Source organism: Granulicella sibirica (assembly GCF_004115155.1).
Classification (GTDB): Bacteria; Acidobacteriota; Terriglobia; order Terriglobales; family Acidobacteriaceae; genus Edaphobacter; species Edaphobacter sibiricus.
On record NZ_RDSM01000003.1, the window covers coordinates 346,028 to 403,698 of the forward strand.

The window sequence follows — 57,671 nt, forward strand, 5'->3', positions numbered from 1 at the left end:
TCTCGAGAATTCTTCCAGGCACACTCTCTCCCTCGGCAATCAAAAACTGAAAGCCCGCGTCGCGATCCTCGACAATCGAGAGCAGCGTCACCGGACCGTGCCGCACGGACATCTCCACCGACAAGCCCCGTCCTACCTTGCCGTGATAAACCTCCAGCGGCCGAACCATCACACGGTCCTGCGCAATCAGCGAGTGACCCGGACCATCATGGCCCATCAGCACCAGGTCTTCCTTGAAGTCCAACGCATAGATCTCGGTGAAGGACCCACCCGCCCCCACTTCGCTCAGCACCTTCATCGCGATCGCGTTCTTCACCTCGTACTCGCCCGCCACCGGTACACCCCGCGTGGTCAATTGCGACGTCCCCAGGATGATCGAGCTCATCGTGTCTTCGTTCTCGGCGACTCCGGTGCCCTTGTAGTAATAGGCCAGCAGATCGATCCCGTGTTCGCCCACCATGCCATCGAGTGCCACCGCCGTCCGGGCCGCCCGTAGCAACTCCCCTTGTTCGCAATCCGGGCGAACGTCAAACTCCTCCGCGAACGCTGCCGCCCGCTCCTCAGTCTCGGTCTCGCTCACCTGCCGACGTCGTGCCGAAAGCTCATCCACCTCAAGCTGTTCGATCAGCAACCCGAACCGTCCACTCACCTGCGCGAGATCGGTCGCAATATCCAGCATTCCCGAGTAGTAGTGCCCCATCAGGCCAAGTTTGCTGTGCGCCAGGCTCTTCACCACCCGTGCCGCCGTCAGCCATGCGTCCAGTAAAGTCCAGCACGCGGGGTCGTCTTTCAACGATCCAGTCACCTGGAAGAAGGGAATATCAAGCCGGCGCAGCACATTGGCGATCTCGGGCACCGGGCAGGCACTGCACCACGCAAGCCATTCCCCGGTCATCGCCGTCCTGTCCCCGAGTCGGTTGAAACTCTCATAGTCCATCGCCAGCTCAGGCTGGAGGTTCAGAAGAATCACCGGAACCTTCGCCCGCTGCACGATCGGTAGCACGGTCGACGAGAGGGCATAGGTCGTGACATAGATCAGCAGAAGGTCCACGTCCTCCCGCCGGCACGCGTGGCCCGCCTCTACCGCCGTCGCCATGTCGTCGACCAACCCCAGCCGCACAACCGAGCGGCCAGCCCCCTCGATCATCCCCTCCACCACGCCAAGGTATCCCTCAAGCCGTTCCCGCAGACCCTCGAACTGCGGCCAGTAGGCCTTCAGCCCAAGCCCCAACAAGCCCACCCGTACTTCATTGCCTCCAACGATCATGCGAACCCTTCCGTCTCGATTCATTCAAGCGCGGAGCATAGGAGTACCAGGGAACGACTGCCAACCAGAAAGAAAGGCAAACATCTCATTTCGTATCGTGAAATAAAAAACCCTCGGGAGAGCGCCTTTTCCCTAACTCCCCAGCAAATGGGGAAGCCTGCGCATGGGCTGCTATTTCACAATGTGAAATAATTCCAACGGAGGGCTCGTGGAAAGAGCGAAGAAAGCCGTCACGAAGAAGTCGCTCCCCTCACCCGGGCTGGCTCCGAAGGAGGACTCCCGCGCCTCCTCCGTTCAATCCGTCGTACGCGCCTGCGCCATCCTCAAATGCTTCCGTAGCAATGCTGAAGTCCTGCAACTGGATGAGATCGCCACGCGCTGCGGCCTGCCCAAGCCGACTGCCTACCGGCTCCTCGCCACGCTCGTCGAATGCGGCATGTTGCAGCGGCCGGAGCGCAATCGCTATCGCCTTCCTGGCTCCTCCCCGCGCCGTGTTCGCTATCGGTTCGGTTACGCCGCCCAGAGCGATATCTCTTCCTTCGCCCGCATCGTCTCCGACAGCATACGCAGCAGCGCCTACTCAGCCGGCATCGACCTCATCGTTCTCGATAACCACCTCAGTGCAAAGATTGCGCTCCGCAATGTGAACGCCTTCGTCCACGAGCGGGTCGACTTCGTCATCGAATTCCAGACCGTTGAAAAGGCTGCAACCGCAATCTCCGCGCGGCTCCGCCTAGCCGGCATTCCATGTCTTGCGATCGAGGTGCCCCACCCTCAGGCCTTCTATTTTGGAGCGAACAACTACCGCGCCGGCGTCATGGGAGGGCGAGCCCTCGGGCAGGCATGCCTCGACCAATGGCGCGGCCAGGCCGATCAGGTCCTGCTCCTCGAGCAGCTGGCCGCCGGGGCGCTTCCCCAGGCTCGCCTGACCGGCACCATCGCCGGGCTGCGCGAGGTGCTTCCCAAATTCTCGGAGCAGAACGTCGAGTTCCTTGAAGGGCACGGTCGATTCGCAAGTAGCTGGGAGGCGGCTCGCCGTTATCTCGCACGCTCGCGCGCCCAGCGTGTCCTCATCTCCGGGGTCAATGACGAGGGCTGTCGTGGCGCGCTGGCGGCATTCTCCGAGGCTGGACGCGCCGAACATTGCATCGTCGTCGGCCAGAACGCAAGCATGGAGGTTCGACAGGACATGCGACAACCAGGCTCCCGCTTCGTCGGCTCGGTCGGGTACTTTCCCGAGCAGTACGGCGATGCGGTCGTCTCCCTTGCCATCCGTGTGCTTGAAGGCGACCCGCCCCCTCCGTCGACATTTGTCAAACACCAGCTCGTCACCCCGGAGAACGTCGACAAGCTCTATCCCCACGACGCACTCTCCGCGAAACAGGGGGGCGACTCGATCCTCTATAGCGGCCGATAAGAGGACGTCGATGTCGCCCGTGCGAACAAAACAGACCACTTTCCGAATACCGCAAAGTGACCACATTGACCGCACAACGCCCCACGTTCTACCGCTCAAAAACGTTCTGGTGAAACATTGGCAAATTCCTCTTCGCGTCTGCTAACCCCTTTGAAACACCACGATTACGGCAACGGCTTTCAGCGCCCCTAAAAAATACCACTTTATCCCCTAAATTCAATTCCGAGGTAGGACCTCTGAATTGATGAAGGGCGAGGATTGTCAGACTGCGGACCCTTCGCACGTGGCATTCGTCGGCAACAGGAAGTCCGTCTTAACCGTCGTACTCGTGAAAAAGCCACTTCGCAACCCCGGGCTATCGGCAACCGGAACCGCCCTGTACTGGTCATTCCGCGCCGCTTGCGATAGTCTGTGCACATGCAGACGATTGCCCAGCTGAACTGTTGTTGTCATGGCTCCAACACCATGACATGCGCTGGTTGTCGGCTGAGTTTTTTTCCTGCCTGAAAGAGTGAACTGCGAACTCTTCGCAGGACTTCTCGAAGCAGGACACCCGCTTGTCAGCACACGCTGAGGCGGGTTTCGTGTTTCTGACCGTCCGGCATCATCCCATAACATCCCATCCGGAATGCCGCTGATGTTGCTTCCCAAACAGGAAAACATTGGCTTCGAAAGGTTTCGCAGATGTCTTTACCAAGACGTGCTCCTGCGCTCAAGAGCAGTTCTGATGTAACTCTCCAACGTGGGCGATCCCTCGCACCGCTACCCTTCGCCCTGCTGCTCTTCGCGCTCCTGCTCATCGCCCTCCCTGCCCGCGTGGCGATGGCGCAGTTCGTAACCGCATCCCTCCGCGGCACCGTGCAGGATCCTTCCGGCGCAACCGTATCAGGCGCGAAGGTCACCGTCACTAACACCTCCACCGGGGTCGCCGCTCATGCGGACACCGACACCGCCGGCCGTTTTATCTTTCCGTCTCTGGCACCCGGCGGACCCTACCGCGTCTCCATTGAAGCGCCCGGCTTCAAGGCCGAAGAGCGTTCCGGCATCAACCTCGCCGTCAATCAGGTCGTCGACATTAACGTCCCCCTGCAGATTGGTGAGACCACACAGAAGGTAGAAGTGAACGCCGACGCCAGCCAGTTGGAGACCGACACCGCCGCCATCGGCCAGGTCATCGACAATCGCAGCGTCGACAATCTCCCGCTCAATCAGCGCAATGTCTACTCGCTCATGTTCCTCGTGCCCGGCGTCACCGGCAGCGTCACCTACCAGTACAACAGCCTCAACTTCTCGGTCAACGGAGGCCGTCCCGGTACTACGAGCGTCCTCGTCGACGGCATCCCCGCATCTCCGCCGCTCATCGTCCCCATCGGCGGCTTCGCCGTCTTTCCCTCCGTGGATGCAGTCCAGGAATTCAAGGTGGAAACCAACGCCTATTCCGCCGAGTTCGGCCGCAGCGGAAGTGGCATCGTCAACGTGATCCTCAAGCAGGGCACCAACAAATTCCACGGAAGTCTCTATGACTTCGTTCGTAACTCCGCGCTCGACGCAAATACCTTCTTCGCCAACCGCAATGGAACACCTCTGCCCAACTTCTCGCGCAACCAGTTCGGCGGCAGCCTGAACGGACCCGTGCGCATCCCGAAGGTCTACAACGGCAAGGACAAGACCTTCTTCCTCTTCTCCTATGAGGGCTTACGGCAAGGCACCCAGACTGAGCTCACCACCACCGTACCCACCGCGCTGCAACGCGCTGGGGACTTCTCGCAAACCTTCACAGCCTCCGGCGCGCCAGTAGTCATCTACGATCCGAACACAACCACCGCTTCAGGCACTGGCTATGTGCGCCAGCCATTTGCCGGCAACAAGATCACGACCATCGATCCTGTTGCGGCCAAAATAATCGGTTATTATCCGTTGCCCAATCAGGCGGGCACCGCCTTCACCGGCACCAATAACTACTTCGCTTCCGGCACGTCGCAGTTGAACATCGACACCTTCGACACCCGTGTCGACGAGGTCTTCAACGAGCGCAACCGGCTCTTCGTCAGCTACTCCCGGCGCAACCTGTCCTCGCCTCCCGCGCTCCTCTTTCCACAGACAAGTCAGGTCGCCGAAGGAGGACAATTCCAGCCGCAAACCTCCAACAGCGCAGCCATCGACTACACCCGGACCATAAGCCCCACCTTCATCGTCGACGTTCCCTTCGGCTTCTCGCGCACCTTCATCAACTTCACGCCCATCAGCGCCGGTTTCAACCCTTCCACGCAGCTTGGTTTCCCCGGCTACATCGCCTCGAACGCCGACCATCTGCTCTTCCCTGGCATCGCTCCCGCGAACTACTACACCCTCGGAGACGCTGCCCAGGGGCAAACTCGTCGTGGCGGCTTCAATATCTACCTCCTCGGGGTCAACAACACCAAGATCCTTGGACAGCACGTCTTGAAGTTCGGCGGAGACATTCGCCTCTTGCAGGCCAACGATGTCGAGTCAGGCTCTTCGACCGGAAGTTACACCTTCACCAACGCCATCACCCAGGGACCGAACCCGAACGTAGCCACGGCGACTGGTGGTAACGCCTTGGCATCGCTTCTTCTGGGAGTCGGAACCGGCACCTACACCATCGGCTCAAAGAATGCCGCAACCCAGAGCCGTTACTACGGAGCCTATATCCAGGACGACTGGAAAGCCTTCAATCGCCTCACGGTCAACCTCGGCCTGCGCTATGACCTCGACATTCCCCGCACCGAACGCCACGACCGCGCTGAGACCTTCGATCCCAACGCAGCCTCGCCACTCGCCTCTGCCTCCGGCATCGCGGGTCTCACGGGCGGCGTAGCCTTCACTGGGGCCAATGGCGCGAGCCGCCGCCAGTTCAACCCGCAGTACGCCAACTTCGGCCCCCGCATCGGCCTCGCCTATCAGGTCAACGGAAACACCGCCATTCGCGGAGCCTACGGTGTCTACTTCGGCCCCTCGCTGCGCTCTGCCGGTGCCACCATCGGCAACGAGGGCTTCAGCGCCGTCACCACCTACACCGGAAGCTCCAACGGCCTCACGCCTTCGGTCTTCCTTAGCAATCCCTTTCCAACCGGCCTGAACCAACCCGTCGGAAGCTCTCAAGGTCTCGCAACCGGCATCGGCTCATCCTTCGAGAATCCATTGATCGGGGATAACAAGGTCGGTTACACCCAGAACTACGACGTCGACATTCAGCGCCAGTTGCCCTTCAACATCCTCGTGGACGCCGCGTACGTCGGCAGCCACGGCGTACACCTTAACAAGTCCGGAGAGTCCGACTGGAACGCCAACCAGCTCACGCCCGCCGCACTCGCCCTTGGAACCCAGTTGCAGCAAAGCGTAGCCAACCCCTTCTACGGCATCATCACCACCGGCGCGGAGTCCGGCAAGACCATCCCACGCAGCTATCTCGCGGCCCCATTTCCCCAGTTCACCGCCGTTTACCTGTCCTACCTCAGCGGTGGATATGAGATCTACAACGCCTTCCAACTCAAGGTGAACAAGCGCATCTCTCACGGCCTCAGCGCCCTCGTCTCCTACACGGCGCAGAAGCAGATCGACAACTACTCCGGCATCCAGAACGTCGGCAACATTACCGGCGGCATCCAGAACATCTACAACCCAGGTGCCGAGCGTTCTATCTCGTCGAACAACCTCTCGCGAGTCCTGGTCGTGAGCGGGGTCTACGCTCTTCCCTTCGGGCGCGGGCAACAGTTCGGCAGCCAATGGAGCAAGCCACTCGACGCGCTCCTGGGAGGCTGGCAGATCAACGGGATCACCACCCAGCAGACTGGATTCCCGCTCTCCCCATCAACCCAGAACACCTCCAACTCCGGAAGCAACGTCCTTCGCCCGAATCTCACCGGCGTCAGCCCTGTCGTCCACGGCCCGATCATCTCCAGGTTGAACGGCTACCTGAACACCGCCGCCTTCTCGCAGCCTGCTCCCTTCACCTTCGGCAACGCTCCACGAACGCTCTCCGCTGTTCGGGGTCCCGGAACCCACAATCTCGACTTCTCGCTCTTCAAGAACTTCCACCCCACCGAGAAAGTAGCGCTCGAGTTCCGCGCCGAAGCCTTCAACCTGCTCAACCAGGTCGTCTTCGGAACTCCCAACATGACCCTCTCATCAGGACAGTTCGGCGTTATCAGCAGTCAGGCCAACACCCCGCGGCAAATCCAACTGGCAGTCAAGGCTGTCTTCTAACTCGCGAGTCAGACCGTTATCGTTGAAAATCGTGAAGCGAAGAATCCGCGTCCGCCGAATGCAAACACTTTGGAGAACAGTTCTATGAGCAACCCGAAAGAGCAAAATGCAGTCCACAAGGAAGCCGTCGAGACGCAGGGCGTCCCATCACGCAGAGAGTTCCTCCAGGGCGGCCTCGCCGTCGCGGGAACAGTCCTCGCCTCAACCGTAGGCGTTCCTGCCGCATCCGCCGACCCTGCTCCCAAACGCCCGAACCTCGTCTTCTTCTTCGGCGAAGGCCAGCGCGCCGACGCCCTCTCGATCGCGGGAAACAATATCCTGAAGACCCCGAACCATGACCGCATCGGCCGCGAAGGGGTTCACTTCAACAACGCCTTCTGCACCAATGCCCTATGCGCTCCCGCCCGCGCCGCCGCCCTCACCGGCATGTACTCGCGCTCGACCGGAGCCCTCTCGAACGAGCATATGAACGCTCCCCTGCCCTCCGACATCCCGCTCTTCACCGACCTCCTCCGCGAGGCCGGATACGAAGTAGCCATCCTCGGCAAGGTCCACGTCCGCAACGGCGTCGAAGAGCGCAACTGGGACTACTACTTCGGCCATAACAATCCAGGCAACGACTACGTCAACCCCTTCTTCAAAGAGGGCCGCAAGGGGGTCGTCGGCCCCGAGAAACGTTATAAGAACGTATATCCCGACGACCTGACCGTCGATAAAGCACTCGCCTGGCTCGAGGAAGATCGCGGCGACAAGCCCTTCTGCCTCCTGGTCTGGTTCGTCGCACCCCACGAACCCTTCTTCCGCCCCCGCCGGCATCTCGACCTTTACAACGGCGTCCCCGTGCCCAAACCAGCCACGTTCGACGATGACCTCAAAGGCTATCCAGGAAAAGCGAAGAGCTTTAGCGAAGGCAACAACAAGATTGGGACCACCTCCAGCCATGTCGCCGTAGGCTCACTCGAAGGGCTTACCAAGGACTACTACGCTGGCCTCGTCGCCGTTGACGAAAACATCGGTCGAGTCTTCAAGTACCTCGAGAAGAAGAACATCCTCGACGACACAGCCATCGTCCAAGGCTCGGACCACGGATACTTCCTGGGGGAGTTCCGCCTCTTTGATAAGCGCCTCATGTACGAGCCATCCATCCGCGTACCCTTACAAATTCGTTACCCGAAGCGCATCCCCGCTCACACGGTCCGAGAAGAGATGGTTCTCGATATTGACCTCGCGCCCACCTTCCTCGATCTCGCAGGCGTTGCCGCTCCCGCGCACATGCAGGGTAAGAGCGTCCTTCCGCTCGCAAAGAAAGCCGACCCCGGCTTCCGCAAGGAATGGCTCTACGAGTACTACGAATACCCCAACCCGGAGAACGTAGCCGTACATCGAGGTATTCGAACAGACCGCTATAAGCTCATCCACTTCTACAAGGACGAGCCCGAGGCCTTCGAACTCTACGATCTGCAATCCGACCCCAAGGAGGCCCAGAACCTCTACGATCGCCCCGAACATGCCACCCTTCAAAATCACCTCAAGACGCGCCTGAAGGAACTGCAGGACGGCGTACCGGCCCGTCCGGAGTTATCGAAAACAACAAGCTAAGGGGTTAGGGCGTCCGATCACCATCGATGAGTCAGATCGGGCGCCTCGATCCTCGTAGCTTGACGTGTGGTAGGACCCATGAGAACGTTAGTTATGCGCGCGAGAAATAGTTTCCAGATGAAAGCCCAGCTCTGTTGTTGCAATGCAACGCAGTCCTGTGGCGCGATTGGAATACTCTCGGCATAACCGAAACTACCCGGTTTTTGAGTTCACCCCGCCCACTCTCCGTGGGCGTTTTCTTTGTTCGTGCGAACGCGCTCACCCTCCCCATCCATCGGAGTTCGCATGCACAACCTAACACGTAGAAGCTTTGTCTGGACTACCCTTGCCGCTACCTCGGGCATAGCCTTTGGTGCCGGCAAGCAGCGCAAAGGCCGTCGTCCAAACATCATCTTTATTCTCGCGGACGACATGGGCTATGGCGACCCAGGCGTCTACGGCCAGAAAAAGTTCTCCACTCCAAACATCGATCGGCTCGCCGCCGAAGGCGTGCGCTTCACCCAGGCCTATGCCGGCGCACCTGTCTGCGCTCCATCGCGCAGTTCCCTTATGACAGGCCTTAATGGCGGTCACACCCGCGTTCGCGATAACTTTGCGCTCGCCGGAGGGCACGTTGGTCACAAGGGCAAACAAGAGATTCGCCGAGCCAGCCTCACGCCGGAAGACCACACCATCGCGGATTATTTATCAAGAGATGGTTACGCCACGGCTCTCTTCGGAAAATGGCACTTGGACGGTTACGATCCCCAGGCTACGCCAAACCGCCACGGCTTCGACACGTTCAAAGGATGGCTGACGCAGACGGGAAGTACGCAAGGCTACTTTCCTGCCCAGCGCTACGACAACGGACGCCTGATCGACCTCCCGGAGAATGCCAACGGAAAGCAGGGTCTCTACGCGACGAACATCGTGACGGACGATGCCGTCGCCTACATCCGACAACATCTCCAGGATCCTTTCTTCCTCTACGTCGCGTACGACGCCCCGCATAGCCCCTATCTCGCACCGGACTTCGGCTCCTACGCCCACGAATCGTGGGATGACGATGAGAAGACCTACGCGGCCATGATCGAATATCTCGATCGCGGAATCGGCCGCATCCTCGAAACGATCAAAACGAGCGGGCTCGACCAGGACACCATCGTCTTCTTTGCCTCCGATAATGGTCCACGCTCCGAGCCAACGCCGCAGCAGACCAGGGTCATCGACTTCTTCGATTCGAACGGCCCCCTTCACGGTTACAAACGGGATATGTACGAAGGCGGCATACGCGACCCACTGATCGTCCGCTGGCCCAGCCATATCCCCGCAGGCCGGACGAGCGACGTTCCCACCTACTTTCCAGACTTTGTTCCAACCGCGCTCGACCTTGCCGGAGCTCCTGTGGAACACTCCGATGGCATCAGCCTTCGTCCCTATCTCTTGAAACCTGATCGTAAGTTCGAAGATCGCTTCCTCTATTGGGAGTTCTACGAACCGAGCTTCGAACAGGCGGTTCGCTGGGGCAAGTGGAAGGCAGTTCGACATGGGCGGTCCGGCCCACTCGAACTCTACGATCTCTCCAACGATCCGGCGGAGAAGACCGACATCGCGTCTGCTCATCCGGACGTAGTTGCCCGTATCGAGCAACACATCCGTGCTACCCACACTCCCTCCGTCGAATATCCCGACCGAGTGGAGAACAGCAAGGAAAACCAGCCTTGACATCCAATAACTCCAATTCGGCGCAGGCCTCGAACAGCGTATTCCGTTGTTGCGAGCGCGTGCTTGCCTGTTGCTGACATCGAAGCTAGCCCTCTCTCTTCATCCTTCAAGCCAACATCCCTTCGGCCCCAAAGTGCGCCGCTCCCATTTCGAAAGGAAATTCCTGTGAACACCTTCCACTTCTTCACACGTCATCGATGGCTTCTCACCGCATCTACCTTGTTCCTCACGATCTCAGCGGCAAATGCCCAGTCCACCCAGGGAACCATCAACGGCGTGATCACCGATGCTGTCGGGGCTGTCATCGCGAATGCCGCCGTCGATGTGACGAACGAAGCCACCGGCGTGACCATCCACACCACGACCAACGAGGCCGGGAAGTATAACGTGCCTGCCCTCAATGTGGGCACGTACACCGTCGCGGTCGAGGAGAAAGGCTTTGGCCGTTACACCCGATCCGGTCTCACGCTCTCGACAGATCAGGTCCTCGGCGTGGATGCGCAGCTCAAGACCGGCTCCGTCGATCAGAATGTAACGATCACGAGCAGTGCTCCCGAATTGGAGACGCGCACCTCATCCATCGGTCAAACCATCGAGGCCAAGAGCGTCTCTGAACTTCCCCTCGGCAATCGCACCTCCATGAACATCGTGGCGCTCACCGGGGGCGCGGTCTTTATCGATTCCGCCAACTACAGTCTCTCGGGAGGCCGCACCAAGAGCTCCATGACCTGGCTCGACGGAGGCTCCGGCCAGAACATCCGCATCGGCATCGGTACAGCCGAGGTCTCTCCGCCCGTCGATACCGTCCAGGAGATCGGTGTCATCAGCAATAACTACGCCGCTGAGTTCGGAGGCTCCGCGGGAGGCGTCATCATCCAGAACACGAAGTCCGGGACCAACGGCTTCCACGGTTCACTCTACGAATTCCTCCGCAACGATGCTTTCGACGCACCAGGCTACTTCGCCGGTACGTCTGCTGATGGTTCAAAGAGCAAGCCCGAGCTTCGCTACAACATCTATGGAGGCACGATCGGAGGCCCAATCCGCCGCGATCGCACATTCTTTTTCTTCGGCTATGAAGGAGGACGCCAGCGCACCGGTTCGACCGTCACCCTCACGGTCCCTACGCTTCTTCAGCGAGCCGGCGACTTCTCCCAGACCTTCACCGCGGCCGGCAAGCTCATTCCCATCTACGACCCATCGACCACCCAAACCGTCAACGGGGTCAGCACAAGAACTCAATTCGCGGGCAACCGCATCACCACCATCGATCCCGTCGCCGCCGCGCTCATGCAGTACTATCCCCTTCCCAACCGCACGCCGGATAACCTGGCCGGGGCAAATAACTTCCGTGCCAACGATGTCGCCGGTAACAACACCCAGTTTTATCTCGCCCGGGTCGATCACGTCCTTACCGACAAAGATCGCCTGGCGTTCCGTTACATTCACACCAGCGGCGTCACCACGAATAACTCCGTGTACCCTCTACCCGCCGCCGATCCCACCCTCAACAGCACATCCACCGATGACATCGGCTACGCCCAATACACACACACCTTCTCACCCACGGTCATCAACGATCTTCGCTTCCTCTATGACACGCGCGTCTACCATCAGTATGCTGACGGGGTCGGAGGCTTTCCCGCCTCGCTTGGTCTCAGTGGTGTCTCAACCAATGCCTTCCCATACTTCGCTCCTGCGGGTTTCAGCCCGCTTGGCAGTAACTCGCAGGAACGCCAGCAGTATCCTGTGACCGTCTACCAGCTCGTCGATAACCTTTCCCAAAGCATCGGCCGTCACACGATCAAATACGGTGCCGAAGTACGCCGCTCCATGGACCACGAGGTCAGCCTCTCCACTGCTTCCGGGGCCTTCACCTTCGCCACGCAGGCGACCGCCCTGCCCGGCAATAGCGCAACGGGCAATGGGCTAGCCTCTCTTCTCGTAGGCTTCCCGACCGCCTTCAGCGCGGCTTCCACCGAGCCGGTCACACGCGTGAGCTGGTACCTCGCCGGCTTCGTTCAGGATGATTGGAACATCACGCCGAGGCTCACGCTCAACCTCGGGATGCGCTGGGAGACGGATACGCCGATCAACGATGAGAACAACCGAATGAACAGCTTCGACGCCAGCGCCATCAACCCCGTATCTGGCACCCCGGGCGTCGTCAAGTTCCTCGGCGTCAACGGATATCGCACTACGCCGTACGATGGGGATTACAACAACTTCGCCCCACGCTTCGGATTCTCGTATCAGCCCTTTGGTCTTGGTGCGACCGTCATCCGCGGAGGGACCGGCGTCTTCTTCGCCCATCCCTTCGACTCCGGCCAGCCCAACGCCGCAACCTCCGGTTTCAGCCTCTCCGAGTCCCTCTCCACACCCGACAATGGGCTCACCGCTCCCTTCTACCTGCGCACCGGTGTGCCCAACGTCTCCAACGCCGGAGCACCTCTCACGGACTCGTTTGGAGCCGTGCCCGTGGGCTCCGCCGCCACCACTGCGGTCAGCTACTATGACCCCAAGAAGCGCACAGGCTACACCACGCAGTTCAACCTGGATATCGAACAACGGCTGCCCGGCCAGTTCGTTCTTGAGGTCTCCGGCATCGGCAGCGTCGCGCATAAGCTCGCCGGTTCCACCCAGCAGATCAATCAGATCAATCCAGCCATCCTCAGCGCCGCCCATAGCTCGCAGAAGGACCGGCCTTTTCCGCAATTCGGCAATGTGAGCGTCGTTGTCCCCACCAACAGCGACTCCAACTACTACGCCTCCATGACCCGCATCAGCCGCCGCTTCCACAATGGCTTCAACCTTAACGCGACCTACACCTTCGCCAAGTTCCTCGATAACTCCTTCGCCGGCGGTTCCTCCTTCGGCAACGACGGTGGCACCTACGCCAACTACTACGACCGCGCCTCCGACTACGGCCCATCGTCGAACGACATCCGTCACCAGTTTGTCTTCTCGAGCGTCTACGAGCTTCCCTTCGGACCACACCGCGCTTTCCTGAACCAGGGCATCCTCGCCCATGCCGTCGGTGGTTGGACCATTGGCAACGTCACCCGGACCTATTCCGGACCACCTTTCACCGTAACCACCAACACAAACAACACAAACGCATTCTCCTCCGGCAACCAGCGCGCCAATATCACGGGCAATCCGTACATCGCTGCGGATCAGCGCGGCTCCTCGCAGCTTTGGCTGAACGCCGCGGCCTTCGCCCAGCCGGCGATCTACAACTTCGGCACACAGCGCCGCAACAGTCTGCGCGGCCCTGGCTTCGGCACGCTTGATTTCTCTCTCATCCGCGCTGTCAGCTTCGGCGAGGGCCGCTACCTGCAGCTTCGTGGCGAAGTCTTCAACGCCCTCAACCACACGAACCTGACCACGCCGTCCGCTGCCTACGGAAGCGCCACCTTCGGCACCATCACCTCCGCCTACGCAGCTCGCCAGTTACAGATCGGCGCACGTATCGTCTTCTAGCAGAAGCCTCGCTTCCTCGATGCCCTGACCATTGCTTCATCAGACCTACAGCATGTCCACGCCACCCGGAGCTACCATGCCGAAACCCACACGTCGCAGATTTCTCTCCCAGGCCGCAGCCACCGCTGCGGCCGCGGCCCTTGCAAGATCCGCACGCGCTGCAACCAATCCCCCGAACGTCCTCCTGCTCATGTCCGACGATATGCGCGTCGAGCTTGGGTGCTATGGGAGCCGCTTCCATGCGCATACTCCAAATCTGGATAGCCTCGCCAGCCGAGGTGTCCGCTTCGATCGCAACTTCTGCCAGTTCCCTCTCTGCAATCCATCCCGTTCCTCCCTACTCACCGGCCAGACCCCACTTCAGACCGAAGTGCTCGGCAATCGCACCAACTTCCGCGACACACGCCCTGAACTCACCAGCCTCCCACAGCTCTTCAAGCAACAGGGCTATGTCACTGCCCGCACCGGCAAAATCTTCCACGACATCTACGACGACGAGATCGCGTGGACCGTCGGCGGCGGCAGCAAGCTCCTCCAACCGCCCACAGGGATCGAACACAAGAAGGTGATCCCCCGTCCACCCGTTCCGCCACCCCCACCGGGCATCGTTCCACCCTTGCCTCAGGACAACCAGCAGGCGGCTCACTCCGATCAAATTCTCGTTCTTGATGGCGACGGCGATGGACACCCGGAGAATCGAGTCGCCGACACCGCTATCGAATATCTCCGCACGTACCGCAACCAGCCCTTCTTTATCGGTTGCGGCTTCTCGAAGCCGCACAGTCCGCCAACAGCACCGCAACGCTTCTTTGATCTCTATAACCCCGCGAAGCTTGAGCTCACTCCAGACTTCGCCGCGTGGCCCACCGTTCCCGCTGGCTTCCCCAAAGCCGCCATCCGCATGCGAAACGCCGACCTCTTCATCGGCCGCGGAGCAAGTCCAATGGAAGCTCAGGAAGTCATCCGTGCTTACCTCGCCTCCATCTCCTGGGCCGACTGGAACATCGGCCGCGTGCTGGCGGAACTGGACTCACTCGGCCTTCGACAGAGCACCATCGTCGTCTTCGTTGCGGACCACGGCTATCAACTTGGCGAAAAAGGAAAGTGGTCCAAGGCCGGCTCCCTCTTCGAAATGGGAACACGTGTTCCGTTGATCATTCACGACCCTCGCGCGGCGGGTAATGGCAAGGCCTGCACGCGGCTCGTCCAATCGATCGATATTTACTCAACACTCGTTGAACTCTGCAACCTCAAGCCCCCCGCCTCGGGACTCCAGGGTGAGAGTCTTTCATCCCTTCTCCACCGGCCGAACGCCCCGTGGGACAAACCCGCATACAGTATCTGGAGCGAGGATGGAAAAACCGTCCACGGAATCTCAGTCCGCAAGGATCATTGGCGCTATGTGGAGTACGGGCCTGATGGCGGCAATGGCCGGCTGCTCTTTGATGAGCACGCAGATCCGCTCGAAATGCTTAATCTAGCTGAGGATCGGAAATACGCGCCTATCTGTGACGGCCTCTCTTCGCTGGCTCGGAAGTACCTCGAGGAGAATGCGCGCGCATAGGGCCTTCCTGGCTAGATAAGAAAGACCAAGGTGATTGAACCCTCCTCACGATGCGAGCGCGAAGGTTACCGCGCTGGTTGACCGCGAAGACTGCCGTTTCCAAAGAGCCTTTGGCATTGCCCTTTCTCCAAGCCTTGAATGCTCATCGAGTCCCAGCTAGATACGGCAGAGATAGCGATCGCGGCTGTGAGGATGGCGTGCGACGGTTGCGCGAGCACCGGACGAGAGTTTCCCGCCCACCTAGCCACGTAAAGTGCTGTTGACAACGCGCTATGGCATCTCGTACAAAGTTGCCCTCCAGGACGCAGCTGGCTTTTGGGACTGAGTCAAAAGAATGTCTTCCCGGAGCGTTCGAATGCTCCGGAGACATGATGGTGCTCAGCGGCTGTCGTGCGATTGGACAGGAGCGAAGCAGTCAGCGCAGCACCATTTTGGAGGTAGCGCAATGATCAGAAAGTCTCGCGGCCAATTCAGCCAAATGCTCAACGCAGCTTCTCGCTATCGATCTCGCCTCTTCTTGCTTATCGCGCTGCTGGCATTTTCCGCCAATGCCATCGCGCAAAGCGGCGTCGGCGCTATTCAGGGCACGATTCAAGATTCAACGGGAGCTGTGCTGCCCGGCGCTCTGGTCCACGTCGTCAATCAAAGTACCGCTGCGGCTATCGACACCAAGGCCAACGACAGCGGCTTCTATTCGGTCCCATCCCTCTTCACCGGGAATTACACGCTGACCTTTTCAGCCCCTGGCATGAAGAAGTACGAGACGAGCCTCGAGCTTCAGGTGGCCCAGACGGCAATCATCAATCCATTGCTGACCCCAGGCAATGTTACCGAGCAGGTCACGGTCACTGGCGACGCCGTCCAGTTGGCCACTTATGACAGCGGCACGATCAGCGCGACACTGGACAACTCGCGTATCGCTGAGCTGCCCGTCAATGGCCGTTTTCTCCTGTCGCTTGCGGGTCTGACGACCCCGGGCCTTGAGGCGGGAGGCACGAGAGCGAACGGGCTTCTAGGAGAGGCGCTCGAATACGTGCAGGACGGCGCGCCGATGACGAATCGCAACTTCGGAGGGGAAGGCAACTCCACCCAGGCGCAACTTCCCGATCCGGATGGCGGTCTCAATGGATCGATGCAACACTAGCTTGAAGTTTAGCCGCCGGGGTTTCGAAGTCCAACGTCTTTCTCGGGCGCTGGTTTAGTTGAAGGGCTACCTTGTTGAGGTCGGCCTGGGAGTAGCCGGATAAGTCAGTCTTCTTAGGGAAGTACTGCCTCAGAAGTCCGTTTGTATTTTCGTTGGAGCCGCGTTGCCAGGGGCTCTGTGGATCGCAGAAGTAGACTTGCACCTTCGTGGCCACGGTGAAGCTTTTGTGTTTGGCCATCTCCAGTCCTCGGTCCCACGTCAACGAGCGCCGCAGAGATGCGGGCAGCTTTCGAACCTGGCGGCTGAGTGCGTCGACTACCGTTGCGGTGTCTTTGCCTGGCACTTTGACCAGGATAGTAAAGCGCGAATGCCGTTCCACCAGGGTTGCGATGTGAGTGTTGCCGGTGCCGGCGAGCAGGTCTCCCTCCCAGTGGCCGGGGATGGCGCGGTCTTCAACTTCTGCAGGCCTCTCCCGGATTGAGACGGCATCGACGATCTGGCCTTGGGAATGTCCGCCAACTCGAGCGTGCACCGAACGGCGAATCTGACGCCTGGACCGCAGGTGCTGTGCAAGCTCTTTCTTCAGCACGCCTCGAGCCTGGATGAATAAGCTGCGGTAGATAGTCTCGTGGGACACGCGCATGCTCTCGTTGTTGGAATATCGGCTCTTCAACCATCCGGAAATCTGCTCCGGCGACCAGTTCAGGATCAGTTTACTGGCCACGATCAGGCGCAGCTTTCGATGAAGAGCAAGACGGCACGGCCTGGGCCGCAGAGCCGACTTCCACGCCTGATGATCGGCTGCACTGGCTCGATAGACAGGACGGCCACCGTGGCGTGCCACCTCCCGGCTTACCGTTGACGCAGCTCGTCGGAGACCTCGGGCTATCTCACGAATCGATGAACCGGACGCAATGCCCCGCGAGATCTCCTCCCGCTCGGACAGTGTGAGCATTCGTGGCGAGCGTCGGCGCACGGCAGGAGCTATCCCGCCGTGCTGCGCTAACAAGAACTGAATTGAGCCATGGTCCTTGTTGAAGGCACGACCGATCTCATGGAGCGACTCGCCCAACTTCCAACGTCGCCAGATGTCCACCTTCTGATCAGAAGAAAGTCCAAACCGCCTTCCTTGTATCATCTACACCACCTCGAAAAGAAATCATTTCTATCAGATGGTGTTGCGTCGACCAGTTGAGCTCGCAATTCCATCCAGGAAGTGCGCCTGGAGACGACGAACTCGAACGCGCAGTTCGCAACACCCGCCACGGGCATCATCACTTCGAAATCAGGCACGAACGCGTTGCATGGTTCTCTATTCGAAACCGCTCGCAACAATGCAATTGGAATCGCCAAGGTCCGCCAGAACCCTTCGAATTTCGCCGCGCCGCACTATGTCCGGAATGAGTTCGGTGCCTCCGCGGGCGGCCCGGTCAGAATGCCACATCTATATAACGGCACCGATAAGACTTTCTTTTTCTTCGCTTATGAGCGCTACTCGCTGCGCAGCTTCGCCAGCGAACTTGTTTACGTGCCGAAGCTTGAATGGCGTACCGGGGATTTCAGCACGCTGACGAACAGCGCGGGAATCCTGCAGACTCTCTACGACCCCGCGACCACAAACTCGGCAGGCCAGAGAACACCCTTTGCCGGCAACAAGATCGACCCATCCCGGGAGAGTCCCTTGGCGAAGAACATTCTCGCCATTACCCCCCTGCCGACCACTGCGGACAATCCGAACGTCACGCCGAATCTCAATACAGCGGGAATAAACAACTCCACCATTCCGCAATATAACTTCCGCATCGATCATGCCGTGAACGAAGCGAACAAGCTCTATCTCCGGTACACGTGGATCGACCAGAATCAGGCAACACTAAGAAACTATCCTTCTAACTCCGCGCAGACGATCGCCGGCGCAGGCTTCCCTGATGGTGCCAGCGGCGCCCAGGTTCTTCTTGTGACGACGATCAGTTCCGCGCTTGGCTATACCCACATCTTCTCGCCGACGTTTGTATCGGAAACTAACCTGAGCCAGCAGTGGTTTCAGCAATATTTCGTCGGCGGCGGAGATCCAACCCTGAACTACGAGGCGGCACTTGGCCTGCCAAACAATTTCGGAGAGGTCGGCTTTCCAACCATCAACGGGGCGACCATGCCGTACGGTGGCACGCAGTTTAATTACAAGGAAAATCAGATCATCTCGAACATCGATGAAAACCTGACGAAGGTCCTCGGAAAACACCAGCTTCTCTTCGGAGGAAGGTATCGTCACGAGCGCTTCGGCTATCTTCCTGATCGAAACGGGGACACAGTAAACTTCGGAGCTTATGCAACAGCGAATCTTGACCCCACCACGGGCGCGAACTATTCAGGCGTCGCAAACACAGGCAACGGAAATGCCGATCTCTTTCTTGGGGCAGCGTCGAGTTACTCGGTGAACCTGAATGCACCCTTCGTCCACTATCGCGATATGGAGTTCGACACTTACATCCAGGATAACTGGCACGTCAACAAGAACCTCACGCTGAACCTTGGCCTACGCTGGGAGATTCACCCGGCGGCGCAGACCCATGACGGCATCACGGAGAGCTTCGATCTCGCGAAGAAAGCGATCGTCATCCCGAACCCCATCTCTTTCTACGTCCAGAAGGGCTACACCACGCAGGCGATCGTGACGAACCTGGCAAACCTGGGAGTGAACTTTGAAACACCACAGGCGGCAGGGATTCCGCAGTCCATGTTGTACAACTACAACTTCAACTTCGGTCCCCGCCTCGGCTTTGCCTACACCCCGTTCGACGGGAGGCGCGGAACGGTCATCAGAGCCGGATATGGCCGCTTTATCTATCCCGTGCCGGTACGGAACTCTCTGAAAATCACGGCTTCAAACCCACCCTTCACCGCGAATTACTCGCAGAGCTATATCAGTGCCAGCCAGTCTCCCGACGGCCTTCCAAACTACCTTCTGCGAGCGAAGCAGGCGGTCGTCGCCGGACAGAATAGTTCGGGTGTCGTGAACAGCGCAACCACAACTTCCATTCAGCCGGGCGTGACATTCAATACACTCGATCCGCATTACGCTCCGGACACTGTCACTGAGTTCAACGCGACCGTCGAGCAGCCGCTGAAGTACAACACCGTCCTCCGCGTAACCTATCTTTATGATCACGGAGCTAATCTGGATCAGAACAATTACTACAACAATCATCCATCGACTTATGTCTATGAGGCGGCCAACGGGATCGTTCCGCCGACCGGCCAGTATGCAAATACTGCGACGGGCCCGTACGACCAGACCACGTATGGCGGAAACTACATCTCACAGAAGAGTGGCTACTCCAACGACAACGCCCTTCAGGTAAATCTCCAGAGGCTTAAGAAGAATGGATACGCCTTCCAGATCTACTGGGTCTATTCCAGGGCATTTCGTGTTGGCGGAAATACGTTCCGCGACAGCCAGCTGTATCCGGCGGCAAACTACCTCCCGGGAGTTTTGCCTGGAACCGACCTGTCAACACTGAACCGGTTTGAAAACTACCAGATCGACAGCGCCATTCCCGAACATCACATCGGCTTCAACGGACTTGTCGATGTTCCTGTAGGACGCGGTAAGAAGTTCCTCGGGAATGCAAACTGGCTGGTCAATGAACTTGTTGGCGGTTTCCAGATTGCCGGAACTGGACAGGTACTCTCGCAGTGGTTCCAGGTGGCAGCATCGAATTGGGGAACGACGAATCCTGTTCAGGTCTACAAGAGCGCGCACGCGATCACGGATTGCCGCAGCGGTGTATGCCGGAATGAGAATCTCTGGTTCAACGGATATATCGCGCCGGGCACGATCGGAGCGGCTACCAATGGAGTCTCAGGGCTTCCTTCGGGTTATATGCCCTATGAGGCTCCCATCAATAACGTCCCGGGAACAACAAACTATGGCAACAACAACGTGCCACTGACGCTAAAAAATGGGAGCGTGGTCCAGGTGGGCTACTCAGCCGGTCCAAGCGGAGCGAACAGATTCTCCCACACCTTTCTCCAGGGGCCCATCAACTACAACGCCGATCTTTCCATCTTCAAGATTTTTCCTATCACGGAAAGGGTCAATCTCAGAATCAACGCCGACGCCTTCAACGCGTTCAACATTCAGGGATATACCAACCCAAATACTACAGACGGCACCCAGAACTTCCTGAACTCGTACTGGACCGGCCGCCAGATCCAGCTCACGGCAAGACTCTCTTTCTAAACACGCCAAGGCCCTGCAGTTTGCTCTGTGGGGCCTTCTCGCGACCTGAAGACACGTCCTTTCAGGCCGACCGAACTTCAACCGTGTAAGTTCCCTTGCTCACCTGGCCAGTCGTGGTAAGCAGAACATGATAGAGCGCCTCGCCCCAGGCATGATGGAAGGACGGATCAGTCAATTCGACTCGCTCGGAGGTCGCCGCTAACTGCGAAGGGCTGAAATGCAACACAGCGCCCCCGAGCCGCACATGTCCCACCTCGATGACCGGCTGTTTTGGCGTGAGAAACGCCATCGCAACCGTCTGCGGCTTGCCTAACTCAAAAACCTCTTCAAGAATGATCGCTCCCGCTTTTCGATCGAGCGTGGCCGTCCGTATCCAGCGTTCAACGGCTGCGTCCGCCGGATATGCCGGTGCCAGGTTCGCAGACAGCGAGGTCACTCCGCCCGCATCCGTGTACCGGATCTCGAAGGCTTTGTAGTCAACATGACCCGGCCCCGGATGGTAGCCTTCGTGCTCACCAATGCCGCCGACTATGGGAAGGTTATGGTACTGCGATTGCATCGACCAGATCGTGTACCGTTCCTTCGAGAAAGTCTTGGCTTCATAAGTACCGACGCCCGCGTCGACAATGAGAGGCTCGCCGTTCTGAAAGACGAGAATGCTGCCTGAGTCATTGTGGCCATGACTCCGCGCGTTACTCGCCGCCTGCATCGCAAGGTAGAAACCCTCGACAGAATCTTCCTTCTGGCGCGCGGCCATCAGCGGAAGATTGGGATACCACGCCGTTCGCACGAGCGCATCTTTCCCGGTCGCAGTGCGAATCTGCTTCGCCACAACGAGCGCGTTGAGAGCGCGTGTGAGCGAAGCAACACCTCCAACGTTTTCCGCCATGGCCGACCTCAATGGGTCACCCGATGCCGCCATTCCATGATTGGCTGAGAGGAATGCGCCGAAGGCCTTGAGACCCTCATCCCCGCAATCATGGCCGTAACGGTATACCAGTTCGGGTGGGGGATCCGCCTGGAGGTGGGCGTCTCCGTAGTTGCAGTACATATCGCCCGCAATGTGGGCGTTGATGATGAAGCGTCCCATCGCCCGCGTGAAGGGGTGACGGATCACTTCGGTACCTTTACCACCGTGCGCCGAAACAAGCATCTGGCAGCAATCGAAGAAAGTGCCCGCAGAGCGTGTCCAGTAAGCCGGCCCCTCTTCGCAGGCCCCATCGGGCGAGTAGTCCGCGAGGTACTCATCGGTCGAGTGGCATACCTTCAGCACAGTCGCGGCCCGGCGCGTCGAATCGCTCTCGAGTAGCAGCGTAGTCGTGAGAATGTTCGAGTTGATCCAGGAGTTCCAGTTATTCAGATGGTGCGGACCCCCCGTTAGCCCCATCCAGCTAAAGTCGTTACGCTCGAGAAAGGGGGAAAGAACCCTGGCCTCCGCCTCACGCACGATGCGCGGGATCAGGAGAGGAGAGACGGTGTTGAGGCGGTCTCCAAGCAGGTATACGACCAGCGCCAGGGTGGCTGCGGTCTCCGCGGCAAACAGGTCGATGATCGGCTCCGCGGTGTCTCCCAGCCCCACGCCTGCTTTCTGTACGCCAAGGTGGGCCTGCGCGCCCCAGAAGCTCTCCTCGCAGCGATCTGATCGAGATATTTGCCCTGATTCTCAAGACACTCCCCGAAGACGAGATCAATCAGCCTCTCGCGTCGGCCGAAGTGCAGAGCCTCAAAGCGTGAACGATTCCCGTTGCGCTGAAACTCAAGTTCAAGCGTGGCTAAAAGCTGTGGCCAGTCCCCGGTGTTTGCCGCAGCAGCCCGGGCAGAGAGATTTTCCCTTACATCTTGCGGAAGGTCACTCCAGAACTGCCGTCCCGTGATAGTCGGATAAAAATTCCACTTCGTCTTCGCAACCAGGCTCGATTGAAGGGGAGAGAAGGTCGCGGTCAATGAAGGCTTGCCCATGCCTGGCTCCTGCTTCCCCTCCTGCGCAAAAGAAGGAGAGCCTCCGCTCAGTATGGCTGCCCCCGCGGCGGCGAGCGACGATGCAACGAAGGTGCGGCGATCGATCGGCGGCAAACATCTCATAGCGGACTCCTCATTGTGCTATCGCTCTGCGGATTACGGTTTAGTTCGATCTTGCGGCGAACGAAGACATCAGACCGGACCGGTTGCCGCAAACCATGCCAGACGAAGCTCAGCATCAAGGCGGAAGCGGTAAGCTTCTCTTGACCGGCGGCTGCGACATGGCGACTGAGAAGGCCTTGCCGATTCCCGCCAAGGTAGAAGCCCGCGTGTCGGCTCTATCGTCAAAGTCGCCGTCGTCGTCTCCAGTGCAGCAGCATAAGCCTGCTCCCGCGTCGCATCCTATGTAGCAGCTATCACGAGTCAGAGGCAAGCGGCAGGCGACAGAAGTTTCGCTGACTCGAGGCGATTTGTCGGTCACATCGAGCACCAGACACTACAGCCGTCTTAGACCGTGCGGCATCTCAGCCGCCTTGGGAAATCCTGCCTCCACGCTTCTGCTTAGTGTCACGCGGCGCGGGAAGGACCGTATTCCAAGGCACGGGAGACGCAAGAATCATCGACGTGTTCGTCGCAACGTACGGCATCATGCCATCGATCACCGTCTCCATGTGCCCGACATCGCGTACCGCCACCTGCACCATGAAGGACTCCGCACCGGTCACGCGATGGCACTCCAGCACCTCGGGCAGCGTCTTGATCAGCGCCGCGAACTTCGTCAGCTTATCTCCCGCGATCGTCACCTTCACAAACGCCCGCACCGGCAACCCAACCTTCGCCGGATCCACCATCGCCCTGTATCCAAGGATGATCTGGTTCTCCTCCAGCCTCTTCACCCGCTCAATCACCGCTGGCGTCGAAAGCCCAACCCGCCGCCCCAACTCCGCAAAAGCAATACGCGCATTGGTCTGCAGTTCCGCCAGGATGTCGCGGTCAATCCCATCAATGGAAGAGTCAGCAGAAGTCGTCATCAGTCTCCAAGGTACCGCCAAAGGCCGAATCGAGCGGTCTCTTCATTTTATAAGGCCAACCGGCCTCACAACAGATCATTCTCCCGCACTCTTCTTCAAATACAACACAACCCTCATTCACCCATAACCCCAGCCTGACTATGATTTGAGTTGTCATCGCCTGGAACCCGCATCGCTGGCCTCAGCCCGCGAACAGGACGAACACACAATCTCAAGCAGCACCAGCAAGGAGCAACTCCCGTGGCCACGAACGAAAACCAGCGCACCGTCGGTGATGCAGCAGCACGTCAGTTAGCCAATACAACAAAGACCGCACCTCAGCTCGCGGCCATCACCCCGCGCTGGCTCGTGCAGCTTCTCTCGTGGGTTCCCGTCGAATCCGGCACGTATCGCGTCAACAAGGTCAGGAACGACGCCGAGATCGAAGTCTCCTGTGGCTCCCGCGACGAACGCCGTCTCCCCGAGACCTTCGTCGACTACGAAGAGAAGCCCCGCGAGTACACCCTAAGCAGCATCTCCACCATCGTCGACGTCCACACCCGCATCTCCGACCTCTATAGCCACCCGCACGACCAGATCCGCGAGCAGCTTCGCCTCACCGTCGAGAAGGTCAAAGAGCGCCAGGAGTACGAACTCATCAATAACGCCGACTACGGCCTTCTCTCGAACGTCGATCCCGCCTTCAAGGTCCAGACCCGCAAAGGCCATCCCACGCCGGACGATCTCGACGAGCTGATCGCAAAGGTCTGGAAAGAGCCCGCCTTCTTCCTCGCCCATCCCTCCGCCATCGCGGCCTTCGGACGCGAGTGCACCCGTCGCGGCGTTCCCCCGCCCACGACCACCCTCTTCGGCTCACCCTTCCTCACCTGGCGTGGCCTCCCGCTCGTCCCCTCGGACAAGCTCGGCGTCAGCGCCGAAGGCAAGACCAACATCCTCCTTCTCCGCACCGGCGAAAAGAAGCAGGGCGTCGTAGGTCTCTTCCAGCCTGGCCTCCCCGGCGAGCAGACCCCTGGCCTCTCGCTCCGCTTCATGGGCATCGATCGCAACTCCATCGCCTCCTACCTCGTCTCGCTCTACTGCTCGGCAGCGGTACTCACCGAGGACGCGCTCGGCGTGCTCGAGAACGTTGAGATCGGCAACTACTATGACTACAAGTGATCGCAGCAGCGCCGCCGGCTTTCCCTCGCTGACCGATGAGGGTCTGTCCCCTGGTCCTCGTGATGTTGCCCCTCGCGGCACAGCCCCCTCCGGCACACCCGACCTCGCAGCCCTTGCCCAGATGGCGAACGATTTCTTTCGTGCCGCCCCCGGGCAGTCCGGTCAGGTAGGACAATTCGGCGGCGCGCAGTCCGCGGTCACCCCACCCAGCATGGCTCCGCAGTTCGGAGCCACGCCCACCTCACCCTTCCCGGCGCCAGGAGCCGACAAACTCCCCAGCGAATCCAGCGCGCAGCGCCTCTGCGGAAGCGGCCCATCCTTCTATCAGCCTGAAGTAGCCTCCGCCCCGGCCACGCCAAACCCCGCGCCCTACGCACCCGCAGGCGTACCGCAGCAAAGGCCAACGCCGTCCACGCCGTCGGCACCATCCTTCCTGTCCTCGTTCTCTCTCTTCGAGCCCACCCTTCCTTCCCTTCCCGGCTTCGGCGCACTCCCCACGGAAGACGAAGTGAAGGCAGCCCTGAACTCGGTCTCTTCCCTCTACTTCCTCGAAGACGCAGGAGCACTCTCCAAGCCCACATCCACGGCGTCAGCGCAGAAACCAGCCGCCGCCACAACCCCAACCCTGCTGCCCGACCTCCATCTCCCGCGCAAGCAGTTCGACATCGACTCCATCCGCCGCGACTTCCCCATCCTGCAGGAGCGCGTCAACGGCAAGCCCCTCATCTGGCTTGACAACGCCGCCACCACGCAGAAGCCGCAGAGCGTTATCGATCGCATCTCGTACTTCTACCAGCACGAGAACTCCAACATCCATCGCGCCGCGCACGAGCTGGCCGCCCGCGCCACCGACGCCTACGAAGGCGCACGCAGCAAGGTAGCCCGCTTCCTCAATGCGCCCTCCACCAACGAGGTCGTCTTCGTCCGCGGAGCCACCGAGGCCATCAACCTCGTCGCCAAGAGCTGGGGCCGCCGCCACATCGGCAAGGACGACGAGATCGTCATCAGCTGGATCGAGCACCACGCCAACATCGTCCCCTGGCAGATGCTCGCCGCCGAAACCGGTGCCCGCCTCCGCGTCGCACCCGTCGACAACGATGGCCAGATCCTCCTCGACGAGTTCGAGAAGCTCCTCAACCCGAAGACCCGTCTCGTCTCCATCACCCAGGTCTCGAACGCCCTCGGCACCATCACGCCCACCCGCCAGATGGTCCAGATGGCCCACCGTTACGGCGCGCGCGTCCTCGTCGATGGAGCCCAGTCCGTCTCGCACATGGCCACCGACGTCCAGGCCCTCGACTGCGACTTCTTCGTCTTCTCCGGCCACAAGGTCTTCGGCCCCACAGGCATCGGCGTCCTCTACGGCAAGCCCGACGCACTCGCCGACTCGCCTCCATGGCAGGGCGGTGGCAACATGATCGTCGACGTCACCTTCGAGAAGACCATCTATCACGCACCACCCGCACGCTTCGAAGCAGGCACAGGCAACATCGCCGACGCAGTCGGCCTCGGCGCAGCCATCGACTACGTCGAGAGTCTAGGCATGGAGAACATCGCCCGCCACGAGCACGACCTGCTCATCTACGCGACGAACCTCCTCAAGACGATCCCCGGCCTCCGCCTCATCGGAACCGCGAAGGAGAAGGCCAGCGTCATGTCCTTCGTGCTCGAGGGCTATAAGACCGAAGAGGTAGGTGCCGCTCTCAACAAGGAAGGCATCGCCGTCCGCTCCGGCCATCACTGCGCCCAACCCGCGTTGCGCCGCTTCGGTGTCGAAACATCCGTCCGCCCATCCCTTGCCCTCTACAACAACTACGACGACGTCGACGCCCTCATCGCCGTACTACGCAAGCTGAAAAGCAACAACGCATAAAGCCTTCTCCATAGCAGGCACAGCGCAACGAAGGCCGTTTCTGAAAGGGAAACGGCCCTCACTCTTTTGCGGCCTGCATGACTGCCTGCGAAACAGACCACTTTGCAAGATACCGTCCGCTGTCCACAGTTACCGCACTTCGCCCCACATTCTGCACACCAAAAAGTTTGTGGTGAAACATTGGCAAATATACGACGAACTCCGATAACCCCTTTAGAAGACCACGATTACAGCCACACCCAAAAATCGGCAGAAATAGACCAATTTTCTGTGACTATTCACACGAGAGGTCCGACCTTTCGTGTGAGCGCTAAAGCCCGAATTGACCCCACCGCCAGGCTCAAGCCATATCCCCTCGCGTCGAACGCCATGTCTTCGGCGATCCCGGCTAAGGAGCAAGGGCAGCCTGTTCCGGAGGGCGAGTTCCTTGAAGAGCTTTGACTTCGTTTCTTGCCTCGACTAGGAATTTGGCATTGGCGTCCGCGTGCGACCAGAGGCTGAAGAAATGCTGATATGCCTCCATGGCTGGCCCCGCTTTGCCTTCAGCGGCCAGGGTTCGGCCGAGGCCGAGCCAGGAGAGCGGTATCTCTATTACCGCGGCGGCATGTAGCGGACCTTCAACAATCCGTCGGTACTCTCTTTCAGCCAGGTCGAGGTCTCCATCGGCGAGGTAGGCGTCAGCCCTGCTCATGGGGAGGAACAGCGAGCGCCCTTCTATAGGTCGGCTGCGTTCCAGTGCTGCGATGGCATCTTTTGGTCTATGGGTCGCCATCGCAAGGAACGTCTCCAGCAAAGGTCCGCGCTCGTCATTCCAGAGCGTTCCCTGGGGGAACTCGGCCTGCGCTGCGTGGAGGATGGACTTGGCCTGAGTAAAATCTCCCACGCGGGCCAATCCCTCGACACTGAGCCCGTCCTTCGGATCGATGGGCACGCTGCGGAAGAGACTCGCACCCTCCGCGAGATCGCCGGCCTCGATTAGATTGATGGCTTCCGAGCGAACGAAGTCATCCGCTGCGCCCATTCCCCCGCGGCGCATCAGATCCACGACCTGCGCGATGAGATGGTGCGCGTCGGAGATACGGCCCTCATCGAGCGCGATCTCCACCTCCTCGGCTCGCACAAAGACTGCGTCGGGATGTCCTGTCTCCCAGTCCCGCTGCTTCTGGAGGAGTCCCGCGTCATGCAGGTCGTGGGCCAGACGGAGGTAAGGCTGGCGAATGTAGTCGCCGTCGAGACCTTTGGCGACGGCTAGCTCACAGGTGGCGAGAGCTCCCTTGAGATCTCCCGTCTCCTTTTGATCGTGGGCGAGATTGACATAAAGGCCCAGGATCGTTGGCCTCAGATCCAGAGCGCGCTGAGACGCGATGGCCGCGTCGGCATTGTGGCCAAGGTCTCTCTCGACCACGGACAGGCCGTTCCAAGCCTGCGCGGAGCGAGGATAAACTTCGGTCCAGTTCCGGTAATTGCGCTCCGCTTCATATAGATCTTGGGTCGCGGCGGAGTGGTAGAGAGCAATGGTGGCCAATCGGCTTGGCTCGCTTGCGTAATCGCGCAAGCTGTATGCCTTCAGAATTGCCTCTCGTTCGGAAACCGAGTCCATCGTCGACCGGTAGTTGGCAGCGAGGTCGTAGTAACCCTCCGCGAAGTTCGGATCGGCAGCGACCGCCTTTTTTAAGAGTGCAATCGCATCCAGATACTTGCCCTGACCTGCCTGAACGGTGGCCTGACTGTAGTCCTTGAGCGCCTCGATCGACGCGGTGTCCCCCGCGAAGAGCGGTACGTCGAATCGAGCGATACTGCGCCGGGATTCGCCGAGCTTCCGCCTCAGGCTTTCGGCCAGATTATCGATCTCACGAGGCAAGTCCTCGGCGTTGGACGCTTCATACTTCGCATCGGCCAGAGTGGCTCCGTTAACGCAACTCGTCGCCTCCTCGGTCAGGAGGAAGTGTTGCCCGACACGCGCGACATTCCCTTGAAGGACCGCCTGGCTGTTGGTCCGCTCGCAGACATCCCGGGCAATGGCCGGCGTCATGGCAGCGTCGGGATTCTGCTTCATCTCGGTCAGGGTCGCGCGAACCCTTGCCCCGGAGACCACGGAGACGAAGGGGCTCTGCGCAAGATCCATGCGCAGAGCAGTGGTCAGGGCTTGATCGAGAACCGGATCGCCAGTGTTTCCGCTCGTCGGGGTAAGTACGACATCCACGGGTGACCCGCCCGTCTTGTCGAGCCAACGCTGCCAGCCGAACCAGCCCGCGACGAGCAACACCAGCATCACCAGTGACCCGGAAAGCGCCCACGCGAGATGTCGGGATTTTCGAGGAGCACCTTCAAGAACGCGCTGGCCAACGCCTGGCTGTTTAGTCAGGACTGTAACTTCGCCAACCGTCGAACCTGCCGATGGACTTCCAGCGATAGGGGAGGCCGCGACAGAGTCCTCCTCCTCTTCCACTGTGATCCGCGTGATGGACTCGGTGGCGCTCAGGACCATGCGTTCGGCTGGCGCATCGCCTTCTATTAAGGGTGCGGTGAAGCGATAGCCTCGCCTCGGCACGGTCTGGACGATCGTCTGATCGGCTCCGTGCGCCGAAAATGCTTTGCGCAGAAGGAAGACGTGCTGCGTGAGATTGCTCTCCTCCACGAACTGGTCCGGCCAGAGTTTCTCTAGCAATTCCTCCTTCGTCACAAGCCGATCCCGATGATCGATGAGGTACAGAAGAAGGTCGAAGGTCTTCCTGTTGAGGGGAACAGGCTCGTTCTGCCATAGGACGACGCAACCAAGTCGATCGATAGAGAAGTCGTGAAACCGGGCCGAGTCCATTCGTTTCAATGACATAGGGAAATTGAGGGTAATTGATTCTTTATTGAGGGTGCAATTGAGGCCGAGACGGATGGCCCGTGACATAAATGCGGACATGCGAAACGACGTCCGATCGAATGAGGCTGTTGGGCAGAAGCATATCAAGACAGAGGGGAAAGCGACCCATCAAATCGCTCCCCACTGCCCGGTGCCAGTCAATACGGACTGCATTGTGGTGCCTGGCTCCTGCTTTTCTGAGCGTCTATCTAGGCGCACCGGACTCCCGGAGATACAAATCACGGCAAATGAACCCGCTTGGGCTGGACTATTTGTTCTGTCGTGTCGCGTCTGTACTAGGCCGGGACCGCCTTTGCCAGTTACGTTCTCGCATGGAAAGACATCATCACCTCGGACGAAAGGGCGGCCGAGCGCATGAGCAAAATCCGACGCGTGTCCGTAGAGGTGATACGCCGCGAACTAAGCCTTTCGATAAGTCGACCGGTCACGACAAATGACGAAACAAGCCCGGATGCCCCTGCCGCGGCCGGACAGGGCGACCCGATCAATTCTTTGCAAACGCCTGCCTGTCCAGAGTGCGACTCTCCGTCGTTCGCGCTGCCGGCAGGAGACGGCACGGGACCAGCCATCGTGCAGCGGGTCCTGCAAGCACACGGAATTCACCATCAACTGTCGTCTCGCGGTGAGCTCCTCGTCTGCGGCAGGTCCTTCGAGCTTCATTCAGGGGCTCCCCCCGTAACGAAAGCGGCCGAACCGACACGATCGCAAGAACAATCCAGCGAGCCTCCTCCCATACAGGATTCACGCCATGACTAACCCTGCCGCACGCGCGACACGTCGCGGAGCCGCGTCGGCTTCAGATCGCGCAGATGTCTGTTTCAACCCGGTTTCCTTCCATCCGGTTTCAAGGAGTTCCTCGATCATGCATCGTATCGGTATTCTTCACTCCCGTAATCGCACAGTAACCGTCCGGTTAGGAACAATTGGCTATGCACTATTGCTCATCACGCTTCTCGGAACGGCGTCGCGCGCCTTTGCAGCCGCGCCGCCCGTAACCCAGGCAGGGAACGGTGCGGCACGTGCAGCAGCCGCAAAGTCGCTGTTGCGGATGCCGCTCCGCTTTGAAGGCACGGCGGACGGGCAGGCTATGGCCACTCACCTGGGAGACCGTCAACTCCGCTTGGGCAAAGCGGGCGCTGTCGAATCCAGAAGCACTTCTGGGGATGTGCTCTCGATAACGCTCGAAGGCGCGAACCAGGACGCCGCCCCGGTGGGACAAGCCCAGTTACCGGGCAGAAGCAACTACTTCCTCGGCCGCGATCCCTCAAAATGGCGCAAAGGGGTCGAGCAGTTCTCGCAAGCTCGCGTCAAGGATGTCTACGACGGCATCGATCTGCTCTACTACGGCAACGGCAACGGCCGCGATCTCGAGCACGACTACGTTCTTGCGCCGGGCAGCGATCCGGCACTGATTCGCATGCGAATCCGTGGAGGCAACTCCCGGATCGATGACGGGAGCGGTGACTTGATTGTGCGCCAGGGAGATGGCGCCCAGGAACTGATGCGTTTGGTCCGGCCCGTGGCGTACCAGACACAGGCGGATGGCTCGCACAAACCGGTCGAAGCCCGTTACACGCAAAACGAGAACGGCTCTTTCGGCTTCACACTCGGCACCTACGATCAAGCTCTCCCGCTGACGATCGACCCGGTCGTCACCTACTCCACCTACTTTGGCGGAAGTAACAACGACGAGGTCAACGACATCAAGACCGACGCCGCCGGCAACCTCGTACTGCTGTTAGCGACCTCCTCGACCGACCTTCCCGTGGTTTCGCAGATCGCGAACGCATGCGTTGGCCCCTGTGGCCCGTTGAATCCAAGCCCGAACGGCGGGGCCCCGCGCACGTACGATTTCTATCTCGCCAAGCTGGACCCGACCGGGCAGACGCTGCTTTATTCGACCTACATCGGCGGCAGTGGCAGCGACTTTCCGGGGGCTCTGGTCATCGCGTCCGATGGCACCCTCTATATCGCCGGGACCTCGGATTCGACCGACTTTCCCGTGGTGAACGGGTACCCGAGTGCGATTCCGGACTACCGGTATTACAACAGCGCCACGTTGACCAAGCTGAGCGCGGACGGCAGCACGATTCTCTATTCGTCGTTGATTGGGGCTGGCCTTGTCGAGGCTTACAACTACTCCGCCTATAGCAGCGCTCCTGGATCCTTGGCTGTGGGGACCGATGGAACCGCTTACGTGATCGGCAATGCATGTTGCGGTCTAGCCTCATTTCTGGATGCAAAGAACACCACCTTCACCGCAGGCGGAGGTTCCTTCATCGCAAAGTTCGACACGACAAAGTCCGGAAACGATTCTCTGCTCTATGCCACGACGTTCGGGCAGCCGGGAGATATTGGAGGAGAGAACCTGCAGGCGATTGCGCTCGATTCGAAACAAAATCTCTGGGTTGCCGGTGAGGCCTACGGCAGCTATGCAAGCCAACCTATCCCGACCCCGGACGCTGTGCAGCCCGTCTGCGACGGTGGCGGGCAATGTGGCAACGCTTTTCTCCACGGACTCACACCGGCGGGGACGATCTTCTACACCACCTTCCTCGGTGGAACAATGAATAGCGGCGGTGGTCCGGGGTTCGAGACACCTATCGACCTCGTCATCGATTCCACGGACAACATCTATCTCTCAGGCACCACGGAGTCCGTCGACTATCCAATCAAGAATGCGGCGTTTACGACGATCGATACCGAAACCAGAAGTAACTTTCTGACCAAGCTCAGCCCTCTTGGCAAGAGCATTCTTTACTCGACTTACACGCCCTTTGTGCCTTTGCTGGCGACCCTGGCGAACGGCGAGATCGCGGCGGTCGGGAACGGTATCGTGCCGCAGGTCAATGCGATCCCACCCAATGCCCTCACGGGGGAATATAACGCCGATATCGCCTTCGAGGTGTTCGACACAACGAAGGCGGGCATGGACTCGCTGCTGATCTCCAGCTACCTGGGAAGCCTGGCACTGCCGAGACCCGAGGCGGCGAGCGTGGATGCGCAGGGGAACCTGCTGATTGCCGGTCTGATAGGAACCAACAACTTCCTCCTGGTCAATCCGTACCAGAGTTCCTGCGCCACCTGTGGCTATCCCGACTTCGCGCTGGACGGTTTTGTGACGCGGGTGCAGCTTGCGAGCGGCTCGCTTACGCTGACGCCTTCGACGCAAAGCTTCCCCGACACGCCATCCGGCTCCTCCAGCCCGACCCAGACCTCAACCCTCACCAACACCACCTCTGCCACGATCAGTCTCTCGGCGGGAAGTTTGACGGATGCCAATGACTTCAGCGAGAGCGACAACTGCAACAGCAGTATCGCAAGCGGCGCCTCCTGCACCTTCACGTTCACCTTCAAGCCACAGAGCGCGGGCGCGTTGAGCTCGACCTACTCCATCTCTGACGTGAGCAATCCGTCGTCGCCGCTGACTGTGGCGCTCTCGGGCACCGGGACCACGCCACCCGCACCAACAGCTGTGCTTAGCCCGGCAAGTGCGGACTTCAGCAACATCGCGGCTGGAAGCACAAGCGCGGCCAAGACCTTCACGCTCACCAACAGCGGCAACGCCGCGCTATCGATCACCTCAAAGGCACTCGCTGGAGCCGACGCGGGCAGCTTCGCCATCCCGGACAGCAACTGCGGCAGCTCGCTTGCGGCGGGAGGCTCGTGCGCGATCCTGGTGACGTATGCCCCGGCATCGGCAGGAACCGCAGCAGCCATGCTGACCGTCACCGATGCCGTGGGAACGCAGACGGCGGCGCTGACAGGCACAAGCTTCGCCGCCGCGCCAAAGGCAACGGTCACCCCTGCGAGCATTGATTTTCAGACCTTCACCCTGGGCATTGCGGGGAATCCCCAGACCATCACGCTGACCAACACCGGCAATACGGCGCTGCCCTTCAACTCCTTCGCGATCACGGGCACCAATGCAAGCAGCTTCCAGGTTCGTAACGGAGGCTGTCCTAAATCGCTGGCAGCCGGCGCGGCCTGCCCGATCGACGTGATCTTTACGCCGGCAACGGTGGGCACGTTTGTGGCGAGCCTGACGTTCACGGATTCGCTCGGGACCCAGAGCGCCACGCTGACTGGCAAGGCGGTGTATGCCTCGGCAACACTGGTTCCGGCTCCCGGCAGTCCAACTAACTTCGGAGACGTGACAGTGGGGGCCCAGGCTGTCTCCGCGATTCGCGTCAACAACACAAGCCAGGAGTCCATCTCCGTGACCGGCGTATCGATCACCGGTACGGGATTCACGGCGACCGGCGGTGGAAGCTGCAGTGGGCAGATCGCACCCAACAGCCTGTGCGAGGTCTCCGTCACCTTCAGCCCGACCGCCCTGGGAGCCGCCGCGGGAACGCTGAGCGTCACCACCGACTATGCGGGTACGCTGACACTCAACGTCACAGGCAATGGGATCGAGCCGACAGCAACGCTGGACCCGGTGAGCTATAACTTCGGCAAGCTGCCGCTCAACACGTCCTCCGGCCCGATCCCGTTTACCTTGACCAACACGAGTCCGGTACCCATCAAGCTGATCACGAGCTCGGTCACGGGGAGCGCCTTTCACCTGGCGGCGAAGGCCGGGACGCTTGCGCCGGGTGCGTCAGGGAAATACCTTGTCGCCTTCGAACCGACCGCTCTTGGGGTAACAAACGGGATCCTCAGCGTCGTCTCCGACGCGGGCACATTCACGAGTACCCTGACGGGGACAGGTCTCGCGCCGCAGGCGACCCTGACGCCAACCACCAAAGACTTCGGCAACGTGACCGTCGCCGGCGAAAGCCCAACCGATACTTTCAGCCTGACCAACGCCGGAACCGCGCCGCTTTCCATCAGCTCGATTGCCCTGACGGGTGCGAGCTCGACCGGCTTTGTGATCAGCGAGAACCAGTGCGGCACCTCGCTCGACCCCGGTACGTCCTGCACGATCGGTGTGACGTTCCTGCCGACGCAGGTGGGCCAGGTGGTCGCGACGCTCGCGGTGGTGGACTCGGTGGGCACGCAGAGCGCGGCGTTGACGGCAGTGGGCGTGCTCCCGGTGCTGACCCTTACGCCTCCACGCCTGAACTTCGGCGCGGTGACCGTTGGGACCACGGTTACGAACAGCATCACGTACGCCAACAACAGCCCCGTATCGATCCAGTTCAAAAGTCAGACCGGCACGGGGGACTTCTACAAAGCCTTCAACCAGTCTGGGGATGGTACATGCACGCCGCGGAGTGGAGGACTCAATATCACCTCCGGCGGGTCCTGCGTGTATCAGTTCTCGTTTACCCCGACGGCGGCGGCGAACTACTTCGGAGCGCTAATCCTTACGGACACTGCCGGGACCCAGACGATCTACTTCACGGGGCAGGGCGTTCCGCCGACCCTGAACATTACACCAACGACTGTTTCCTTCGGAGACGTCGCCGTTGGGAGCACGGCGAGCCAGACGGTCACCTTCACCAACGCAAGCGCGGGGCCGATCAGTTTTTCAGGCAACGCGACTCCGTCGGGAGACTTCGGGACTGTCTTCACCCCGGCTTTGACGGGCAATACATGCGCCGGGAATGCCATAGCCGCCGGGGCATCCTGCACGCTCGCCTTCTCCTTCGCGCCAACAGCTACGGCTCACTACTCCGGAGATTTGTCCTTTACCGACGACGCCGGAACCCAGACCCTCACCTTCACCGGCACAGGCGTCTACCAGGGGCCAAAGCTCGTCCTGAGCCCCACCACCTACACCTTCGGAGCAGTCCCCGCAGGCTCCACTCCAACTGAAACCGTCACTCTGACAAACGCTGGCAGCGAAGACGCAAACTTCGTCTACGGCAGCTCAGTCGCTTCGAACGGTCTACAAATCGCAGCGACCGGCAACACCTGTGGGACCACCCTCGCCCCCGGCGCAAGCTGTACCATCCCCGTCCAACTCACAGGAGCCGACACCGGCTCCGCTCAACTCACCATCGACATCGCCGGCAACTCCGGAACGAACTCCGTCGCGGCATCGCTCATCGGCTTCGGCGCGACCGGCGGACCTCCACCCACCTTCATCGACCTCGGCAACGGCTTTACCACTGGCGCCCTGGCCCTCAACGGCCCCGCAGCCGCCGCCAACGGCGTCCTGCAACTCACCGCCGATCAGGCATCCCAGACGAGCAGCGCCTTCTACTCCACGCCCGTCTCGGCAACCACCTTCTCCACCGACTTCGCCTTCCAGTTGCTTGATCCTCTCGCCGAAGGCCTCACCTTCACGATCCAGTCGAATGGTGCGAACGCCATCGGCACCGGCGGCGGTGGACTCGGCTACCAGGGCATCGCCAAGAGCATCGCCCTCAAGCTTGACCTGCACGACACCGCCGGAGAAGGCGACAACTCCACCGGCATCTACGTCAACGGAGCCGCTCCCACCGTCCCCGCCACCTCGCTCGCCGGCTCCGGCATCGACCTCCACAGCGGCCACGTCTTCACCCTGCACATCGACTACGACGGAGCCACCGAGTCCATCATCCTCACCGACACCGCCACCCAGGCCGTCTGGAAGACCCAGGCAGCCGAGGATATCCCCACCCTCCTCGGAAGCGACACCGCCTACTTCGGCTTCACCGCAAGCACCGAAGCCACCGCCCCGGACGCAGGCGGAGCCAAACCTCTGGCCGCAGCCGCGAACGCGACCGCCAACACCACCACAAGCATCCTCGACTGGACCTACACCACCGCACCCTCCCCAGCTACCCTCACCCCCGCATCGCTCGACTTCGGCACCCACGTGGTCGGCGGCCTGAGCCCCAACCAATCCGCCATCCTGACCAACACGGGCGTCGCTCCGATCCAGGTCGTCTCCGTCACGCCAAGCGACCCCCAGATCCAGATCCCGGGTGGCAGTGGCAATTGCATCGGCACCCTCACACCGGGACAGACCTGCGGGTTCTCGCCGTTCTACTCGCCCTTCGTGACCGGTCCGTTCTCAGGCTCGGTCACCGTCAAGTATTTCCTGGGCGACGGTACGAAGGCGAACGAAAACTTCATCGCTTCCGTGAAGGTAACGGGAACCGGCGTCCCACTCAGCCTCGTCCGCATCTCGCCGTTCCCAGCCGACTTTGGCACAGTCTCCGTCAACCAAACGGGCTCACCCCAACTCTTCACCGTAGTCAACGACGGTGGCGAAGCAACAACCCTCTCGGGGATCACTACAACGGGCGCTTTCAAAGTCGTGAGCGGAGCCACCTGCATCAGCGGCACCTCGTTGGGGTCGTTGAAGTCCTGTACGGTTCCTGTGGTGTTTGCTCCGGGGTCGCTAGGAGCGAACTCTGGAACATTATCCCTGTCCTACACCGATACGGACGACCCTGGGAAGACGCAGATGGCGTCCACACCTCTGACCGGCATCGGATCGCCCGAGCTAACCTTTTCACCCAGCCTTTTTGATTTCGGCACCGTTACTGTCGGATCGCGGGCCGCAGCCGCTGTCACCCTAACGAACCCTAGCACCCTGCCACTTATCTTCACAGGTGAATCCTTTCCTGACAGTCCTTTTTATTCATATGGAGGGAACTGCGACCTGGTATCTCTTGCTCCCGGCGCTTCCTGCACCCTATATCTCGGGGTCTATGCATCTGTGAAAGGAGACATTACCGCGAACCTCATTCTGAACTACATAGGGGGGTCAACGATAATCCCCCTCATCGTGCATGACGTCGCTCCCGTCGTGAGCGTCACCTCGCCTCATCTTGACTTCGGCAATGTTACCGCTGGCTCCAGAGCCGGCATGACGGTCACTCTTACCGCAACGGTAGGCCCCATCGAGTTCATGAACGTCGCTGGAAATCCTATGAAGGGAGACAACAACTTTTACATAACTTCGGATACCTGCGACCCCGTGTCTCTGCCTTCCGGGGCTTCGTGCACCATCGATTTCGGGGTTTATGTTGGCGAAGCAGAAGACGTCTCTGGAAGCTACACCCTGAGCTACCAAGGAGGGGCAACCACGATTACCTTCATCGCGCATGGTGTTACGCCAATCATAACCGTCACCCCGAATAAACTTGATTTTGGTGATGTTATGGTCGGATCCCGCGCCGGAGTAACGGCCGGTCTTACCGCGACTCTCGGCCCAATTCAGTTTATTAATTATCATGCGAATCCTCTTTCAGGAGATCCCAGTTTTTACATAAATTCCGACACCTGCGACCCCGTGTCTCTTCCTTCCGGGACTTCATGCACCATCGATTTCGGGGTTTACGTTGACGCAGTAAGAGACATTTCTGGTAGCTTCACCCTGAATTATCAAGGAGGCTCAACAACAATCCCCTTAATTGTGCATGGAGTGCCTGCAACTGCACCCGACTTCACCGTCACCACGACCAACGCCAGCCTTAACGTCATTCGAGGCTCCTCAGCGAAGCTTGTCATCGATCTGGGTCCATCGAACGCCAATCCATTTACCGCTCCTGTCAGCTTCACCGCCTCCGGCCTTCCTGCCGGGGCCACGGCCACCTTCGCTCCCTCCACCCTGACCCCAGGCACGGGCACAAGCACCACCATGACGGTCTCCGTCCCCGCCCTCGCCGCCCGCAACAAACCCTTCGCACCCTTCCCGCCCGGAGGCCGCAACGCCGCCTTCGGCATCTCCGCCGCGGCCCTCATCGCCGGACTCTTCGGCTTCCGCCGCAGGCTCAACCCACGCCTCCTGCTCTGCCTCTGCGCCCTTAGCCTCATCGGAGCGATCACCGGATGCGGGAGCGGCGCGGGCTTCACCATCCCCACCACCAACTCGAACTTCACCGTGACCGCCACCAGCGGCTCCATCACCCACACCATCTCCGTCACCCTGACGGTCCAGTAGCCGCCAGCCCAAGGAGACACACCCAATGTTCCGAATCCAGTCCCGCACGCATTTCCTTCTCCCAATCCTCGCCGCCGCCCTGACGACAGGGGCGGCAGCCCAAAGCAGCCACCCCATCGACCTTGGAGCCAACTACACCTACATCCGCAGCAACACCGGCCCCGACTGCGGCTGTTTCGCCCTCAACGGCGGCGGAGCGCTCGTGCAATATGGCCTCTCGCGCCACCTGGCGGCCGTAGCCGACCTCAACGTAACCCACGCCTCTAACATCACGACGGAGGGCTACACCCTCACCCAGACCGCCTATACCTTCGGCGCACGCTACACGCCCGTCGCCCCCGAGTACCAGATCCAACCCTTCGGAGAGTTCCTCGTCGGCGCAGCCCACGCCTCAGGTACCCTCGCCCCATCGAGCACAGGCCTCGGCGGCTCCAACACCTTCGCCCTCCAGACGGGCGGAGGCGTCCGAGTCCTCCTCGGAAACCGCTTAATGGTCGAACCAATTCGAGCCGACTACCTCATGACAAAGTTCGCCAACAACACCAACGACCGCCAGAACGACTTCCGCCTGTCCATCGGCGTGCTCTTCCGCATCAAGCGATAACCATTGAAACGGAGCCCTCAAGCAAAGCACAATCAGGAGCCACCATGTCACTTCCACGCCGCCACTTCCTGCGCAACGGACTCTTCTCTCTTCCGGCCCTCGGCCTCGCGTCTCAAGCCTCACCAGCCGAAACGACCCAGCCCGGAGCCTTCATCGTTCCCGCCGGCAAAGCCCGCATTGACGGCCCATGGACCGTCCACGGAGAACCTGCCTTCTACGACAAGATCGCCTCCGCCGACACCGGTGGCCGCCTCTCAGTCCTCGAGGTAACCACCCCACCCAATCAAGGCCCTCCCATGCACATCCACCTCGAACAGAACGAGTGGATGTATCTTCTCGAAGGCTCCTTCGGCATCCAGTGCGGGACAGACAAAAACGTCCTCCACAAAGGCGACAGCTTCATGGCTCCCAAAGGGATCCCCCACTCCTACGTCGTCCTCGGAACCACCCCGGCCCGACACCTCAACATCTACGACCCCGCCGGAGAGATCGAAGCCTTCTTCCGCGACTACGAGAAGAACCACCCAGCCGGAGCCCGCCCCGACCCCGCCAAAGCAGCGGCATCGGAAGAACACTACCGGATCCGTGTCGTAGGACCGCCAATCAAAGCGGCCCTGTTCGCCTGAATCTCAACTGCAACGACACCTTCTTTCAAAAAGGAAAGCCATCTCATGAAGACACAGATCAAACTGGCAGCCGCCGTAGCCTTCTCCCTGACCCTTCCGCAAGGCGCCCTTTTACATGCTCAGGAGTCAACACCCGAGACCGCAGCCATCCGCGCAAAGATTACCGCCGAGCGCGTCGCCATAGGCAAAGCGATCGCCACGCGCGACGCCGCCACCCTCAGCCGTTACTGGTCCCCTGACCTGATCGTCAACGGTCCCGGAAACACGATTGTCTCGCGCTCACAAATCCTCGGAGCCCTGAACCACGGCGGCCTCAGCTATACCAGCCTCAAGGGTGTCCCCGAGTATTTCACCGTCATCAACGGGACAGCCGTCTTGATGAGTCACGAAGACCTCGTTCTCGCCGGCGGTCCCATGGCAGGCAAACACCTTGTCCGCCGAACCACCGACATCTATCAGCCCTCTGGAGACGACTGGACCCTCGTCGCCCGCCAGGCCACCTACGTCGGCCTCGACGGCGCTACCATCGAAGGCTCCGGCGCCAGCACCTTCTCGCCCCCATCCTCCACGCCAGCGACCGAAGCGATCCGTACACAGATCCAGGCAAACGGTCGCGCCGTTGGTCGCGCCATCGGCACCATGGACTTCGCAGCCCTCGAAAAGGTTTGGTCACCGGCCATGGTCGTCAACAGCCCAGGCAACAACATCCTGACCCGCGACCAGGTCTTCGCCGCCATGCGCGAGGACAAGCTCAAGTACTCGAGCGCCAGGGCGGTCCCAGAGGCCTTCTTCGTCGTTCAGGACGTCGCCATCGAGATGGGTCATGACGACATTGTGATGTCCAACGGACCGATGGCTGGCAAGCCGCTCAACCGCCGCTTTACCAACGTCTGGCAGAAGGCCGGCGACCAGTGGCTTCAGATTGCCAGGCAAGCCACCTATGTGGGTGTCGATGGCGGTGCGGTCTACGGCCATCCTGATCCCACTCTCGGTTCCATGTCTTCCGCAACGCCAGCCGCCCAGCCAGGTGCCATCAGCGGCTCTCCAGAGGACATCAAAGCCATCGAAGCTCTCGTGCACTCGAATCCCTCCGATCATGTCACCGAAGATGTGAGCTTTACGAACATCTTTGGCACCGTTCGCTTTGGCCGCGAAGACTTTATCCAGCGGCATAAAGAGATAGGGCAAACCTTCTTTAAAGGAACGACAGCAAAGAGTTCTATCACCAAGCTGCGCTTCATCCGGCCAGACGTTGCGGTCGTGGATGTTGCTGGAGAGCTCAGCGGATTTCAAAAGGTTTATCCCGGGCTGCCGGTAGGCAAGGACGGAATCCTTCGGAACAAACTGCTGTTGGTCCTCGTGAAGGAGGGTGGCGTTTGGTGGATCAGCGAATTTCACAATGTAGCGCAGACGCCCGAGGTCTAGTCCGAAGAGCACACAGGGCTCGCAAGGCTGTGACTCGAGACTCCCGATAGCCCGTTCCCGCTGATCCTTCCTATCTGAACTTGCACTTACTCCATCCTCCGCAGCAGTTTCCAACGACTTTACCTTACGCTCACCTTATTTTCCGGGAGCATCTCCCATGTGCCACACTCCGAAGCTGCTATCAAAAAGCGCTACATCGCCCACAGTTCAGGGCTCGGCCCCGTCACCACGCCGGACTCTTGTCTTCTTCCTAATAGCCGCATGCCTCCTGTGCACACTCGCCGCCGAAGAATGGCTTTCGATTGGGCACCTCTCCATGAGCTACGACGAGGGCGCTCACCTCTACGCTGGCTATCAGCACTGGACCGCAAGGGACTTCGGCGTGAACCCCGAACATCCCCCACTCGTAAAGCTGGTCGCGGCAGCTCCCTTGCTTGGCATGACGATCAAGCCAGCGGCTCCGCCACGATTTCTCTTCCTGGTGGAGCAATACACCGGCGGCCAGCAGATGCTTGCTGAAAACGGTGATTATCGTTTGCTGACCCGGGCACGCATTGCTGCGAGCCTGTTTACCTTTGCACTCGCGCTCTTGATTTTCGCTGCAGGATGGGAGATGTTCGGCCCACTGGCAGGCCTGCTCGCCCTCACCCTGTTTACCTTCGAGCCCACCATCCTGGCACACGGTGCCCTGGTAACGACGGACATGGGCGTAGCCTGTTTTACCTTTGCTTCTGTCTACGCGTTTTACCGCTATCTCAAGCGTCCCGGATGGTTGAGGGTTGTGCTATGCGGACTAGCCGTTGGCCTCGCGCTCTCGGCAAAGCTAAATGGAGTCCTCGTCCTTCCCATCATTGCCCTGATTGCGCTTTGGGAGATAGCCACGACTCCCTCTCACCGTGCCCAAAGAGCAGCTTCGCTGTTCTCTGCGGTTCTCGCCGTTGGTCTCATCGGTTATGTCGTGCTCTGGAGCTTCTATACCTTCCGCTACGAGGCCCGGCCCAACGGACTGACCCTCGGCCCTCCACTCGCGGCCTTTGTGCACATGGGGCCTTCTCCGTGGCAAGCCAGCCTGGTGACACACCTTGCCGCATGGCACCTGTTACCGGAAGCCTATCTCTTCGGATGGACCAAGCTTGCTACCTCTTTTACCGAAGGTGCGGGATTTCTCTTCGGGCATATCTACCCGCGAGGAACATGGCTTTACTTCCCAGCCGCGCTGCTCATCAAAAGCACGCTGACCTTGATCCTACTTCTCGTGGCCGCGACCTTCGCACTGAAGCGGTTCCGTCGCGAAGCCGTGATTCTGGCGATTGCTCTGTTCACCATCCTTATTGCCTGCCTGCCTGCACACGTCAACATCGGCGTACGTCATGTGCTCGCGATCTATCCCTTCGCAATCCTCCTCGCCGCCGCAGCCGCTTTGCAGATAGCCCGCAGGTCTCGTTATGCCGCCGCCATAGTCTCTGCTCTCTTTGTCTTCCAGTGCGCCACATCGCTCCACGCCTATCCGGACTACCTGCCTTACGCAAACGAAGCGTTCGGTGGCTCGTCCCGAACGTATCGCATGCTCACCGACTCGAACGTCGATTGGGCGCAGCAACTCAAGGAAGTCAACGCGTGGACCACGTCGCATCACGTCACGGACTGCTGGTTTGCCTACAGCTATCTCAGTGGCGCTCCCCCCTACGACAAGACACCGTGCCGGCCGCTGCCGACTGGCCTTGCCATGCTGGCGGGACAACCGAGCCCCGTGGTCCCTTCACATCTACAGGGCACCCTTCTCGTCAGCGCCGAGGATGCCGCAGGGGTGCTCTGGGGGCCAGGAAGTCTCAACCCTTATAGGCAATTTCAGGATGGCCAGCCATCTGAGCTGATCGGCCATTCTGTCCTCGTCTACGAGGGGTCGTTCGATGTGCCACTGCTTGCGGCGGAGTCTCACCTGAGCCAGGTCCCGTTGCTCATGCGAATGGGAAACTCAGATGCTGCGCTCAAGGAAGCTGAAGCAGCGATCGCGATCGCTCCCCAAGCTCCGTTGATCGAGGCCGCTCTTGGAGGCACACTTCTACAGCTACACAGGGTTCCGGAGGCGAAGCAAGCTTTCGGCAGAGCGATGCAGGAGAGTGCAGCACTTTCCAAAGAAGACTCGGACGCAACAGCCGTCAAGATCGCTCAGATGGAACAACCCCCGCACTGAGCTCGCGCCATTGCGAAATGAAAATCTTCGTAACTTATATTTACAAAGGCTTTGGTTAGGCTGAACGCTTAACCTGGAGGCAGGTATCGAAAAACCGGGGCAGATAGACTTCGATATCTGTCTTCACGGATTGAGAGGGCGATGCGAATCCACTTTCCACTCTCCAGCGTGGGTTCGAATCAAGGTGTCAAACACTTCGCCTATGAGCTTTCGCGTCGTTCTTTCAGAAGGCTGCGATCCTACAACCCGTTGCCGCAAAGCGAGTCCATGCGCGAAGCTGCTCATGGCAAGCACGAAGTTACTAGGAGACATCTTGCATAACAGGCTGCCATTCTCAATGTGTTCTGTCAGCCGATTGACGGAGTCCTGAACCATCGCATGGTAGAACTGCCGGTATCGGCTTTGCATCTCCTTGTTTCGAACAGCTTCAGACTGAAATTCCGCCCAGAGGATCACCCACTCTGGGTTGACCAACATATCGATATAGGTAGTCCGGAGTTCTTGGAGCATCTTCTCTGAATCTCCGTTGTCGCGATAGATCGCCTTATAGAGCTCACAATACCGCTGATGCTCTTCCTGCATGACAGCGACAAAGAGATCTTCCTTGCCTGCGAAGTTCGAATAAAGCGCGCCGCGGGAATAGCCCGCCTCTTCGGCGATCTTCTCCGCTACCGCGCCACCGAGCCCATAGGCAAGAAAGTGCTGCCTCCCTACCTCGATGAGGCGGGCACGTGTCTGACGCTGACTCTCCTCACGGGAGAGTCTCCGTGGCGAAGAGATGGTCCGGCTCGGCGGCTCGTCTTGGCGGGCGGCGAAGTAGCTTGTGGCTTTATGCGAGGCTGCTCTCATAGTGCGTCCCATCAATTCTTTTAGTGGACTGCTTCGCCTGCCGGGGCACCCTGGCCGGGTCTGTTCTTACTGAGCAATAAGCCGAATAGAACGAGAAATACCGACATCCAACAAAGGACGCGGTAGATGTCTTGATACGCGAGCACCGTCGCCTGCTGGTTGAGCTGCTGATAGATGTTTGCCTGAGCCATATGTTGCGCATCATATGCGTTGCCCGTGTGACCCTGGAAGAAGCCACTCATCGCGGTCATCTGCGAGTTATAGGCCTGGCTTCCCGGCAACATGTAATTCTGCAGCCGGGCCTCATGAAACGAGGTACGTTGCACGACGCCCGCACCTGTCAGTGCGATCAAGATGCTGCCACCGACATTTCTGACAAAATTGATAATGCCCGAGACCTGATTCGACGCCTCCCGCGGCAGACCCACATATGCGGCGTTTGTGATCGAAATAAAAGCAAATGGGATTGGCAGCACCTGCAAGATCCGGAGCAGAGCATTCTCGTTAAATGAGATATAGGGTGAGATGTGGGTCGATGAGAAGTAAAAACTGTACGCGAAGAAGGCGAAGCCGATCATCACCAGATTGCGAGCCGGAAACTTCCCGACTGCGATTCCTGCCAGCGGCATCACAACAAGCAGCGCGAGGCCTCCGCCAGTCAGCGCTTCACCGGCCTTGGTAGCAGTATACCCAAGCAACTCCTGCATAAACTGCGGCTGGAGAACGGTCGCTGCGTTTAGAACGCCGCCCACCAGCAGCATCAGGAGGCAACAGATCGCGAAGTTCTTATATTGGAAGAGTCTTAGATTCATGATTGGGTTTTTCACCTTGAACTCCCACCAGATGAGACCGATCATGCCGATCGCGAAGAGGCCCGCGAAGACGCGAATGAACTCGGAGCCGAACCAATCCTTCTCCTGCCCTTTATCGAGAAAGATCTGCATGCCACCCATCGCGAGGGTGAGGAAGCTGAGTCCGACGTAATCGAGCCTGCGCAGATTATCTCGGCTCGGCTTGATCCACGGCGGATCCTCCACGAGGCGCGTGACGAGGATAAAGGCAAGAATGCCGACTGGCAGATTGATATAGAAGATCCAGCGCCAGGAGTAGTTGTCGGTAATCCATCCACCTAACGTAGGCCCGATTGATGGTGCAAGCACCGCTACGAGTCCATAAAGAGCGAATGCCTGTCCTCGTCTCTTCTCATCGAAGCTGTCAGCCATAATGGCCTGCGCCATGGGCTGCAATCCGCCGCCACCCGCACCCTGAACAACGCGTGCGATTAGAAGAATGGGAAGAGACGGCGCGATGCCGCACATGAAGCTTGCTACGGTGAACAGGGTGATACAGGCGAGAAAAAAGTTCTTGCGGCCAATGACGCTGGATGCCCACGCGCCTGCAGGCAACACAATCGCATTTGCCACCAGGTAGCTGGTGAGCACCCATGTGCCCTGGTCCTGGCTCGCGCCCAGGTTTCCGGCAATATGTGGAAGGGCGACGTTGGCAATGGAGGTGTCCAGGACCTCCATGAAGGCAGCCAGGGCCACGGTTGCCGCGATCAACCATGGGTTGACCCTAGGTTTCCACCTTTGCTCCATCCGTGTCTCCTGATCAACATCCGTTTCAGATACTGTATGTATCTGGATGCATTGCGAATAGCAATTGGATGCATTTGGCTCCCACGTGTGCCTGAATACGGCATCGGGATCGAGACTGGGAGCAGTAGTCGCCTGTTTCTCGTCGGAAGAGCCACGACGGCGACAACAACGCGAGCCGGATGGGGTGGCAAGGCTGACTGCATTGGCATCTGATGAACCCAGCCCCTCAACACTTTGCTGATTTTTCCGCAAAACGATCTGGAACCGAGCTGGTCTACTCTTCGTATCCCAACCAGCCGTTCAAGCTCAGGAGAAGTTTTAATGCGACATCTGTTCTTCGCGGCGGCACTCTTGCCGGCGTTAGCTGTTTCCTTGGCCTCACGTGCCCGCGCTCAGACACCGTGCCCTGGCAAACCCCTCACCGGCACGGTCCAGGACAGCACCGCCGCCGTGATCCCCGGTGCCCGCGTTCAACTGGACGGTAGCCCGAGTCAGACCAGCGGCGGCGATGGCCGTTTCCGCTTTCCGTGCGTCGGCCCTGGCCCTCACCACCTTGCGACCAGTGCCAACGGATTCGCGCCTCTCGAGCAGGAGCTACCCTCGCGCTCGACAAACGACCTCCACATCACCCTGGTGCCCTCGGATTCCATCACCGTCACCGTCGATGCGGGAGATTCCGGTACTCAGCCCGTGCTGGGTGGACTCAACGGGGGCACGCTCTCCGGGGACCAGCTCACGACCCTGGCGGACGATCCCGACGACCTCCAGCGCGAACTCCAGCAGTTGGCGGCGTCGGCCGGTGGACCCCCCTCCGGAACCGTTATCTCTGTCGACGGCTTTCAGGACGATAGCCCGCTACCTCCCAAGTCCTCCATCGCCCGCGTCGAGGTCAATCCCGACCTGTTTTCCTCTGAGAATCGCCAGCCGCCCTTTGAAGGCGGTCACATCCAGATCTATACCAAGCCCGGCGCGAAAAACTTCCATGGCTCGCTCTTCACCACCAACTCCTCGCAGTTTATGAACGCCCGCGATCCCTTTTCCGATGCACCTGCCGCGATAGGCAAGCAGCGTTACGGCTTCACTCTCAACGGCCCCGTCCGCAAAGAAGGCTCCAACTTCTCGTTCGCGCTGGAGCACCGGTCGATCGATGACTTCGCTGTGGTCAACGCGATCACCCTGGACTCGGCTGGCAATCAGACCTCTACCGTCGCGAATGTTCCCCTGCCGCAGCGCCTGTGGATCGGGAGCGGCCGTTTCGATGTGCAGCTCGGCCCGAAGAACATCGCCTTCGCCAGCTACTCTGCCAATGTGGACCATCTCTCGAACGTTGGTGTCGGTGGAACCACACTGCTCGAAAGCGGCTACGACTCCCAGACCTACGATCACGTTCTCCGCTTCAGCGATACCACCACGATCTCTCCGAACCTCCTGCACGAAGGCCGCGTCAGCGTCGACTTTCGCGGCGAGATCGACGTTCCCACATCAACTGCGCCACAGATTCAGGTCGCAGGTGCCTTTACCGGAGGGGGCGCCAATATCGGCAATCAGCGCATACGCCAGATCCGCACGGAGTGGGACGACGACTTCATCTACACGAAGGGCAGGCACTCGCTCAAAGCCGGTCTCCAGTTCTTCGATTACGTCGAGCACCAGACCCTCACCACCAACTTCAATGGAACGTATATCTTTGGCGGAGGCACCGCCCCTGTGCTGAACGGCAACACCCCAACCGCAGCCACGGAGACCATCAGCGGTCTCGAACAGTATCGCCGAGCCTTGCTTGCACTTCCGGGCGGAACCCCAAGCCAGTACTCCTCCGTTTCCGGCAACCCGCAGGTTGACCTCACCGAGCTCTACAGCGCCTTCTTCTTTCAGGACGACATGAAGCTCCGGTCGAACCTCACGCTATCGCTCGGCCTCCGCTACTTCGTGGCGAATCATCCGTTCCAGGCCGACGGCGTCAGCCCTCGCGCAGGCGTATCCTGGGCACCGGGCGGCAGCAAAACGCTCAACCTTAATGCCCACCTCGGGCTCTTCAGCGGCCATAGCCCCAACGGTCTCGCCTTCACGCAAGCAGAGCTCCTCCGGCAGGACGGCACGAATCGCGTCACCTCGCTTGTCTACGATCCCGTCTACGGCACCCCTGCCACCACCGGCAGCTCCGTCGTCCAATCCATCCGCACTCTCGCACCCAACTACGGCAGCAACCAGACCTTGATGGCGCAGGTGGGTGCCGACAAGACGCTACCCTTCGGGTTCTCCCTCTCTTCGAATATCATCTACATCCGGGGCTGGCGCCAGGAGCGCACCCTCAACGTCAACACGCCTCTGAGCGGCTCACCGACCGGGCCCCGTCCCGGCGCCGCCAACCTCGACGTTCTGCAACTGCAGAGCTCAGCGGATGCTGCCGGGGACATCGAATTCGGTGGTATCGGCAACCAGAAGCTCAAGGCAGTCCAGTTCTTCGTCGGGGCGGTGAGGATCCACATTCTTTCGGATACGGATGACAACGCCTTTCTCACTCCGCAAAGCTCCTCGACCAACGCCGGGGAGTATGCCCGTGAGACCGGTAACTCACTCTGGCAGAACTTCGCCAACGTCACGGCTCATCTACCCGGGAAGGTCGTCCTGAGTACCAACTACTACGGCAACGGCAACTCTCCCTTCAACCTGACAACTGGCTTTGATAACAACGGCGATGGCAACTTCAACGACCGCCCTCAGTTTGCTCTTCCCGGCCAGGCAGGGGCTGTTAGTACTCCGTTTGGCACCCTTGTCGCAACCGGAGGCACTGGCGTTCTCGCCCGCAATATTGCGAGCCTTCCCTGGAGCTTCCACGTTGACGGCAACATCCAGCGCGTCTTCAACATCACTCGCGACCCGAAAGCGGACCATCGGCAGACCCTGACAGCGAATGTCCGCTCCTCGAACCTCCTCAATCACACGAATGTCACCTCGGAGGGCGGTGTGCTCGGATCGCCCTTCTTCCTGGTTCCTTATTCCGCAGACAACGGTCGACGTATCGAAGGGGGACTCCGCTACAACTTCTAGTGAGCTACGGGGCGGCTTGAAATCCCAAGTTGAAATTACCGGATCCCGCAAGGCGTAGGTAGCCGCAAGGGAAGGGACCGACGGGTCCGTGCAGAAAGGCACACGATATTAGGGTTAGACTCTTTTCGGTTGGCTTGTCCTGGACCTGGCTCCTCGTGGACCTCGCTACAGCATAGGCGCATGAAGGAAAGCTTCCGCGGCGCTTAGACGCCGCTCCTCAGAAGATCCCGACACCATGGACTTCGACGTCTTTCCCGAAGGAACTTGGAGGCGGGCCAAAACGACACCGTCGGCATCAAAAGGCGAGTGGCCGTTCTTCGACATAATCCCGTGACACGTATCGCATCCGGTCGGAGCCTGCTTTGCCGAATGGCAGGCAATGCAGCTTCCCATGTTTGTGGGATGTTCAAGTGCAATGGCAGTCCGCTCAGCGACCGGCCCATGGCACTCCTCGCACTTGTTGCCCGCTGCCGTGTGAGTCTTGTGGCTGAAGGTCACGAACGAAGGCACACGGTAGACGCGAACCCAGGGAATGCTGTCTTCATTCTTCGCCGCGGCCGCCAGGCGCTGAATATCCGGCTTGTCCGTCGCAACCGACGCATGGCACAGCATGCACTTCGGGGGCTGCGGCATGCTGACCGTCGAACCGTCACCGCGAGATTCATGACAGTCGTTGCATTCGAGCTTCGCAGTCTGAATGTGCAGCTTGTGGTTGAAGGCGATGGGCTGCGCCGGGGCGGCCGGCTTAGACGCGCCACCGTCCTGCGCGCGGAGACCAGCGCTCAGGCCGAAGAGTATGACGAACATCAGCAGCAAGTTCCGCACGCAAAATCCCTTCTTCTGGAAAACAGCAGTATCTTATGACGTCGAACGTTAGACGTTGCCCTTCCGCATCTCCTCGGCGAGATAATCCGAAGCACGCATGGCGAGCGTGCACATGGTAATCGTCGGATTCTGCCAGCCCGCACTTACGAAAACGCTTGCATCGGTGATGAAGAGGTTCTTCATATCGTGGCTCTGATTCCACTTGTTGACGACGCCCTTCTTCGGATCGTCGCTCATGCGCGCTGTGCCCTGCTCATGAATCGAGAAGCCAGGCGGGTTGAACTCGTAGTTTTTGACCAGGATATCGAAACCAGCGTCTTCGGCCATCGCCGACATGGTGTCGATATAGTCCTTGGTCATGTTGGTCTCGTTGCTCGTGTACTTCGTATAAATGTTGAGCGTGGGCATGCCCCAGGCATCCACGACATCTTTGTTGAGCGTAACGTGGTTCTCGTAATGCCCAAGCGTCTCGCCCATGATGTTTGTCGAGAAGGAACTCCCGTTATAGCTTTGCAGCTTCTTATCCAGTTCCTTGCCATAGAACGGCAGAGAGCGCGCGTCGAACGGACCGTTATTGTTGGAGACGTTGACGGCATAGCGGCGAAGAAAGCCATCGCTCTTCGTATCCAGGTTGCGAAAGCCCGGAATCAGCGCGCCTCCGCCCATCAGGCCCTTGCCGCCCTTGCCGTCGCGTGCCTCTGGAACCGAGCAGATGATACCCGCGCCATAGATCTGGTCCGTGAGATAGTGCCCGAGAGCGCCACTCGAGTTGCAGATATTCGAGATCATCAGCAGACGGGTCGTCTCCAGAGTTCCCGCGGCAACGATCACCACCCTTGCCTTCAAGACCATCTCGCGGTGCGAGTGGCGGTCAACAAATAGAACTCCGTCAGCTAGGCCAGTCGCCTTGTCCACCGTGATCTGCCGAACGATCGCGTTGGGTATCGTCGTCAGCTTCCCGGTGGCCACCGCATCCGGAATCACCAGGTTGATGGAAGCGGCCATCCCATCCTTGCCCAGCGCCGACCGCGCCTTCGTAACCGGCACACCATGCTTCTTGCCGGCGTTCACAAACCGCTGCATGGCCCCGGACCAGGGAGAATTATCTTCGATGAACTTACCGTCAGGATACTGCGGCAAACCATCGGTGTGTCCCGTGACCCGGAAGATCTCTTCCACGCGCGGATAATAAGGCTCCAGGTCCTTCAGCGAGATCGGCCAGTTTTCGCCGAAGCCGTCATGATCCTTGCTCTTGAACTCGTAGTCGCTGTGGCGGAAAGACTGACGTCCCCAGAACGGCGAACGTCCACCAACGCTGCGTACCCGAACCCAGTTGTAGATCTGATCAGGCGGATGGTAGTAAGGAATGGTCTTCTCATCCACCCACATGTTCGCGTTGAACTCGCTCGCCTGGAAGACGTGCGGCAAACGGCCCGGCGCATCGAATCCTCGGTAAGGAAGCTCGTGTACCGGCTTCAGCTCGCGATCCTTCTCGAAGTTCAGCATCGGACCGGCATCCAGCATCGTGCAGGCGATACCTTTTTCCGTCAGAATCTTTGCGGCCATTCCGCCGGTATGTCCCGACCCGATGATGAGGACGTCCACCTTCTTCTGTGCCATGCTCTCTGCTCTCTTCTCTCAGGATCCGAATCTTAGGAATGCTTCTGTTTCGAGGTTGGTGTGGCCTGCGCCATGCCGTTGCTCACCCATGTCTGCGTGCCCGGATCGATCGGATGCCAGTAAAGTCCCACGCCCGGCGTACGCTCGCCGAGCGCCTCAGCTGCCTTCGCCCAAACCGGCGAGTTCATCGTGGCCGTCCTAATGTCGCGGTGCGCCAGGTTAACGAAACGGATGTGACCCTCCGTCGGCGGATGATCATTCATCCATCCCTTCAGATGAGGACGGATGACGGCATCGGCCTGCTTCGCGTCAGCCTTCGCAAACGGAATGTTGAACTGCTTCATGCTGTCGGCGTTGAGGCGATCAAGGCCGTTGTTGTACATGGCCTGTTGTTCGCGGGGCGACGCCCCGATATAAAAGTCCAGGAACTCCGGCGTACCGGCTTTCAGGGCGCTTGGATAGTCGTCACCAGCCGGCATGAACACCTCGCAGAGATGCGTCAAGGTCGCGAAACGCACCGGGGTGAAATAACGCGTCTCCGTGATCGCCACGTCATCCGGTTGCGAGATCGGGATGTTCGGCGTCCGGACCTGCGCATCCCGCTGGACGCGGGAGATTGCCCGCGGACTGGAGGCCGCTGACGGGTTGACAGCCATCGTTCCCTGATCGACTGTGTTCGTAGCCGGAGGCGGATTCTGCGCCTGCGCGCCCGAATTCTGCTGTCCAAACGCTGTACTTGCCGTTGCCGTGGCGACAGCAAGGCCCTTCACAAAGTCGCGCCGTTTCATGCGACAGATGCTACGTGGTAACGATCATCATAGTCAATCGCCTGGTTTAGGCCGTAGCCATCCACTCGTCACTCGCGGCGAATCCAGCCAACTTGCCGGCGCAGGTAGGTACCGTGAAGGAGAAGACCGTACCTCTCTGAGGAGCGTCGGAGATCCGGATCCGCCCACCCTGTCTCGTGACTAGGTCTTTTGCTATATGAAGGCCCAGTCCGAGTCCGTTTCGGCCAGATCCGTTTGGTTCCCCCTGGCCGGCTCTGTCGATCTGGTAGAGATTCTCGAAAACCCGCCCCCTCTGCTCCGGTGGAATTCCGCATCCCGTATCCGAGACCTGCACGAGCAGGTAGCCGGCACTCTCTTCCGAGACCTGGACGCTGATTGTGCCACCCTCAGGGGTGAACTTGATGGCATTGTCGAGAAGAATGATCAGGATCTGGCGAAGACGGGTAGGATCGGCATAAGCGTTGTCAATTTCGATTTGACACTCCGACCGAAGCGAAAGGTTCTTGCGAGCGGCTGCGCCCTGCATCGTGTCGATGGTATCCGAGACGGCCTCCTGTGCCGAGATCGCCTGCGGATGGATGCTCAGCTTGCCTTCCCTCATTTGCGTGACGGTTAGAAGATCCTCAATCATGAACTGAAGCTGTTCGACATTCTTGAGAACGATGCCAAGATATTGCTTCTGCTCTGCCGTCGTGCTCCCGGCAAGGCCGTCCGCAATGATGGAACTGAAGGAATAGATCGACGTAAGCGGAGAGCGTAGCTCGTGCGAGACGTGCGAGAGGAAGTCATCCTTCAGCTTCAACTCCATTTTGTCCACGCGTCTCGTCTCCGCGATCAGGCTGCGCTGTTCGGTCGCATCGTGAAAGACCAGCACCGCTCCGCGAAGTTCACCTCGATCTCCGAGAATAGGGGCCGCCGAGTCCTCGATGCCTAACTGGCTTCCGTCGCGGGAGATGAGGTTCGTATTCGGTGCAAGGTTGGTAGCGCTTCGGCTTGCAAGGCACACGACGACCGGATTGTTGACGGCCGCACCTGACTCGGCATGAACGATCTGGAAGACCTCCGTGATCGGCAACCCGATGGCCTCGCTGACAGACCATGCGGTCATCCGCTCGGCGACGGGATTCATCCAGGTGATGTTGGAATAGGCGTCGGTCGTGATAACACCGTCTCCGATGGACTGGAGGGTGACACGGAGCAATTCGTGTTGCTGAGCGAGCGCTGCGGTCAACTGCCTCGATTCAGTGACATCCCAGTTCGCTCCCACCATGCGAATCGGCTCTCCGGCATCATCACGGGATATCTGCGCAGTCGCGCGAATGTTGTGGATGCTACCATCCTGCCATAAGACTCTGAACTCCATATCGTATGGCTTTCCACCGGCCAGTGCGTCGTGGAGCGCACCCACAACAGACTCCCGATCGTCAGGATGAAGTTGTTCGCGCCACAGCATCTCGTCGGCGGGCTCGCCGGTGTATGTCATGCCGTGAAGACGATGCATCCACCGGTCACAGTGAACAAACCCCTTGGCGATATCCCAGTCCCAGATACCGATCCCACCACTATCGGTGGCGAGCGCGACTCGCTCGTTGGCGTCCCTGAGCGCCGTGCGTTCTGCAACCCTGGCGGTTACATCCTGGAAGGCCCCAGCCAGTCGGATCGGAACACCATCCTTAAGCTCCGCCGCTCCGACGGTGCGGACCCAAATGCGAACGCCGTCGCAGCGAGTGACGGAAAGCTCGAGGTCCCATCCTTCCCCACCCTCGCATGCTCTCTGCACCGCGGCGGTAATGATCGGGCGGCACTCGGGCGTGTAGAAAGCGAGTCCTTCTTTGAGCGTCGGCTTGTAATCGAGCGGAACTCGATGGATGCGGTAGGTTTCCGCCGACCACGTTACTTCGTTGGTAACAAGGTCCACCTCCCAGCCACCAACGCCCGCAATCGTTCCAGTGCGCTCGAGGAACTCCTCGCTCTTTCTCAAGGCTTCACTGCGTTGCTGGTCAGACACGAGAAGGTCAAAGAAACGCGTGATGTTTTTCGCAATGGCCTGCGATCGCCAGGCGAACAGGATCCCGGCTGGGATCGACGCGGTGGCACAAATGATCTTCAAGGCAATAGAGAACTGGTAGAGAGGGAACCAGATGTTGATGATGCGGATCAGGATCGTAGCGCCACTGGCAGCAACAAAGATCTTGAAAGCGGCAAACACCCAAAGGTGAGCTCTGATTCCCGGTATGTGCTTGATCCTCGATAACAACCATCGAAGCCCGAGAAGAAATGAAGCATACGAGATCACCGTCAGCACATCGGACAGCACGTTTGTCCAGAGCAGCCAGGGGTGCGCCATGTAAAGCGCGCGCCGGGGCGAGTACTCTGAGGTGAGCAAAGTTTGAACAGGACCCGAAGAGAGAAGAAGCAGGAGCGAAGTCGGCTGCATGTCAGGAGTGTGTCGCAACTTTGCAAGCGTCAAGGTCGTAGACGACCGAATCGGGATCCGATCCTGATTCGAGTATCCGCTCGATCGAGCGCAGGAGCTCGGCGTTCTTGACGGGCTTCTGCAGGAAAATTCGTGCGCCGCAGTTGAGAGCGCGATCTTGATTCATCAACCGATTCCGTCCAGAGACAACGATTACAGGGATCTTTGCCAGCTCATCGAGAGCCTAGAGACGTTCGAGAACAGTAAAGCCGTCGCCCGCCGGAAGGCCAAGATCGAGAAGGATCAGGTCGGGCTGGCGCCGCCGCGCCTCCGCAATGGCTGAAACGCCGTCCTCCGCCGCCTCTACCTCGTAGTTGTTGGCGCGCAGCCTGATCTTCAGGGCAAGGCGCATCTCCGGATCATCGTCCACTACCAGGATCTTCTTCAGCTTCATTTGCGGTGGCCTCCGCAAGCTTCGACCAGCAACACGTTCTGCCCTTGGTGTCTGGGTGCGATTTGCTCGCTCACGCTTCTATCGGGACCAAGCGCAAGGCCGTTCAGGCGTATCCAGCCAAGCTGACTGCAACGTTTGGGGAATGCTTCGGTAAGTGGGGAATACACACTCATAGCGTCCGTGCCCCGTTTGTGTCATTGCGGTTAATTCGACGAACAATCACACTCGTCGAAATAGCCTCCTTCCAGCAGGAGACACGCGCGCCGAAGACCGTGGCATCGCGATGGATGATTAACGAAGTTATTGACGGCGATCGAAGCAAGAAGATGGTGAGAAGCGATGGGCTATCTCCGGAAAGTTCGAGTGCGGCGAGCGAAGTATCTCGCAACTTTACTCATCGTCCTCGTCTCCTTCTCGTCTGTCATCTTCGCGTCGGAATCCAAGCTGACGCAATATACCCAGACGGAACTGACCGATAGAAACGGACTCCCGCAGAATTCTGTCGCTTCGGTGACGCAGACGCGCGACGGCTATCTCTGGTTTGGCACGCAGGAAGGCTTCGCCCGCTTCGACGGAATTCGATTTACCGTCTTCAACACACTCAATAGCCGAGGCTTGAAGGATAACTATATCCAACTCCTCGCTTCGGGTCTGGATGGAAGCGTTTGGATCGGGACCAGGAGCGGGCTAACCCGCTATAGAGAGGGTGTATTTCGCAGTTACATTACGGCCGATACCCCGCTCACTACGCTCTTCGCAAGCCGCGACGGAAGCATCTGGGTCGGAAGTGCGGGACGGCTGTACTCGGTCAAAGATGATCAAGTTCGTCTCTACGGAGCAAAGGACGGGTTGCCGTGCAATGATATCCGCGGCATTGCCGAGACTCCGGACGGAACCATGTGGTTTGCGACGGCCCAGGGGCTGATGAGCCTGAAAGATGGTCGCTTCCGGCTCTACACAACAACCGACGGTCTTCCGGATAGCAACATTCTAAGAATCGTCGCCTCCCATAACGGATCTCTGTGGTTGGCGACCCCCAAAGGGATCGCTCACTGGGATCCAGGTCATGGCCTCCTCGAGAATATAGCCACAGCCAGCATGCCCTCACACGCGCGCATCAGTTCCCTGCTTGTGGACCATGAAGGAATGCTGTGGGTCGCCTTCATGCACAGCGGAATTGCCTCATTTTCCAAAGGCTCGCTCACTGGCTATACGCATCGCGACGGCTTGCCCTCGGATGATGTGTCCGCCATCTACGAGGACCGTGCCAACCACCTTTGGATTGGACTCGCGGAGGGTGGCGCGGTGGAACTCCGAGAGGGGCTCTTCGAGAGCTTCGGGGAGAAGGAAGGTCTCTCCGAGAACATGATCTGGACCGTCTTGCAGGCCCGCGACGGAAGCGTCTGGGTCGGCACGAACAGCACCGGTCTGAATCATGTCACGAAAGATGGAAAAGTACGCGTATTTACAACCCGGGATGGCTTGCCCGATGGGTCGGTGAATGGCCTCAGTGAGGCGAGGGACGGAAGTCTCTGGATCGGTTCAGAGCACGGTATTCTCAGCCGGCTTTTCAATGGCCACATTACCTCCTTTCGAGACGCCGAGAGCCCCGACGCGCGGATTGCTTCGATCCTCGAGGATAGAAATGGCGATCTGTGGCTCTCGTTCCACGAACTCAACGGACTCGTGCGGTTTCATGATGGAAAGTTTGAGCACTACAAATCACCGGGGCTGCTGAATACGTCTGTCTTCGCTCCCGATGGTTCGATCTGGCTCGGCTCGGATCATGGGGGAGTAACTCACTTCTCTTCTGGAACCTTTACGAGCTACACCACGGCAAATGGCTTGTTGAGCAACTTCGCCCAGGCGATCTATGTCGATCCTGAAGGAGTCACCTGGGCGGGAACATCGCCTGGCGGCTTGAACCGTATCAAGGATGGCAAGATTACGACGTACTCTGTCGCCCAGGGCCTGTTCGATCTGACAGTTGGTGCGATTGTCGAGGACGATTCCGGCAACCTCTGGATGACGTGTAACAAAGGTATCTTCCGGGTAAGCAAGAAGGAACTCAATGACTATGCGGATGGAAAGATCTCTTCCATCCATTCCATCGTGTATGGGACCCCTGACGGGATGAGGGTTGCTGAGTGTAACTTTGGCGCAAGTCCGTCGATCTGGAAAGGCGAGAATGGACGCCTCTGGTTTGCCACGGTTGCTGGCGTCGCTTCGATCGACCCAAGGCTCGGCCAGGTCGTTCCTTCTCCGCCGCCCGCGACGGTCGAAAGCGTGGTGGTCAACCAGAAGGTAGTTCCGTTCCAGCGGGAGGTTATAGCTGGGCCAGAGAGCACCGATCTCGAAATCCAGTTCACCGCGCCTGACTTTGTTGCTCCCGAGCGCATCCGATTCCGCTACCGGTTGCGTGGATTCGACCCGAATTGGGTTGAGGTAGGACCGCGGCGACAGGCGTTCTACACCAGACTGCCGCCAGGCCACTACTTCTTCGAGGTGCAGGCAGCACATGGCGAGGGGGAGTGGGGACCGAGCGCTCCGGGAATCAAGCTTCGCATGACACCGCACTTCTGGCAGACGGGATGGTTTCGTCTCTCCTGCGGATTGCTCCTCATTCTGATCTCGGTGGTGACCTATCGCATAAGGACAGGTTATCTTGTACGCCGTAACGCCGAGTTGGAGCAGCGGGTCTTGCAAAGGACGGCCGAGCTCCAGAAGGCGACCAGGGCCGCGGAAGCAGCTCAGGCAGCCCTGCATGAGCAGGCCACGAGGGACGGCCTCACAAGGGTGTGGAATCGCCGTTCCATCTTTGAGATTCTGGAACGTGAGATCGATCGATCC

At 59.5% G+C, this 57,671-nt stretch carries 31 protein-coding genes (2 of these 31 running past the window's edge); 18 read left to right on the forward strand and 13 right to left on the reverse strand.

Annotated features, from left to right (window positions below):
- On the reverse strand, nucleotides 1–1,267 hold the 5' portion of the coding sequence (locus GRAN_RS18145; protein WP_128914467.1) for an arabinose isomerase. Its footprint begins 170 nt before the window's first position; 1,267 of the gene's 1,437 nt are visible here — the first part of the coding sequence; the start codon lies at nucleotides 1,265–1,267; its stop codon lies off the left edge, out of view.
- Between the two features lie 208 nt (nucleotides 1,268–1,475).
- Here GRAN_RS18145 and GRAN_RS18150 point away from each other — a divergent pair, with 208 nt between their 5' ends.
- The 7 genes from GRAN_RS18150 (at nucleotide 1,476) to GRAN_RS18180 (ending at nucleotide 16,405) form a co-directional block, all read left to right on the forward strand.
- Nucleotides 1,476–2,684, forward strand: coding sequence for a substrate-binding domain-containing protein (locus GRAN_RS18150; protein ID WP_241654933.1), 1,209 nt, complete (start codon nucleotides 1,476–1,478; stop codon nucleotides 2,682–2,684).
- A 684-nt stretch (nucleotides 2,685–3,368) separates the two neighbouring features.
- Nucleotides 3,369–6,911: a TonB-dependent receptor gene (locus GRAN_RS18155; RefSeq protein WP_128914468.1), complete on the forward strand. Its 3,543-nt coding sequence runs from the start codon at nucleotides 3,369–3,371 to the stop codon at nucleotides 6,909–6,911.
- A gap of 84 nt (nucleotides 6,912–6,995) precedes the next feature.
- Nucleotides 6,996–8,510: a sulfatase family protein gene (locus GRAN_RS18160; RefSeq protein WP_128914469.1), complete on the forward strand. Its 1,515-nt coding sequence runs from the start codon at nucleotides 6,996–6,998 to the stop codon at nucleotides 8,508–8,510.
- Nucleotides 8,511–8,795: 285 nt separating this feature from the next.
- A complete protein-coding gene (locus tag GRAN_RS18165; RefSeq protein ID WP_128914470.1) occupies nucleotides 8,796–10,214 on the forward strand; it encodes an arylsulfatase in 1,419 nt (472 codons plus the stop codon).
- A 165-nt stretch (nucleotides 10,215–10,379) separates the two neighbouring features.
- Nucleotides 10,380–13,697 (forward strand): TonB-dependent receptor, encoded by a 3,318-nt coding sequence (locus GRAN_RS18170; protein ID WP_161571041.1) that lies wholly within the window; start codon nucleotides 10,380–10,382, stop codon nucleotides 13,695–13,697.
- 76 nt (nucleotides 13,698–13,773) lie between these two features.
- Nucleotides 13,774–15,261, forward strand: a complete 1,488-nt coding sequence (locus GRAN_RS18175) for a sulfatase (RefSeq protein WP_128914472.1) — start codon at nucleotides 13,774–13,776, stop codon at nucleotides 15,259–15,261.
- Nucleotides 15,262–15,706: 445 nt separating this feature from the next.
- Nucleotides 15,707–16,405, forward strand: a complete 699-nt coding sequence (locus tag GRAN_RS18180) for a carboxypeptidase-like regulatory domain-containing protein (RefSeq protein ID WP_161571042.1) — start codon at nucleotides 15,707–15,709, stop codon at nucleotides 16,403–16,405.
- On the opposite strand, the gene GRAN_RS18185 is transcribed toward GRAN_RS18180, so the two are convergent.
- Nucleotides 16,383–17,543 carry an IS30 family transposase gene (locus tag GRAN_RS18185; RefSeq protein WP_128914474.1) on the reverse strand — a complete coding sequence of 387 codons (1,161 nt, stop codon included), beginning with the start codon at nucleotides 17,541–17,543 and terminating at the stop codon, nucleotides 16,383–16,385. The genes GRAN_RS18180 and GRAN_RS18185 overlap by 23 nt on opposite strands.
- A gap of 78 nt (nucleotides 17,544–17,621) precedes the next feature.
- On the opposite strand from GRAN_RS18185, the gene GRAN_RS18190 reads away from it, so the two are divergent.
- Nucleotides 17,622–20,648 (forward strand): outer membrane beta-barrel protein, encoded by a 3,027-nt coding sequence (locus GRAN_RS18190; RefSeq protein WP_128914475.1) that lies wholly within the window; start codon nucleotides 17,622–17,624, stop codon nucleotides 20,646–20,648.
- Nucleotides 20,649–20,709: 61 nt separating this feature from the next.
- Here the strand turns inward: GRAN_RS18190 and GRAN_RS18195 are convergent, their stop codons facing one another.
- Entirely contained in the window at nucleotides 20,710–22,227 is a 1,518-nt protein-coding gene (locus tag GRAN_RS18195; protein WP_128914476.1) for a heparinase II/III domain-containing protein, read from the reverse strand.
- 598 nt (nucleotides 22,228–22,825) lie between these two features.
- Here GRAN_RS18195 and GRAN_RS18200 point away from each other — a divergent pair.
- The gene (locus GRAN_RS18200) at nucleotides 22,826–23,017 is read left to right on the forward strand and encodes a hypothetical protein (RefSeq protein WP_128914477.1); all 192 of its coding nucleotides are present in this window, start codon (nucleotides 22,826–22,828) and stop codon (nucleotides 23,015–23,017) included.
- A 114-nt stretch (nucleotides 23,018–23,131) separates the two neighbouring features.
- Here GRAN_RS18200 and GRAN_RS18205 read toward each other — a convergent pair whose 3' ends face one another.
- Nucleotides 23,132–23,638, reverse strand: coding sequence for an Lrp/AsnC family transcriptional regulator (locus GRAN_RS18205; RefSeq protein ID WP_128914478.1), 507 nt, complete (start codon nucleotides 23,636–23,638; stop codon nucleotides 23,132–23,134).
- A 240-nt stretch (nucleotides 23,639–23,878) separates the two neighbouring features.
- On the opposite strand from GRAN_RS18205, the gene GRAN_RS18210 reads away from it, so the two are divergent.
- A complete protein-coding gene (locus GRAN_RS18210) occupies nucleotides 23,879–24,796 on the forward strand; it encodes a family 2A encapsulin nanocompartment shell protein (RefSeq protein ID WP_128914479.1) in 918 nt (305 codons plus the stop codon).
- Nucleotides 24,783–26,669, forward strand: coding sequence for a family 2A encapsulin nanocompartment cargo protein cysteine desulfurase (locus GRAN_RS18215; protein ID WP_128914480.1), 1,887 nt, complete (start codon nucleotides 24,783–24,785; stop codon nucleotides 26,667–26,669). Before GRAN_RS18210 ends, GRAN_RS18215 begins: the two co-directional genes overlap by 14 nt.
- Before the next feature lie 388 nt (nucleotides 26,670–27,057).
- Here GRAN_RS18215 and GRAN_RS18220 read toward each other — a convergent pair whose 3' ends face one another.
- Nucleotides 27,058–29,502 (reverse strand): winged helix-turn-helix domain-containing protein, encoded by a 2,445-nt coding sequence (locus GRAN_RS18220; RefSeq protein WP_241654940.1) that lies wholly within the window; start codon nucleotides 29,500–29,502, stop codon nucleotides 27,058–27,060.
- Between the two features lie 904 nt (nucleotides 29,503–30,406).
- Here GRAN_RS18220 and GRAN_RS18225 point away from each other — a divergent pair.
- The 5 genes from GRAN_RS18225 (at nucleotide 30,407) to GRAN_RS18245 (ending at nucleotide 43,220) form a co-directional block, all read left to right on the forward strand.
- Entirely contained in the window at nucleotides 30,407–38,371 is a 7,965-nt protein-coding gene (locus GRAN_RS18225) for a choice-of-anchor D domain-containing protein (RefSeq protein WP_161571043.1), read from the forward strand.
- Nucleotides 38,372–38,396: 25 nt separating this feature from the next.
- Nucleotides 38,397–38,975, forward strand: a complete 579-nt coding sequence (locus tag GRAN_RS18230) for an outer membrane beta-barrel protein (protein ID WP_128914483.1) — start codon at nucleotides 38,397–38,399, stop codon at nucleotides 38,973–38,975.
- 44 nt (nucleotides 38,976–39,019) lie between these two features.
- The gene (locus GRAN_RS18235; protein ID WP_128914484.1) at nucleotides 39,020–39,601 is read left to right on the forward strand and encodes a cupin domain-containing protein; all 582 of its coding nucleotides are present in this window, start codon (nucleotides 39,020–39,022) and stop codon (nucleotides 39,599–39,601) included.
- A gap of 45 nt (nucleotides 39,602–39,646) precedes the next feature.
- The gene (locus GRAN_RS18240) at nucleotides 39,647–41,026 is read left to right on the forward strand and encodes a nuclear transport factor 2 family protein (protein WP_128914485.1); all 1,380 of its coding nucleotides are present in this window, start codon (nucleotides 39,647–39,649) and stop codon (nucleotides 41,024–41,026) included.
- Between the two features lie 316 nt (nucleotides 41,027–41,342).
- A complete protein-coding gene (locus tag GRAN_RS18245; RefSeq protein ID WP_161571044.1) occupies nucleotides 41,343–43,220 on the forward strand; it encodes a phospholipid carrier-dependent glycosyltransferase in 1,878 nt (625 codons plus the stop codon).
- Nucleotides 43,221–43,343: 123 nt separating this feature from the next.
- Here GRAN_RS18245 and GRAN_RS18250 read toward each other — a convergent pair whose 3' ends face one another.
- Nucleotides 43,344–44,081 (reverse strand): TetR/AcrR family transcriptional regulator, encoded by a 738-nt coding sequence (locus tag GRAN_RS18250; protein ID WP_128914487.1) that lies wholly within the window; start codon nucleotides 44,079–44,081, stop codon nucleotides 43,344–43,346.
- A gap of 8 nt (nucleotides 44,082–44,089) precedes the next feature.
- Nucleotides 44,090–45,919, reverse strand: coding sequence for a DHA2 family efflux MFS transporter permease subunit (locus GRAN_RS18255; RefSeq protein WP_241654955.1), 1,830 nt, complete (start codon nucleotides 45,917–45,919; stop codon nucleotides 44,090–44,092).
- A 69-nt stretch (nucleotides 45,920–45,988) separates the two neighbouring features.
- On the opposite strand from GRAN_RS18255, the gene GRAN_RS18260 reads away from it, so the two are divergent.
- On the forward strand, nucleotides 45,989–48,718 hold the full coding sequence (locus tag GRAN_RS18260; protein ID WP_128914488.1) for a TonB-dependent receptor: 2,730 nt from the start codon (nucleotides 45,989–45,991) through the stop codon (nucleotides 48,716–48,718).
- A gap of 165 nt (nucleotides 48,719–48,883) precedes the next feature.
- Here GRAN_RS18260 and GRAN_RS18265 read toward each other — a convergent pair whose 3' ends face one another.
- From GRAN_RS18265 to GRAN_RS18290, 6 genes are all read right to left on the reverse strand, one after another.
- Complete coding sequence (locus tag GRAN_RS18265; protein WP_128914489.1) at nucleotides 48,884–49,543, reverse strand: cytochrome c3 family protein; 660 nt, start codon at nucleotides 49,541–49,543, stop codon at nucleotides 48,884–48,886.
- 48 nt (nucleotides 49,544–49,591) lie between these two features.
- Complete coding sequence (locus tag GRAN_RS18270; RefSeq protein WP_128914490.1) at nucleotides 49,592–51,163, reverse strand: GMC oxidoreductase; 1,572 nt, start codon at nucleotides 51,161–51,163, stop codon at nucleotides 49,592–49,594.
- Between the two features lie 32 nt (nucleotides 51,164–51,195).
- Nucleotides 51,196–51,951, reverse strand: a complete 756-nt coding sequence (locus tag GRAN_RS18275) for a gluconate 2-dehydrogenase subunit 3 family protein (RefSeq protein ID WP_128914491.1) — start codon at nucleotides 51,949–51,951, stop codon at nucleotides 51,196–51,198.
- 46 nt (nucleotides 51,952–51,997) lie between these two features.
- The gene (locus tag GRAN_RS18280) at nucleotides 51,998–54,160 is read right to left on the reverse strand and encodes an ATP-binding protein (protein ID WP_161571045.1); all 2,163 of its coding nucleotides are present in this window, start codon (nucleotides 54,158–54,160) and stop codon (nucleotides 51,998–52,000) included.
- 229 nt (nucleotides 54,161–54,389) lie between these two features.
- Nucleotides 54,390–54,554 carry a hypothetical protein gene (locus GRAN_RS18285; RefSeq protein ID WP_128914493.1) on the reverse strand — a complete coding sequence of 55 codons (165 nt, stop codon included), beginning with the start codon at nucleotides 54,552–54,554 and terminating at the stop codon, nucleotides 54,390–54,392.
- A 57-nt stretch (nucleotides 54,555–54,611) separates the two neighbouring features.
- Nucleotides 54,612–54,821, reverse strand: coding sequence for a response regulator (locus GRAN_RS18290; protein WP_128914494.1), 210 nt, complete (start codon nucleotides 54,819–54,821; stop codon nucleotides 54,612–54,614).
- Between the two features lie 339 nt (nucleotides 54,822–55,160).
- Between GRAN_RS18290 and GRAN_RS18295 the strand changes: the two genes are divergently transcribed.
- A protein-coding gene (locus GRAN_RS18295) for a ligand-binding sensor domain-containing diguanylate cyclase (RefSeq protein ID WP_128914495.1) crosses the window boundary here: on the forward strand, nucleotides 55,161–57,671 show its 5' portion. The gene runs 444 nt beyond the window's last position; only the first 2,511 of its 2,955 coding nucleotides appear in the window; the start codon lies at nucleotides 55,161–55,163; the stop codon falls past the right edge of the window.

What these genes read in the sequence shown, in the direction of transcription:
- GRAN_RS18185 (WP_128914474.1), bottom strand. Translation starts at nt 17,543, where the DNA reads ATGATACAAGGAAGGCGGTTTGGACTTTCTTCTGATCAGAAGGTGGAC.
- GRAN_RS18180 (WP_161571042.1), top strand. Translation starts at nt 15,707, where the DNA reads ATGATCAGAAAGTCTCGCGGCCAATTCAGCCAAATGCTCAACGCAGCT.
- GRAN_RS18205 (WP_128914478.1), bottom strand. Translation starts at nt 23,638, where the DNA reads ATGACGACTTCTGCTGACTCTTCCATTGATGGGATTGACCGCGACATC.
- GRAN_RS18230 (WP_128914483.1), top strand. Translation starts at nt 38,397, where the DNA reads ATGTTCCGAATCCAGTCCCGCACGCATTTCCTTCTCCCAATCCTCGCC.
- GRAN_RS18165 (WP_128914470.1), top strand. Translation starts at nt 8,796, where the DNA reads ATGCACAACCTAACACGTAGAAGCTTTGTCTGGACTACCCTTGCCGCT.
- GRAN_RS18245 (WP_161571044.1), top strand. Translation starts at nt 41,343, where the DNA reads ATGAGCTACGACGAGGGCGCTCACCTCTACGCTGGCTATCAGCACTGG.
- GRAN_RS18285 (WP_128914493.1), bottom strand. Translation starts at nt 54,554, where the DNA reads ATGAATCAAGATCGCGCTCTCAACTGCGGCGCACGAATTTTCCTGCAG.
- GRAN_RS18240 (WP_128914485.1), top strand. Translation starts at nt 39,647, where the DNA reads ATGAAGACACAGATCAAACTGGCAGCCGCCGTAGCCTTCTCCCTGACC.
- GRAN_RS18215 (WP_128914480.1), top strand. Translation starts at nt 24,783, where the DNA reads ATGACTACAAGTGATCGCAGCAGCGCCGCCGGCTTTCCCTCGCTGACC.
- GRAN_RS18260 (WP_128914488.1), top strand. Translation starts at nt 45,989, where the DNA reads ATGCGACATCTGTTCTTCGCGGCGGCACTCTTGCCGGCGTTAGCTGTT.
- GRAN_RS18275 (WP_128914491.1), bottom strand. Translation starts at nt 51,951, where the DNA reads ATGAAACGGCGCGACTTTGTGAAGGGCCTTGCTGTCGCCACGGCAACG.
- GRAN_RS18220 (WP_241654940.1), bottom strand. Translation starts at nt 29,502, where the DNA reads ATGTCATTGAAACGAATGGACTCGGCCCGGTTTCACGACTTCTCTATC.
- GRAN_RS18235 (WP_128914484.1), top strand. Translation starts at nt 39,020, where the DNA reads ATGTCACTTCCACGCCGCCACTTCCTGCGCAACGGACTCTTCTCTCTT.
- GRAN_RS18175 (WP_128914472.1), top strand. Translation starts at nt 13,774, where the DNA reads ATGCCGAAACCCACACGTCGCAGATTTCTCTCCCAGGCCGCAGCCACC.
- GRAN_RS18160 (WP_128914469.1), top strand. Translation starts at nt 6,996, where the DNA reads ATGAGCAACCCGAAAGAGCAAAATGCAGTCCACAAGGAAGCCGTCGAG.
- GRAN_RS18200 (WP_128914477.1), top strand. Translation starts at nt 22,826, where the DNA reads ATGCCAGACGAAGCTCAGCATCAAGGCGGAAGCGGTAAGCTTCTCTTG.
- GRAN_RS18155 (WP_128914468.1), top strand. Translation starts at nt 3,369, where the DNA reads ATGTCTTTACCAAGACGTGCTCCTGCGCTCAAGAGCAGTTCTGATGTA.
- GRAN_RS18225 (WP_161571043.1), top strand. Translation starts at nt 30,407, where the DNA reads ATGCATCGTATCGGTATTCTTCACTCCCGTAATCGCACAGTAACCGTC.
- GRAN_RS18270 (WP_128914490.1), bottom strand. Translation starts at nt 51,163, where the DNA reads ATGGCACAGAAGAAGGTGGACGTCCTCATCATCGGGTCGGGACATACC.
- GRAN_RS18250 (WP_128914487.1), bottom strand. Translation starts at nt 44,081, where the DNA reads ATGGGACGCACTATGAGAGCAGCCTCGCATAAAGCCACAAGCTACTTC.
- GRAN_RS18290 (WP_128914494.1), bottom strand. Translation starts at nt 54,821, where the DNA reads ATGAAGCTGAAGAAGATCCTGGTAGTGGACGATGATCCGGAGATGCGC.